This window comes from Dorea sp. AGR2135 (genome assembly GCF_000420885.1).
GTDB lineage: Bacteria > Bacillota > Clostridia > Lachnospirales > Lachnospiraceae > Dorea > Dorea formicigenerans.
The window spans coordinates 115,344-173,014 of sequence record NZ_ATVU01000001.1 but is presented as its reverse complement, the minus strand read 5'-3'; the positions used below and the strand labels follow the sequence as shown (position 1 = coordinate 173,014).

At 41.5% G+C, this 57,671-nt stretch carries 58 protein-coding genes (2 of these 58 cut by a window edge); 4 read left to right on the top strand and 54 right to left on the bottom strand.

Translation table 11 applies throughout. The features are described 5' to 3' along the window. From gpmI to G593_RS0100805, 10 genes are all read right to left on the bottom strand, one after another. A protein-coding gene (gpmI, locus tag G593_RS0100850; protein WP_029730432.1) for a 2,3-bisphosphoglycerate-independent phosphoglycerate mutase crosses the window boundary here: on the bottom strand, window positions 1-201 show its 5' end (the start). The gene continues 1,338 nt to the left of window position 1, outside the view; 201 of the gene's 1,539 nt are visible here — the first part of the coding sequence; its start codon is at window positions 199-201; its stop codon lies off the left edge, out of view. Then, window positions 201-1,040, bottom strand: coding sequence for an alpha/beta hydrolase (locus tag G593_RS0100845; protein WP_029730431.1), 840 nt, complete (start codon window positions 1,038-1,040; stop codon window positions 201-203). The genes gpmI and G593_RS0100845 overlap by 1 nt, the downstream gene beginning before the upstream one ends. Window positions 1,041-1,153: 113 nt before the next feature. Next, window positions 1,154-1,903, bottom strand: a complete 750-nt coding sequence (tpiA, locus tag G593_RS0100840) for a triose-phosphate isomerase (protein WP_029730430.1) — start codon at window positions 1,901-1,903, stop codon at window positions 1,154-1,156. A 96-nt stretch (window positions 1,904-1,999) separates the two neighbouring features. Beyond that, window positions 2,000-3,193 carry a phosphoglycerate kinase gene (locus tag G593_RS0100835; RefSeq protein WP_029730429.1) on the bottom strand — a complete coding sequence of 398 codons (1,194 nt, stop codon included), beginning with the start codon at window positions 3,191-3,193 and terminating at the stop codon, window positions 2,000-2,002. Window positions 3,194-3,341: 148 nt separating this feature from the next. Beyond that, on the bottom strand, window positions 3,342-4,355 hold the full coding sequence (gene gap, locus G593_RS0100830) for a type I glyceraldehyde-3-phosphate dehydrogenase (RefSeq protein WP_005332543.1): 1,014 nt from the start codon (window positions 4,353-4,355) through the stop codon (window positions 3,342-3,344). A gap of 136 nt (window positions 4,356-4,491) precedes the next feature. Then, window positions 4,492-5,298 carry a histidinol-phosphatase HisJ family protein gene (locus G593_RS0100825; protein ID WP_029730428.1) on the bottom strand — a complete coding sequence of 269 codons (807 nt, stop codon included), beginning with the start codon at window positions 5,296-5,298 and terminating at the stop codon, window positions 4,492-4,494. Then, the gene (gene mnmA / locus G593_RS0100820) at window positions 5,295-6,374 is read right to left on the bottom strand and encodes a tRNA 2-thiouridine(34) synthase MnmA (protein ID WP_029730427.1); all 1,080 of its coding nucleotides are present in this window, start codon (window positions 6,372-6,374) and stop codon (window positions 5,295-5,297) included. The genes G593_RS0100825 and mnmA overlap by 4 nt, the downstream gene beginning before the upstream one ends. Before the next feature lie 18 nt (window positions 6,375-6,392). After that, window positions 6,393-6,836: a Fe-S cluster assembly scaffold protein NifU gene (nifU, locus tag G593_RS0100815; RefSeq protein WP_005332537.1), complete on the bottom strand. Its 444-nt coding sequence runs from the start codon at window positions 6,834-6,836 to the stop codon at window positions 6,393-6,395. A 33-nt stretch (window positions 6,837-6,869) separates the two neighbouring features. Continuing rightward, the gene (nifS, locus tag G593_RS0100810) at window positions 6,870-8,051 is read right to left on the bottom strand and encodes a cysteine desulfurase NifS (protein ID WP_005336567.1); all 1,182 of its coding nucleotides are present in this window, start codon (window positions 8,049-8,051) and stop codon (window positions 6,870-6,872) included. Between the two features lie 20 nt (window positions 8,052-8,071). Then, a complete protein-coding gene (locus G593_RS0100805; protein WP_005336568.1) occupies window positions 8,072-8,530 on the bottom strand; it encodes an RrF2 family transcriptional regulator in 459 nt (152 codons plus the stop codon). A 135-nt stretch (window positions 8,531-8,665) separates the two neighbouring features. Between G593_RS0100805 and G593_RS0100800 the strand changes: the two genes are divergently transcribed. Next, window positions 8,666-10,018, top strand: a complete 1,353-nt coding sequence (locus tag G593_RS0100800) for a polysaccharide biosynthesis protein (protein ID WP_029730426.1) — start codon at window positions 8,666-8,668, stop codon at window positions 10,016-10,018. A gap of 14 nt (window positions 10,019-10,032) precedes the next feature. Here the strand turns inward: G593_RS0100800 and G593_RS0100795 are convergent, their stop codons facing one another. From G593_RS0100795 to G593_RS0100745, 11 genes are all read right to left on the bottom strand, one after another. After that, window positions 10,033-10,572 carry a hypothetical protein gene (locus G593_RS0100795; protein ID WP_005336570.1) on the bottom strand — a complete coding sequence of 180 codons (540 nt, stop codon included), beginning with the start codon at window positions 10,570-10,572 and terminating at the stop codon, window positions 10,033-10,035. Window positions 10,573-10,723: 151 nt separating this feature from the next. Continuing rightward, window positions 10,724-11,263, bottom strand: coding sequence for an NUDIX hydrolase (locus tag G593_RS0100790; protein ID WP_029730425.1), 540 nt, complete (start codon window positions 11,261-11,263; stop codon window positions 10,724-10,726). A 16-nt stretch (window positions 11,264-11,279) separates the two neighbouring features. Continuing rightward, window positions 11,280-11,579, bottom strand: a complete 300-nt coding sequence (locus G593_RS0100785; RefSeq protein WP_005336572.1) for a hypothetical protein — start codon at window positions 11,577-11,579, stop codon at window positions 11,280-11,282. Window positions 11,580-11,719: 140 nt separating this feature from the next. Further along, the gene (gene rny, locus G593_RS0100780) at window positions 11,720-13,273 is read right to left on the bottom strand and encodes a ribonuclease Y (protein WP_029730423.1); all 1,554 of its coding nucleotides are present in this window, start codon (window positions 13,271-13,273) and stop codon (window positions 11,720-11,722) included. A 122-nt stretch (window positions 13,274-13,395) separates the two neighbouring features. Continuing rightward, window positions 13,396-14,016: a regulatory protein RecX gene (locus tag G593_RS0100775; RefSeq protein WP_029730422.1), complete on the bottom strand. Its 621-nt coding sequence runs from the start codon at window positions 14,014-14,016 to the stop codon at window positions 13,396-13,398. Between the two features lie 3 nt (window positions 14,017-14,019). After that, on the bottom strand, window positions 14,020-15,111 hold the full coding sequence (recA, locus tag G593_RS0100770) for a recombinase RecA (protein WP_029730421.1): 1,092 nt from the start codon (window positions 15,109-15,111) through the stop codon (window positions 14,020-14,022). Between the two features lie 154 nt (window positions 15,112-15,265). Next, entirely contained in the window at window positions 15,266-16,558 is a 1,293-nt protein-coding gene (locus G593_RS0100765; RefSeq protein ID WP_029730420.1) for a D-alanyl-D-alanine carboxypeptidase family protein, read from the bottom strand. Between the two features lie 100 nt (window positions 16,559-16,658). Next, a complete protein-coding gene (gene scpB / locus G593_RS0100760; protein ID WP_005332498.1) occupies window positions 16,659-17,240 on the bottom strand; it encodes an SMC-Scp complex subunit ScpB in 582 nt (193 codons plus the stop codon). 286 nt (window positions 17,241-17,526) lie between these two features. Next, window positions 17,527-18,270 carry a segregation and condensation protein A gene (locus tag G593_RS0100755; protein WP_029730419.1) on the bottom strand — a complete coding sequence of 248 codons (744 nt, stop codon included), beginning with the start codon at window positions 18,268-18,270 and terminating at the stop codon, window positions 17,527-17,529. A gap of 73 nt (window positions 18,271-18,343) precedes the next feature. Then, on the bottom strand, window positions 18,344-19,207 hold the full coding sequence (locus G593_RS0100750) for a metallophosphoesterase (protein WP_005336577.1): 864 nt from the start codon (window positions 19,205-19,207) through the stop codon (window positions 18,344-18,346). Window positions 19,208-19,263: 56 nt separating this feature from the next. Next, complete coding sequence (locus G593_RS0100745) at window positions 19,264-20,130, bottom strand: HAD-IIA family hydrolase (RefSeq protein ID WP_029730418.1); 867 nt, start codon at window positions 20,128-20,130, stop codon at window positions 19,264-19,266. A 145-nt stretch (window positions 20,131-20,275) separates the two neighbouring features. On the opposite strand from G593_RS0100745, the gene G593_RS0100740 reads away from it, so the two are divergent. Then, window positions 20,276-22,081 (top strand): aminopeptidase P family protein, encoded by a 1,806-nt coding sequence (locus G593_RS0100740; protein ID WP_029730417.1) that lies wholly within the window; start codon window positions 20,276-20,278, stop codon window positions 22,079-22,081. 134 nt (window positions 22,082-22,215) lie between these two features. Here G593_RS0100740 and G593_RS0100735 read toward each other — a convergent pair whose 3' ends face one another. The 18 genes from G593_RS0100735 to G593_RS0100645 all read right to left on the bottom strand — a co-directional run bounded on the left by G593_RS0100735 (window position 22,216) and on the right by G593_RS0100645 (window position 39,661). Further along, window positions 22,216-22,650: a DUF3592 domain-containing protein gene (locus G593_RS0100735; RefSeq protein WP_242827010.1), complete on the bottom strand. Its 435-nt coding sequence runs from the start codon at window positions 22,648-22,650 to the stop codon at window positions 22,216-22,218. Further along, complete coding sequence (locus tag G593_RS0100730) at window positions 22,638-23,918, bottom strand: D-alanyl-D-alanine carboxypeptidase family protein (protein ID WP_029730416.1); 1,281 nt, start codon at window positions 23,916-23,918, stop codon at window positions 22,638-22,640. Before G593_RS0100730 ends, G593_RS0100735 begins: the two co-directional genes overlap by 13 nt. Window positions 23,919-23,985: 67 nt before the next feature. Beyond that, window positions 23,986-24,543, bottom strand: coding sequence for a Uma2 family endonuclease (locus G593_RS0100725; protein ID WP_005336584.1), 558 nt, complete (start codon window positions 24,541-24,543; stop codon window positions 23,986-23,988). Between the two features lie 233 nt (window positions 24,544-24,776). Continuing rightward, the gene (locus tag G593_RS0100720) at window positions 24,777-26,360 is read right to left on the bottom strand and encodes a mannitol dehydrogenase family protein (protein ID WP_029730415.1); all 1,584 of its coding nucleotides are present in this window, start codon (window positions 26,358-26,360) and stop codon (window positions 24,777-24,779) included. A 2-nt stretch (window positions 26,361-26,362) separates the two neighbouring features. Then, window positions 26,363-27,451: a mannonate dehydratase gene (gene uxuA, locus G593_RS0100715; protein ID WP_334290737.1), complete on the bottom strand. Its 1,089-nt coding sequence runs from the start codon at window positions 27,449-27,451 to the stop codon at window positions 26,363-26,365. Window positions 27,452-27,481: 30 nt separating this feature from the next. After that, window positions 27,482-28,507 carry a zinc-binding alcohol dehydrogenase family protein gene (locus G593_RS0100710; protein WP_022278365.1) on the bottom strand — a complete coding sequence of 342 codons (1,026 nt, stop codon included), beginning with the start codon at window positions 28,505-28,507 and terminating at the stop codon, window positions 27,482-27,484. Between the two features lie 15 nt (window positions 28,508-28,522). Further along, window positions 28,523-28,981, bottom strand: coding sequence for a YhcH/YjgK/YiaL family protein (locus G593_RS0100705; RefSeq protein ID WP_029730413.1), 459 nt, complete (start codon window positions 28,979-28,981; stop codon window positions 28,523-28,525). Window positions 28,982-28,999: 18 nt separating this feature from the next. After that, on the bottom strand, window positions 29,000-30,010 hold the full coding sequence (gene yiaK, locus G593_RS0100700; RefSeq protein ID WP_029730412.1) for a 3-dehydro-L-gulonate 2-dehydrogenase: 1,011 nt from the start codon (window positions 30,008-30,010) through the stop codon (window positions 29,000-29,002). 48 nt (window positions 30,011-30,058) lie between these two features. Further along, window positions 30,059-31,342, bottom strand: coding sequence for a TRAP transporter large permease (locus tag G593_RS0100695; RefSeq protein ID WP_029730411.1), 1,284 nt, complete (start codon window positions 31,340-31,342; stop codon window positions 30,059-30,061). Further along, window positions 31,339-31,848, bottom strand: coding sequence for a TRAP transporter small permease (locus G593_RS0100690; RefSeq protein ID WP_022278369.1), 510 nt, complete (start codon window positions 31,846-31,848; stop codon window positions 31,339-31,341). The genes G593_RS0100695 and G593_RS0100690 overlap by 4 nt, the downstream gene beginning before the upstream one ends. A gap of 19 nt (window positions 31,849-31,867) precedes the next feature. Then, entirely contained in the window at window positions 31,868-32,854 is a 987-nt protein-coding gene (locus tag G593_RS0100685) for a C4-dicarboxylate TRAP transporter substrate-binding protein (protein WP_022278370.1), read from the bottom strand. Between the two features lie 255 nt (window positions 32,855-33,109). After that, complete coding sequence (locus G593_RS0100680) at window positions 33,110-33,814, bottom strand: GntR family transcriptional regulator (RefSeq protein ID WP_049946436.1); 705 nt, start codon at window positions 33,812-33,814, stop codon at window positions 33,110-33,112. A gap of 178 nt (window positions 33,815-33,992) precedes the next feature. Next, window positions 33,993-36,539: a heavy metal translocating P-type ATPase gene (locus G593_RS0100670; RefSeq protein WP_029730408.1), complete on the bottom strand. Its 2,547-nt coding sequence runs from the start codon at window positions 36,537-36,539 to the stop codon at window positions 33,993-33,995. A 22-nt stretch (window positions 36,540-36,561) separates the two neighbouring features. Then, window positions 36,562-36,867 carry a metal-sensing transcriptional repressor gene (locus G593_RS0100665; protein WP_005336590.1) on the bottom strand — a complete coding sequence of 102 codons (306 nt, stop codon included), beginning with the start codon at window positions 36,865-36,867 and terminating at the stop codon, window positions 36,562-36,564. Between the two features lie 182 nt (window positions 36,868-37,049). Then, window positions 37,050-37,199 carry a hypothetical protein gene (locus G593_RS21385; protein WP_334290736.1) on the bottom strand — a complete coding sequence of 50 codons (150 nt, stop codon included), beginning with the start codon at window positions 37,197-37,199 and terminating at the stop codon, window positions 37,050-37,052. After that, a complete protein-coding gene (locus G593_RS0100655) occupies window positions 37,156-37,434 on the bottom strand; it encodes a hypothetical protein (protein ID WP_005336592.1) in 279 nt (92 codons plus the stop codon). The genes G593_RS21385 and G593_RS0100655 overlap by 44 nt, the downstream gene beginning before the upstream one ends. Then, window positions 37,401-39,104: an ABC-ATPase domain-containing protein gene (locus G593_RS0100650; RefSeq protein WP_029730407.1), complete on the bottom strand. Its 1,704-nt coding sequence runs from the start codon at window positions 39,102-39,104 to the stop codon at window positions 37,401-37,403. Before G593_RS0100650 ends, G593_RS0100655 begins: the two co-directional genes overlap by 34 nt. A 20-nt stretch (window positions 39,105-39,124) precedes the next feature. Further along, window positions 39,125-39,661: a prolyl-tRNA synthetase associated domain-containing protein gene (locus G593_RS0100645; protein ID WP_022278375.1), complete on the bottom strand. Its 537-nt coding sequence runs from the start codon at window positions 39,659-39,661 to the stop codon at window positions 39,125-39,127. A 179-nt stretch (window positions 39,662-39,840) separates the two neighbouring features. On the opposite strand from G593_RS0100645, the gene G593_RS0100640 reads away from it, so the two are divergent. After that, complete coding sequence (locus tag G593_RS0100640) at window positions 39,841-40,413, top strand: Maf family protein (RefSeq protein WP_196801951.1); 573 nt, start codon at window positions 39,841-39,843, stop codon at window positions 40,411-40,413. Window positions 40,414-40,536: 123 nt separating this feature from the next. Here G593_RS0100640 and rpsU read toward each other — a convergent pair whose 3' ends face one another. The 10 genes from rpsU to spoIVB all read right to left on the bottom strand — a co-directional run bounded on the left by rpsU (window position 40,537) and on the right by spoIVB (window position 53,412). Then, entirely contained in the window at window positions 40,537-40,713 is a 177-nt protein-coding gene (gene rpsU / locus G593_RS0100635) for a 30S ribosomal protein S21 (protein ID WP_004054229.1), read from the bottom strand. Between the two features lie 97 nt (window positions 40,714-40,810). Continuing rightward, window positions 40,811-42,160: an APC family permease gene (locus tag G593_RS0100630; RefSeq protein ID WP_029730405.1), complete on the bottom strand. Its 1,350-nt coding sequence runs from the start codon at window positions 42,158-42,160 to the stop codon at window positions 40,811-40,813. Between the two features lie 30 nt (window positions 42,161-42,190). Continuing rightward, window positions 42,191-44,827 (bottom strand): alanine--tRNA ligase, encoded by a 2,637-nt coding sequence (gene alaS, locus G593_RS0100625; protein WP_029730404.1) that lies wholly within the window; start codon window positions 44,825-44,827, stop codon window positions 42,191-42,193. Between the two features lie 159 nt (window positions 44,828-44,986). After that, entirely contained in the window at window positions 44,987-45,994 is a 1,008-nt protein-coding gene (gene asnA / locus G593_RS0100620) for an aspartate--ammonia ligase (protein WP_029730403.1), read from the bottom strand. A gap of 2 nt (window positions 45,995-45,996) precedes the next feature. Continuing rightward, entirely contained in the window at window positions 45,997-48,402 is a 2,406-nt protein-coding gene (locus tag G593_RS0100615) for a homocysteine S-methyltransferase family protein (RefSeq protein WP_005336605.1), read from the bottom strand. Between the two features lie 3 nt (window positions 48,403-48,405). After that, window positions 48,406-49,050, bottom strand: coding sequence for a vitamin B12 dependent-methionine synthase activation domain-containing protein (locus G593_RS0100610; protein WP_005330265.1), 645 nt, complete (start codon window positions 49,048-49,050; stop codon window positions 48,406-48,408). A gap of 15 nt (window positions 49,051-49,065) precedes the next feature. Continuing rightward, window positions 49,066-49,947: a methylenetetrahydrofolate reductase [NAD(P)H] gene (gene metF / locus G593_RS0100605; RefSeq protein ID WP_022279359.1), complete on the bottom strand. Its 882-nt coding sequence runs from the start codon at window positions 49,945-49,947 to the stop codon at window positions 49,066-49,068. Continuing rightward, window positions 49,937-51,373: a glycogen synthase GlgA gene (gene glgA / locus G593_RS0100600; RefSeq protein ID WP_005336614.1), complete on the bottom strand. Its 1,437-nt coding sequence runs from the start codon at window positions 51,371-51,373 to the stop codon at window positions 49,937-49,939. The genes metF and glgA overlap by 11 nt, the downstream gene beginning before the upstream one ends. 68 nt (window positions 51,374-51,441) lie before the next feature. Continuing rightward, window positions 51,442-52,233 carry a sporulation transcription factor Spo0A gene (gene spo0A, locus G593_RS0100595; RefSeq protein ID WP_005330257.1) on the bottom strand — a complete coding sequence of 264 codons (792 nt, stop codon included), beginning with the start codon at window positions 52,231-52,233 and terminating at the stop codon, window positions 51,442-51,444. A 114-nt stretch (window positions 52,234-52,347) separates the two neighbouring features. Continuing rightward, entirely contained in the window at window positions 52,348-53,412 is a 1,065-nt protein-coding gene (spoIVB, locus tag G593_RS0100590; protein WP_005336615.1) for a SpoIVB peptidase, read from the bottom strand. Between the two features lie 67 nt (window positions 53,413-53,479). Here spoIVB and G593_RS0100585 point away from each other — a divergent pair, with 67 nt between their 5' ends. After that, entirely contained in the window at window positions 53,480-53,662 is a 183-nt protein-coding gene (locus G593_RS0100585; RefSeq protein WP_029730402.1) for a hypothetical protein, read from the top strand. A 94-nt stretch (window positions 53,663-53,756) separates the two neighbouring features. Here the strand turns inward: G593_RS0100585 and recN are convergent, their stop codons facing one another. The 5 genes in view from recN to dxs are tightly spaced (at most 4 nt apart) and all read right to left on the bottom strand, a layout consistent with a single transcriptional unit that may run on beyond the window. Next, entirely contained in the window at window positions 53,757-55,433 is a 1,677-nt protein-coding gene (gene recN, locus G593_RS0100580; protein WP_029730401.1) for a DNA repair protein RecN, read from the bottom strand. Beyond that, window positions 55,434-55,892 carry an arginine repressor gene (gene argR / locus G593_RS0100575; RefSeq protein ID WP_005336619.1) on the bottom strand — a complete coding sequence of 153 codons (459 nt, stop codon included), beginning with the start codon at window positions 55,890-55,892 and terminating at the stop codon, window positions 55,434-55,436. Window positions 55,893-55,896: 4 nt separating this feature from the next. After that, window positions 55,897-56,733, bottom strand: a complete 837-nt coding sequence (locus G593_RS0100570) for an NAD(+)/NADH kinase (protein WP_005336621.1) — start codon at window positions 56,731-56,733, stop codon at window positions 55,897-55,899. Between the two features lie 4 nt (window positions 56,734-56,737). Continuing rightward, window positions 56,738-57,550, bottom strand: a complete 813-nt coding sequence (locus G593_RS0100565; protein ID WP_005336623.1) for a TlyA family RNA methyltransferase — start codon at window positions 57,548-57,550, stop codon at window positions 56,738-56,740. A gap of 3 nt (window positions 57,551-57,553) precedes the next feature. Further along, window positions 57,554-57,671: the final stretch of a 1-deoxy-D-xylulose-5-phosphate synthase gene (dxs, locus tag G593_RS0100560; RefSeq protein WP_029730400.1), read on the bottom strand. It continues 1,745 nt past the right edge of the window; 118 of the gene's 1,863 nt are visible here — the last part of the coding sequence; its start codon lies beyond the right edge, outside the window — the gene reads right to left on this strand; the stop codon is at window positions 57,554-57,556.

The following is a 57,671-nucleotide window of genomic DNA, read 5'->3' as shown; positions in this document are numbered from 1 at the left end:
CAGATGTCCGACTTCAGAGTTTCCCATCTGTCCATCAGGAAGTCCGACAGCTAGTCCGCTTGCATATCCTTTTACAAATGGATACTCTGCCATTAACTTATCCACAACCGGAGTCTTTGCTTCAGCTACAGCATTTCCTTTCTGATTATTATTTAAACCGTAACCATCTAAAATCATAAGAACTGTTGGTCTCTTGCTCATTATTCTTCTCCTTCTTTCTTCATAAGTCTGTCAAGCCATGTATCAACAAGTGAAATCCAGCTTGTACATTCCTCCTGTACACCCCTGCCATCCAGACATTCTACCAGTTCATTGGCAAGGCTGAGTCCATGAATCCCTTCCGGATACACATGCAGCTCCACCGAAATGCCTGCTTTCCATAATGCCATGGCAAGCAGCAGAGAATTCGGCAGCGGTACTGTCTGATCTGTTGCTGTATGCCAGATAAAACAAGGCGGCATGGAATCTGTAATCTGATGATCCAAAGATAAGTTCCAAGCCTCTTCCTCTACTGTATCTCCAAGAAGATTCTGGAAGCTTGGCGTATGCGCATATTTCGGATCCGATGTGATAACCGGATAACAGAGGATCAGGCCTCTTGGCTTTAACATCTCTCTTTGCATACCACTTTTCTCCACCAAAAACTCGCGTTTCCAAAATGCACAGTAATTAGCCGCCAGATGTCCTCCTGCTGAAGCTCCCGCCAGTACAATTTTCTTTGTGTCAATATACCATTCTTTTGCATGTTCATGAATCTGTCTGACACTCTCTGTCACTTCCAAAAGCTGTGTCGGATAAAATGCCTCCTGTGACACAGAATACTGTAACACACATGCATGATAGCCCAGACTCAAAAAATGCATGGCAAGAGGTTCTCCTTCCCGGTAACTGACTTTGTGGTATCCGCCACCCGGACAAATCAGAATGATCGGCCGTTTCTGGATCTTCATCTCGTCCGGAAGTGTATCCAGTATATAAAACTGTGCTCGACTCGTCTTATCAGAACCTTCCACTTGAATTGGTATTTCTTTATATATCATAATACTATCCTCTAGCGCTGTTTATTTTCGTAAACGGATCATACCTTAAGACTCTTTGACGAGTCAGGGTAAAAATCGCAGGAAGTGTCTGCCGCCCCCTGCGATTCAAAATCTTACTTGTAATTTACAATTTTCCCGAAATCTGCTTTCAGAGATGCTCCACCTACAAGTCCTCCATCGATATCAGCCTGTGCGAACAATTCTGCTGCATTTCCAGCATTTACAGATCCTCCATACTGAATACGGATAGCTTCTGCTGTTGCCTCATCATAGATTTCAGCGATACATGCACGAATACCTGCGCATACTTCTTCAGCCTGCTCGGTTGTTGCTGTCTTACCTGTTCCAATTGCCCAGATTGGCTCGTAAGCGATAACTGCTGTTTTTGCCTGATCTGCTGTCACATTCTGGAATCCGACTTTCACCTGCTGGCGGATGAAATCCATTGTCACACCCTGCTCTCTCTGCTCCAGTGTCTCACCACAGCACATAATTGGTGTAATACCATGCTCAAATGCTTTCAGGATTTTCTTATTGACATCAGCATTTGTTTCACCAAAATACTCTCTTCTCTCAGAATGTCCAAGAACAACATATTTGACACCTGCATCTACTAACATAGCTGGTGAAATCTCGCCTGTGTAAGCCCCGCTCTCTTCAAAATACATATTCTCAGCGCCAACCTGAATGTTGGTCCCTTTTACTGCCTCAGCAACTGGAATAATATCAATTGCCGGTACACAGAACACTACATCTACTTCGTCATTTGCAACTAAAGGTTTTAACTCATTTACAAGAGCAACTGCCTCGCTTGGAGCTTTATTCATCTTCCAGTTACCTGCAACAATTTTTCTTCTTGCCATGATTTTATCTCCTAATTTGAAATTTATTGTTCAGTATTTTTCTGAAATTAATCAAAGAAAAACATTGGATACGAGTGTATACTTGGTTTTCGTCACTTATTTATCGTTAGCAGCTGCAACACCCGGTAATTCTTTTCCTTCCAGGAATTCCAGAGAAGCTCCGCCACCTGTGGAAATGTGTGTCATCTTGTCGCCATATCCAAGCTGGTTCACTGCTGCTGCGGAATCTCCACCACCGATGATTGTAACTGCATCTGTATCAGCAAGTGCTTTTGCAACTGCCTCTGTTCCATGTGCGAAGTTCGGCATCTCGAAGCAGCCCATTGGTCCGTTCCATACAACTGTCTTAGCATCTTTTACTGCGTCACAGAAAATTTTCTCTGTCTCAGGTCCAATATCAAGTCCCTGCCATCCGTCCGGAATCTCACCGCTTTTTACAACTTTTTTATTTGCTCCATTGGAGAAATCATCTGCAATGACTGTATCTACAGGAAGAAGAAGTTTTACACCTTTCTCCTGTGCTTTCTTTAACATGTCAAGTGCATACTGGCAGTAGTCAGCCTCAAGAAGTGAATTTCCAACTGTACCGCCCTGAGCTTTACTGAATGTGTAAGACATACCACCACCAATGATCAGTGTGTCAACTTTATCGATCAAGTTCTCAATTACAGAAATCTTGCTGGATACCTTTGCTCCACCGAGAATTGCTACAAACGGTCTCTTTGGATTGTTTACTGCATTTCCGAGAAAATCAATCTCTTTCTGCATTAAATATCCTACAACTGCTGTGTCCACATATTTTGTAATACCTACGTTAGAGCAGTGCGCACGGTGTGCTGTGCCAAATGCATCATTTACAAATACTTCGCAAAGAGAAGCAAGGTCTTTGCTGAAAGCATCTTCATTCTTTGTCTCTTCTGCTCTGTAACGTGTATTCTCAAGTAAGATGACATCTCCGTCTTTCATATTGGCTACTGCTGCTTTTGCGTTAGCTCCTACAACCTCAGGATCTGCTGCAAATTTTACTTCCTGTCCAAGAAGCTCTGAGAGTCGTACTGCAACTGGTGCAAGAGATAACTCCGGTACTGGCTGTCCCTTAGGTTTTCCAAGGTGTGAGCAAAGGATGATCTTTCCTCCGTCAGCAATCAGCTTTTTAATTGTAGGAAGTGCTGCAACAAGACGGTTCTCGTCTGTGATTTTTCCATCAATAAGTGGTACGTTAAAATCGCATCTTACAAGAACCTTTTTCCCTTTTACATTGATATCATCTACTGATTTTTTATTTAACATAACATTCTCTCCATTCTCAAAATGAATATACTCTGGCTTGTTCTGCCAAATGCTTTTTAAGCAATAAAATTATATTTCTATTACTTAAAAAGGATCCGGTCCATATTAGACCGGACCCTTTGTGAGTCTTTATGAAATACTCGAAATCTTATGCAAGCTCTGAGAAGTATTTGATTGTTCTTACCATCTGGCTTGTGTAAGAATTCTCGTTGTCATACCAGGAAACAACCTGAACCTGTGTTGTTCCGTTGTCAAGCGGCATAACCATTGTCTGTGTTGCATCGAACAGTGAACCATATCTCATTCCAACGATATCACTGGATACGATCTCATCTGTGTTGTATCCGAATGACTCATTAGAAGCTGCTTTCATAGCCTCATTGATCTGCTCTACTGTTACGTTACCCTCTACAACTGCTGTCAGGATTGTTGTTGATCCTGTAGGTGTTGGTACACGCTGTGCAGAACCGATGAGTTTTCCATTCAGCTCTGGAATAACAAGACCGATTGCTTTTGCAGCACCTGTGCTGTTTGGTACGATATTAACTGCTGCTGCACGAGATCTTCTTAAATCACCTTTTCTCTGTGGTCCATCAAGAGTCATCTGATCTCCTGTGTAAGCATGGATTGTGCTCATGATACCAGATTTGATCGGTGCAAGATCATTCAGTGCCTTAGCCATAGGTGCAAGACAGTTTGTTGTACAAGAAGCTGCAGAAATAACTGTATCCTCTGGTTTTAACTCATTGTGGTTTACATTATATACGATTGTTGGCAGGTCTTTTCCAGCTGGTGCGGAAATAACAACTTTTCTAGCTCCTGCTTTGATATGTGCCATGGATTTTTCTTTAGATGTATAGAATCCTGTACACTCCAGAACAACGTCTACACCGATTTCTCCCCATGGAAGTTCCTCAGCATTAGCTTTTGCGTAGATTTTGATCTCTTTTCCGTCAACAATGATAGAATCCTCTGTAGCCTCTACCTTATCAGCTAAAGCATATCTTCCCTGAGAAGAATCATACTTTAACAGGTGTGCAAGCATCTTAGGAGATGTCAGGTCGTTGATTGCAACTACCTCATATCCCTCTGCTCCAAACATCTGTCTGAAAGCTAAACGTCCAATACGTCCAAAACCATTAATCGCTACTTTTACTGCCATGATTAATTCCTCCTAAAGTTTTAAATTTAGTTCTTTGCATTTTATGCTGATCTCTTCAACAAAAGTTTGTTAAAGATTCATCAACCTCTTTCATTGTACTAAATAAAGTACAAAAATTCAAGTCTCTTTTCGAATTCTATCGAAGTGTCAAAAAAATCGGCTTTCTTTCCTTAAATTCTGTATAATATTTAAAATTACACCCTTTTAAAATATCACACGCCTTGTCAAATTCCCATGCAATATGCTCTGGCCGATGCCCATCTGCACCAACTGTAACAATTTCGCCTCCAAGCTCTCTGTAACGCTTCAGAATATCCGGATGCGGATGTGCGAAGGGCAGTCCATATTTGAGTCCTGCCATATTAAGCTCAAGTCCTTTGCCATGTTCGATCAGTTCTCTTAAAAGAGCATCTATCTCATCTGCAAACATCTTATACGAATATTCTTTTTCTTTGTTCTTACCATATCTTACCACATAATCCAGATGTCCCATAACATCAAAATCATGAAAATGTCTGATATCCTCCAGACTCTCCTCAAAGGTCATCCTGTATACTTGCGCATCAGTCTTTCCTTCAAACAGCTTTTCGGACGCCGGGTCTACGCCTTGAACCGAGTGGACCGATCCAATCACCATATCAAATGGATACTTTGGAACGAACCTGCTGTAATATTCTGCAAGATGCGGTCCGAGACCAAGTTCAACCCCTATCCGGACCTCTATCTGATCCCGATATTGTTCCCTTAGCCTTGTCATAGTTGTAAAATATTCATCTACATCAAAAATCTGCTCTCCCTCGCCCCACTGATCGTCATCTTTGTCATAATGATCTGTAAAGCAGATGGCTTTTAAACCCTTCTGGATGGAAGCTTCTATCATTTTCTTTGGACAGACCTCTGCATCATAAGAAAAGCTGCTGTGCATATGTGCATCTGTTTTCATAGAATCGTTCCTCCTCCAAGAACATATTCTCCATCATAAAGCACCAGTGCCTGTCCCGGTGTGATTGCACGTACCGGTTCATCGAATGTACATAAAATTTCGTCTTCTCCTGTACGTTCGACTGTACACCATGCACCTTTATGATTATAGCGGATCTTTCCCCACGCACGCTTCTTCCCATCAATGTCAGCAACCGACATGAAATTCACATGATTAGCACGTACATATCTGGACATGGATTCTTCATTGGTTCCCACAACTACTTCATTTGTCTCTGGACGGATCTCCAGTACAAATGCCGGATGTCCCAGAGATAATCCAAGGCCCTTTCTCTGCCCCACTGTATAATGTATGATTCCTTTATGCTGTCCTACAATCGTTCCATCGGAAGTCACGAAGTTCCCCGGTCGGATTGAACCTGCCGCAGTGTTTTCTTCTATATATGTGGCATAGTCTCCATCCGGAACAAAACATATATCCTGACTGTCTGGTTTATGAGCAACCAGAAGTCCGATATTCTCAGCCATCTTACGTACTTCGTCTTTGCTGTACTTTCCGACTGGCATCAGTGTTTTACTAAGCTGATCCTGTGTCAGATTATATAGCGCATAAGTCTGATCCTTCATGCTCGTCACGGAAGTCTTAATAGAATACCTTCCACTAGGAAGCCGTTCTACCTGTGCATAATGACCGGTCGCAATATAGTCTGCGCCAATCTCCATCGCTCTTGTAAGCAGAGACTCCCATTTTACATAACGGTTACAGGCAATACATGGATTCGGTGTCCTTCCATGCAAATAGTCATCGATAAAATAATCGATGACATATTTTTTAAATTCATTTTTAAAATTCATAACATAATAAGGAATGCCCAGACGGGCAGCTACCCGTCTTGCATCTTCCACAGCAGAAAGTCCACAGCATCCGCCTTCTTCCTGCTGCTTGAATTCATCTTCATCCTGCCAGATCTGCATGGTCACACCGATCACATCATATCCCTGCTCCTTTAAAAGCCAGGCAGCCACCGATGAATCCACACCACCGGACATTCCTACTACTACTTTTTTCTTCTCCATCACATCTACCTTTGCGATTTAATACTCTTCTGCCTCATCCTCTTCACCTTCGTGAATATCTGATTTCGGTTTCTGGAGTCCTTCAATTGTAATACCGTTCTTCTGTGCATAGTCCCACAGTGCTGCATGGATTGCTTCCTCTGCAAGAAGGGAACAGTGTACCTTTACCGGCGGAAGTCCGTCAAGTGCTTCCATAACCGCTTTATTCGTAACCTCCATCGCTTCCTGAACCGTCTTTCCTTTTACCATCTCAGTTGCCATACTGCTTGTTGCAACTGCAGCTCCGCATCCAAATGTCTTGAATTTTACATCTTTAATGATCTGGTTCTCGTCGATGTCCAGATAAATTCTCATAATATCTCCACATTTTGCATTTCCAACAGTTCCTACTCCGCTGGCATCCTCAATCTCTCCTACATTTCTTGGATGTTCAAAGTGATCCATTACTTTTGCTGAATACATTTATATTTCCTCCTGACGTTTGTGATTTATTATCTATTTTTGTTTTTTTAAGAAGTCCTCATAAAGTGGTGACATCTGACGGATATAAGCCACGATTTCTTTCAGACTGTCTACAACGTAGTCGATATCTTCTTTTGTGATTTCCTCATTCAAAGTCAGTCTGAGTGATCCGTGTGCGATCTCGTGAGGCAGTCCGATTGCCAGAAGTACATGGGACGGATCTAAAGATCCTGATGTACATGCAGATCCGCTGGAACCACAGATTCCTTTCATATCCAATCTGATCAGAAGTGACTCTCCTTCGATGAACTGGAAGCTGAAGTTTGCGTTGTTCGGAAGTCTCTTTGTCGGATGTCCGTTCAGTCTTGTATACGGTATCTCATCCAAAACACGTTTAATCAGATAATCACGTACTTCTGTTTCTTTCTTTGTACGTTCTTGCATCGTGCGGATCGCACGCTCAGTTGCTGTTCCGATTCCCACGATTCCCGGTACATTTTCTGTTCCGGCACGACGTTTTCTCTCCTGAGCTCCGCCATGAACGAATGAGCGGAGCTTAACCCCTTTACGGATGTAAAGAAATCCAATTCCCTTAGGTCCGTTTAATTTGTGACCACTGGCACTCAACATATCAATATGACATTCGTCAACATTGATTGGAACCTGTCCAAATGCCTGTACTGCATCTGTGTGGAATAGTATACCATGCTCATGAGCAATCTCACCAATCTCTTTGATTGGCTGGATCGTACCAATCTCGTTATTTGCAAACATCACAGAAATCAGGATTGTGTCCGGACGTATTGCTGCTTTCAGGTCATCTAATTTCACTACACCATATTCATCTACATCCAGATAAGTTACTTCGTATCCTCTCTTTTCAAGATACTCGGCACTATGAAGAATTGCATGGTGTTCAATCTTTGTTGTGATGATGTGTTTTCCTTTATTTCCATAAGCCTCTGCAGTTGCTTTCAATGCCCAGTTATCAGACTCTGAACCACCTGCTGTAAAGTAAATTTCTTCTGTTTTGGCACCGAGCGCATTTGCAATGATTTCTCTCTGCTGTGTGATCACTTCTTTATTCTGTGCTGCAAAGCTATATACGCTGGAAGGATTTCCATAGTATTCTGTAAAATAAGGAAGCATAGCCTCTACAACCTCTGGAGCTGTCTTTGTTGTTGCCGCATTATCAAGATAAATTAATTTAGACATCTTACATTACCCTTCTTTCTCTATTGTTGACTGCATTCTCCGTGGATAACACCCTCCGGATTCAGTTCTTTGCTTTCTTTTACAAGCTCATCCAGCTTGATTTCATTTACGGTTTTATTAATACTGTCGTTGATTTTCTGCCATACATACTTTGTGACACATTCATCTGAAGCCATACACCCTTCTTCTGAATAAAATGCTGCGCATCTTACTGGTTCCAGATTGCCTTCCAGGGCACGCAGTACATCACCTGCCGATATTTCTGACGCATCACGGGCAAGCACATATCCTCCGGACGCTCCCCGGATACTTTTTACAAGCCCTGCTTTTTTCAGTAATGCAAAAAGTTGTTCCAGATATCGCTCAGACAATTTTTGTCTCGTGGCTATGCAGCCGATGGATACCGGTTCTTTCTCGCTAAATCTCGCCAAATCGATAATGGCTCGCAGACCATACTTTCCTTTTGTCGACAGTTTCAATATTTTCACCTTCTTTTCCAATCCCTAGCAAAATACTGGGGATTTACTTTAAGTAGAATATCACTCATTTTCCGTTCTGTCAAGCTTTTCCTACGTATATAATAAAGAAATAAAGGCATCTTTTGAGGTACTTTCATGGAGTTACACAATCCACTTATCAAAGGGACATTTATTTTAACCGTTACAGGGCTGCTCACCAGATTTATGGGGTTTTTTTATCGCATTTTCCTAAGCCATACATTTGGAGCGGTTCAGGTCGGACTTTACCAGCTTATTTTCCCCATTTATGCTCTTGGCTATTCCGCAACTTGTGCCGGAATCCAGACGATTCTCTCCCGCAGTGTTGCCAGTCGTCTTGTTCAGGGCAGAAAAAAAGAAGCCCGCCAGCTTCTCTATACCGGACTTCTCATCACGTTGTCCGTCTCCTGCTGTTTTACAATTTTTCTGCAAAAATTCGCGCCATTTTTAGCTGGCTCTGTACTTGGTGACCGAAGATGTGAACATCTTCTGATTCTGCTTTCTTACGTTTTTCCTTTCAGTGCTATACATAGCTGTATTACCGGATACTGCCTCGGCCTAAAAGACACCAAAATTCCTTCATCCTCTCAATTATTAGAACAAACTGTACGTATTTTCAGTGTTCTCGTTATTTGTCAGTTTTTAAACCACACAGAAGGATTTTCCGGCATCTGGATTGCTGTTCTGGGGTTGATATTCGGTGAAATAGCTTCTGCCCTTTATAGTCTAAAATGCGTTCGTAATAAACCTGGGCTTTATTTTCTTATTCCGTCTTCCCTTTCCTTACAGCAAATATTTTCCGATGCAAAAGAGCTTATAAAACTTTCTCTTCCCCTTACCGGTAATCGTATACTTTTAAATATACTGCAAAGTATCGAAGCAGTCTCTATCCCTGCTTCTTTACTAATTTATGGGCTTTCCACCTCAGATGCCCTGAGTACTTATGGTGTCCTGACAGGCATGGCTCTTCCTTGTATCCTGTTTCCATCCGCTCTTACTAATTCTGCTTCCACAATGCTCTTACCTGCTATCACAGAAGCCCAGACTCAAAAAAACGTACAACGTATAAAGAAAATGATCCGAAGTTCCCTCTGTGGTTGCATTTTTCTTGGAACTGGATGCCTGGCCGGATTCTTTCTACTTGGTCCCGCATTAGGAAGACTGCTCTTCCATAGCTCTCTTGCCGGAGAGTTCATACGTACCCTTTCCTGGATGTGTCCATTTTTATACGCCAACAGTGCACTCATCAGCATTATCCATGGTCTCGGAAAAACCGGCATTTCTTTCTTGCTAAATACGCTAAGTCTTTTCATTCGGATCATTGGTGTCTTATATTTTACAGCATATTGGGGAATCCCGGGATACCTGCATTGCCTTCTGGCAAGCCAGATATTCCTTTTCGTAACCGGGATTTTGTATATAAGCTATCATTTACGCCAGATGCTTTTGAGTTCTCATTACAACACATAAAAGAATGCTAGTTTTTATAATGTTCTCAAAAACATTTTCAACAATACCGGATTGACCAGACACTCTAATGCAATTCCCATAGTGAGAAATAATACAAAACTTAACGTCTTCGTAGAATTCCATTCGCTCACCGGATATCGGAATAAATATAGTAAAAGCATTGCATAAGCCGGTATATAGCACAAAAAATGCGGAAGCATACTTATAACGCATAATATCAATCCTTTGACTCCCAGCATAAGAAGTGCCGATGTCAGAATCATGCCACTTGCCAGTCCAGCCCATAAAAGGAACAGATAAGCTGCTATTTTCCGGAACTTTGTCCCACCAAGTATTGCAAGTCCGCCTGCCGGAAGCAGGCGTATCTGCGCTACATACCACATATAATCAAAAGATTTCAAATCATAGCCAAGATACTGGCTTCTGAACCACTCGCTCCAGATTCCCACATCCACAACATACCTGGTCGAAGCAACATTCAAATATATGATTCCAAGAAAAAAGCCCAGCATATAAATCAGAATAGGATACCTTTGCCTTCTTTGTATCTTCACACACGTAACCTCCTGTTCAGATACTTTTGCATGTAGTCTCCCTCTATTTATATGCCTGGACTTTCTAGATATTCTTATTTACTTGTTGTGATTCTTCTTTGTTCAAAAATCTGCTTTTCCATCTCATGTAAACACTGATGTCTGCAGATTGCTATTTTCCATATTTGTCCGCATATGCGAGAAGTGCTGCCACCGTCTTGGAGTCTTCAATCTCACCGGAATAAATCTTTTTTCTTAATTCAGCAATGGTGTAAGCTCCCACATTGATAAATTCATCCTCGTCCAGATGCTGGTGTGACGGAATCAGATTTTTCGCAACGTAAATATCAATCTTCTCATCGCAAAATGCCACTGTTGTCCGAAGTGTGATCAACCATTCAAGATCCTCTGAACGATATCCCGTCTCCTCCTCCAGTTCTCTGGAAGCGCATTCAATTCCAGGCTCTCCCGGCGCATCCAGTTTCCCTGCCGGGATTTCAAGCGTATCTCGCTCCAACGCATTACGATACTGGGTAACCATGAGAATTTTTCCATCATCCATGACCGGAACAACTGCGGCTGCCCCGTCATGATGGATAAAATCCCATTCTGCCGTGTTACCATTTGCAAATTTCATATGATCTTTATAAACTTTTATGACTGTTCCTTCATATGCCAGATCTCTTCCGATACGTTTCACTTCTTCGCTCATAATTCAGCCACCTTTCTTATATAGATGATACAAATGCTTCCATCATATTCATTTTCTTCTTGAGATTTTTTTCTGTCATACCTTCATAAGTGAACCACAGCAGCTGATCTTTTTCTGCGTCCGGTGTCACAGCCGTCATATATTCCTCTGTCAGAATCTTCGCAGCATTTGCCGTATTTCCAATCAGAACTCCATTGTACATCTTCTCATCCACTTTTGTAAAATCGATGCAGACTGCCCCATCTTTTTCCTCCGTTGCCAGCGTCACAAGCGGCATCTCTTCGATTCTCTGTACGATATATTCTTTGAAATCCATCACATACATCTCCTTTTATTTACTATCAACCATAATTGTAGCATTTTAGGACTATTATAGCAATTTCTTATTATACAAAAAAGGAACCATCACCATAAGCTTTTATGCTTTATATGTGATGATTCCTTATCATTTATCTTCTACTTGGCATAATCTGTAACTCTTGATTCACGAATTACATTTACCTTAATCTGACCTGGATATTCAAGTTCAAATTCAACCTGTTTCGCAATATCTCTGGCCAGCAATACCATGTCTGCATCAGATACTTGTTCTGGAACTACCATGATACGAATCTCTCTACCTGCTTGAATTGCAAAAGATTTCTCAACGCCTTTAAACTGATTGGCGATATCTTCTAATTGTTTTAACCTGTTTGTGTATGTTTCTAATGTTTCTCTTCTTGCACCCGGTCTTGCTGCAGAAATCGTATCAGCAGCCTGTACAACACATGCAATCAGGGATTCCGGCTCTACATCGCCGTGATGGGCTTCAACCGCATTGATAACGGTTGCGGACTCTTTGTATTTTCTGCAAAGGTCAACACCGATCTGGATATGTGATCCTTCCACATCATGATCGATTGATTTACCGATATCATGTAAAAGTCCGGCTCTCTTAGCCACTCTGACATCGAGACCGATTTCTCCAGCAAGAAGTCCGGACAACTGTGCCACTTCAATAGAATGCTTCAACGCATTCTGTCCATAGCTTGTTCTGAACTTCATTCTACCAAGAAGCTTGATAAGCTCTGGATGAATTCCATGAACACCAACTTCAAGTGCAGCTGACTCTCCTTCCTCGCGAATCATAGAATCGACTTCTTTCTGCGCTTTTTCTACCATCTCTTCGATTCTTGCCGGATGTATACGTCCGTCAACGATCAGCTTCTCAAGCGCAATTCTCGCAACTTCACGTCTGATTGGATCAAAGCCTGATAATACAACAGCTTCCGGGGTATCATCGATAATCAGTTCCACACCTGTCAGTGTCTCCAAAGTACGGATATTACGTCCTTCTCTACCAATAATTCTTCCCTTCATCTCATCATTCGGAAGCTGAACTACAGAAATCGTAGTCTCAGCTACATGATCTGCTGCACATCTCTGGATAGCAGTGACAACACATTCCTTTGCCTTCTTATCTGCTTCTTCCTTTGCCTGCGCTTCCATCTCTTTGATCATCTTCGCAGTATCATGTTTCACATCTTCTTCAACAGTTTTTAACAAATATTCTTTTGCCTGTTCGGAGGTAAGTCCTGAGATTCTTTCTAGTTCCTGTACACGTTGTTGACTCAGCTCGTCAACTTTCTTCTCACGCTGCTTCAACTGTTCTTCTTTTGCTGTAAAGCTTGCTTCGCGCTTCTCAATTGCCTCAGACCGTTTATCCAAAGCTTCTTCCTTGGAAAGTACACGCTTCTCATATCTCTGTAATTCAGATCTGCGTTCCTTTGACTCTCTCTCAAGTTCATTCTTATTCTTGATTGATTCCTCTTTAATTTCCAAGAGAGACTCCTTCTTCTTAGCCTCGGCTGTCTTCACTGCATCATCGATAATCTCACGCGCTTTGTTCTCCGCATTACCAATCTTAGATTCCGCATTCTTCTTCAGATTAGAAACGGTTACAAAGTGACTGATGACTGCTGACACAACGACAAGCACTACTGCAACAGCAATTACTATTCCTATCGGCACAGGAGCACCTCCTTATTTAGTTTTCATTGTACAAATACAACAGTTAAATTCTATACTGTTTTGTGAAAGATGTCAAGCTTAACCATTGAAAACTTCTATAATTTAAATATGTTTTCTTTATATCAACTGTACATCTCACACTCATATATCTGCATGGTTCTTCTGATATCATCATAGCCAAAACCTTTTCTGACAAGGTAAGCCATTATTTTTTTCTTTTCCTCCGGCGTCGTATTCTCCCGATCATAATGCTTTTTCTCTAGCAGTCTGCGAATTGCCTCCGTAGAATCTTCACGCTCATAGTTCTCTTCAAATGCTTCATCAATTAGTTCTCTGGACACTCCTTTTCCCACAAGCTGCATATAAATCTCCCGCCTGCTTTTTCGTTCTTTCCTTGATTCAATAAAACTTCTTGCATATTCATAATCATTGATATAACCAAAAGATTTTACATAACTGATTGCAGCCTCCACGATATCTGCCGGATATTCATTACGCGTAAGTTTCTCCCTAAGCTGCGCCTCTGTACGCCACATATCATTCAAAAGATGCATTGCCCGAAGCTTTGCTCTTTTTAATATAACCTCTGTTCGAATCTTCTCATAGCTTTCCTGCGACAATTCCTGATCTTCAGCTATATGAAAACGGGACAGTTCACCCTTATACAATATAAAAGCAAACTGTCCATCTACATATACCTTATACTTTGTCTTTGTCACAGCTTCAACTCTTGTGACAACCATCTGTTAGTCCTCTTTTTCTGCCTCTGCTGCTACTTTGACCGCACTGTCAGCTTTACTGCTTTTTCCTTCCTTTGTATCCGCTTTCTCTGATGCTGATCCGTCAAAATTATAGTGTGCACGAATCTGCTTATCCAAAGACTCCATAAGTTCCGGATGCTCTGTGAGATAAATCTTAGCATTCTCACGTCCCTGGCCGATCTTATCTCCATTGCAGGAGAACCATGCACCACTCTTGTTGACAAGTCCAAGATTTACTGCAAGATCCAGAATATCTCCTTCTTTTGAAATACCTTTTCCGAACATAATATCAAATTCTGCCTCTTTGAACGGAGGTGCGATCTTATTCTTCACAATCTTCACACGGGTTCTGTTACCAATCATCTCTCCGCCCTGCTTGAGCGTCTCGATTCTTCTGACGTCCATGCGGACAGATGCATAGAACTTCAATGCACGTCCACCGGTCGTAGTCTCCGGATTACCGAACATAATACCAACCTTCTCACGAAGCTGGTTGATAAAGATTACCACACAGTTAGACTTGCTGATAACAGGGGTCAGCTTACGTAGTGCCTGGGACATCAGTCTTGCCTGAAGTCCTACATGGGAATCTCCCATATCTCCTTCAATCTCCTGCTTCGGTACAAGCGCTGCAACAGAGTCAATGACAATAATATCCATCGCGCCGGAACGCGCCATTGTCTCAGCAATCTCAAGCGCCTGATCTCCACTGTCAGGCTGTGAAATGTAAAGTTCATCAATATCTACTCCAATGTTACGCGCATAAACCGGATCAAGAGCATGTTCAGCATCAATAAACCCTGCAATCCCGCCTCTTTTCTGAACTTCCGAAATCATATGCAGTGCAACTGTTGTCTTACCACTGGACTCTGGTCCGTAAATCTCGACCACACGTCCTCTTGGAACACCTCCGAGTCCCAGTGCAATATCCAGACTTAAAGATCCTGTCGGAATTGTCTCCACTGATACCTGGGCTGCCGGGTCTCCAAGCTTCATGACCGTACCTTTACCAAAATCCTTCTCTAACTTTGCAATAGCCGCATCTAAGGCTTTCTTCTTATCTTCATTATTCGCCATAATTAAATCTCCTTGATGTTCTCCGAACGAATGTTCGGTATCTGATTAATATAGTATTATAACCGCCGCAAATTGTCAATAGAAAAAACAAGAAAAAGTGTGTAAGAATTGTTTCCCCTGACAATGTTAACTGTATCATGGTTTTCGATCTCCGTCAACGCAAATCCACGAAGAATGTATTCCATCTTGTATAGCAGAAAAAGCGCTCCATACATCTTTTCAGGCACCAGGAAAATGTCCGTTTTTTAAGCCCGCTTCTTGTCAAAACATCGTATTTTCCAATAATATTTTTATCTAATATGTACCGCACTTCTCCCACTTTCTGCCCTTTTTCTACCGGTGCAGACAAAGCTTTTTCCATTTGCACGGAAATCTCTACATTTTCATCAGTTCTTAATAATACTTTTAATACTTCCGGCTTCTGTTGAATTTCAACCTCAGCCACGTTGTTTTTCTGATAAATGTTCTGGTCGTTACCACTATCTTTTACAACAATCTCCTGCTTTGGAAGCTCCTGCCATACGTTCCGGTACTCATAATTCGAAAGTCCATATTCCATAAGTTTCTTCGTGTCACTCCATTTATATCCTTTATGATTCGGCCAGCCACAGGCAAGTAATGCCACGATAAATGTCCGTTCATCACGTCTGAGTGCACCGACATAGCAATATCCTGCATCTGCCGTAAAACCGGTCTTGCCAGAAATCGCCCCGTCCATCATAGTCAGAAAAGCATTGTGATTCGCGCATGTATAAGAAGAAGTTCCTTTAAGATCCCGGAAATGGTATTCTTTCGTTCCGGTAATATCCAGAAACATTTCCTTTTCCGGAGAATCCATAATACAATATTTCATAATTTCCGCCAGTTCTATGGCTGTTGTGGCGTGCACGCCACCTTCATCCTCTCCATCCAGTCCGTTTGGCGTTACAAAATGTGTCTTAGTAAGCCCCAGTTCTTCTGCTTTTTCATTCATCATTTTTACAAATGCTTCCACGCTTCCGGCGATCTCTTCTGCAACCATAACTGCGCTGTCATTATGCGATTCCAGCATAAGCGAGAATAAAATATCTCTCAGATAGAACTGCTGCCCTTCCCGGACACCCAGATGAACTTTCGGCTGACTGGCAGCATATGCAGACGCTGTGACTATCTCATTATCTGTCATATGCTCCAGTGCTATGATGCAGGTCATAATCTTTGTGGTGCTTGCCATAGGCCTTATGGCTTCCTCTTCTTTTCCAAATAAAACACGCCCACTGTCAGCATCCATAAGGACTGCCGATTGGGCGTATAGATTTTGTGGCTCGTCTGTATTTTGTTTCATTTTGTCAGCCATCTGACCCGATAGATTCTGACCCGATTCCTGAATTTCATATCTTGCCAGCCAGGCGGCAGATATACATAGCAAAAGTAAGACTGCGATAATTTTTATTTTGATCTGATTCATATCCAGTACCCTGAAGCACCGTTATCTTTACAGATTATGATACTCTGCACACAAATATGTATCTCTTCTTTACTTTATCTGTTTCATTTACTATATCTGTTTATACATTTAATTTAAGCTGTACTTCTTCCTCTGCCTCTTCTTTAAATGTTTCTACCTGTTCCGGCTGCATGCTCGGAAGATCTTCGATAGACTGAATACTGAATCTTCGCAAGAATTCTTCTGTTGTACCAAATAAAATCGGCCGTCCCGGTGCATCCAGTCTTCCCACTTCACAGGCAAGATTATATTCTACCAGTTTATTTACCGCGTGATCTGATTTGACTCCACGAATCTTTTCGATTTCAAGCTTTGTCACCGGCTGACGATATGCAATGATTGATAATGTCTCCAGCAGAACATCTGTCAGAACACATTTCTTCGGCTGTTTTGCAATACGAATGAGATAGTCATACATCTCCCGCTTCGTGCACAACTGAAAGGAGTCTTCCAGCTCAATAATACGAAGACCTCTGTCCTCTGCTTCATATTTGTCCTGCAACCGATGAATGATCTTTCTTGTAGTCGCTTCATCGTGCTCAATCGCCGCCGCAATCTTCTTAAGTTCCACTGATTCGCCCATTGTAAATAAAATGGCCTCTATCACAGCCTCCATCTTACCTATCTCCGTTTTTTTACCCATATAATTTCTTAGTCACTCCATCTTTCAAGAATGCCTCGGCATTATTGCTGCGAGGTGCGCGTCCTGCAATTGCATAACATACTTCTACTGCGCACCTGTGCAATCCTGCCGGAGGCTATATCAGCTGGGGGATTGACTCCCACCACTGATACCAGCTTGTTTCTCACCACCTATAGAGGTGGAAGTCATCTCCCAGCTGATATAAATCTGACGACTTTTCTTAAGGGAACCACTTTTACTTCTGTCAAAACCATCCAGACGGTTCTCCAACTAATACTACACTTCGTTAAAGATTTGCAGTAATCATAATATCATCAAATGCATGTTCCTGCTGTACGATCAGGATTCCTTCCTTGATCAACTGCAACACTGCCAGAAATGTTACGACAGTCTGCATCTTGGACTTCTGGCTGCCCAAAAGTGTACGGAAACTGAAATGCTTGTGTTCCCTCGCATAATCTGTCACAGTCTCCAGCTTTTCCTCAACCGTAACTTCTTCTTTCTCTAATTTACCAAATTTGCTTCTTACCGGATCGATCTTGTCTTCCTGACGCCTGATCACGTCCTGAAAAACACGGTTCAGTGTTGCCAATGTCAGATTCCCTAAAAGTTCGTCCAAATCTACCGGCTCCACATAATCCATGACTTCCTCCGGGATAGTCGGATCTTTGTACATCGTCCTGCCGCCATCCAGCTCTCGGTCACGAAGCTCATAGGACATATACTTGTACATCTTATATTGAAGAAGTTGTTCTACCAGTTCCTGTCTTGGGTCTTCCTCTTCCCCATCTTCTGTTACTTCCTTTGGAAGCAGCATCTTACACTTGATATCCAAAAGCGTCGCTGCCATGACAAGAAATTCACTCATCACATTGAGATCTTCCCGTTCCATGGCTTTGATATAATCCATATACTGGTTCGTAATCTCCACAATAGGAATATCGTAAATATCTATTTTATTTTTATCGATCAAATGTAACAGCAGGTCAAGAGGTCCTTCGAACACCTGCAATTTTACCGGAATTCCCATGTCTCATTACTCTCCATAAATTTCCATGACTTTTAGGTCTGACAATCTATTATACTTGATTCTCTCACATTTCTCAACAATTATTTAAACTCAGAACAACAACCTCTGCCGGATTAAAGAGCCTGATATGAATGGTGTGGGTTCCAAGCCCTTTACTTACAATGACAGTCTGGTCTCCCACGCGCCGCATTTCTCCTGAATACTTTGGAAATAATACAAAATCCGGTCCGATCACACCTCCGATTCCCGGAATTCTCACCATACCTCCATGCAGATGCCCACTTAGGATCAGATCTGCTCCCCAGGCAAGGTATTCTTTCATATAGGAAGGATTATGTGCGAGAAGAACCTGAAATGCTTCCGGATCCCGATTTCCGATCCGCTCTTTTATTGCTCCCTCTGGCATCTCTCTTCGTTTCAAATGCGTGTAACACTCCAGTGGAATCTCAAGCCCTGTCAGGCGGACTTTTGATTCATCACTTAAAACTATCGATTCATTTTCCAAAAGATGTACTCCCAGATTCAGCAGCTTTTCCCGATATAAAGCATAAGACTGGTCATACTTCTGTGGTTTTAATTTCATACGCTCTTCATGATTTCCATTTGCATAGTAGACTGGTGCAATTTTCACAAGCTCTTTCACACAGGCAAGGGCCGGTTCATAGGAATGTCCGTTCTTTCCAACTAACATATCCCCACCAATTAGAATCAGATCCGGTGACTCTTTTTTCACTGCATCAATTAATCTGCAATTATTCACTCCATAGACCTGATTGTGCAGGTCACTTAAAAAGACCCATGTTTTCTCCCCTGCAAGCTTCGGTGACGCCACCTGGTAACGAGTCACCCGAAATGTATGAAGTTCCCGATACATTTCTGCAAATACAAGAAGTACTGCTGCCACCAGTATTCCGATTATGATTCCTGTTGTCGACATAGATATTCTCCTGATTTATTCTTCCACTTATTTACGTTTGTTTATCACACGTTTATTTATATCTGTTTTGAACACATCTGTATGTCTGGATTTTTCCCTTCCGTCACCGCTTCCCGGCTTTTCCGAAATGCCTCATACAGCTTTCGGATATTTTCAAATGCATAATCCGGCATAAATTCTGTCGCCACCAGATCCTCTGGCTTTGCCTCTCCTGTATACACAAGAGCCGTTTCCACTCCCGCGTTAATTCCACATGCAATGTCCGTGTAAAGGCGATCGCCAACTACAAGCACTTCCTCTGGTTTCGCACCTACCTGCTCCATACACATTTTTACAATCTGTGCATTCGGCTTACCTGCATAGTAAGGTGTCCGATCTGTTGTCACTTTCAACATCTCGCAGATCCCTCCGCAGTCAGGAACGAAGCCAAATGCAGTTGGACACCGGTAATCTGGGTTTGTTCCGACAAAATCCACTTCCGGACGAAATAATGCCTTACATGCTTCTTCGACTTTTTCGTAGACAAGTGTTCTGTCAAATCCCACAACTACGCATGCTACATCTTCCTCTGCCTCGTGGGTCAGCTTTAGTCCAAAGCTTTTTAACTCCTCTTCAAAAGACGGCGTTCCTACTACAAGCAGTTTCTTATCTTCATAGTGCTCCTTCAGATACTTACATGTTGCATAAGATGCAGTCACAAACTGATTTTCTACTGCAGAAATATTCCATTTCTTAAATTTCTCAATATAATCTTTTCGGCTTTTGACCGAATTGTTCGTAATATAAAAAGCTCGTCCGCCAATGCTTTCAATATAATCAAGCAACTCCCGGCTGCCGTCATAAATCGTGTCATCAATGGCAAGTGTCCCGTCTATATCAAACAAAAAATATTTTTTACTCTCTAAATCATTTCCTTTTAACATTAAAAAAAGCTCCTTGCTGGAATTTTGTCCATTTATACTATATAATGATGATGGTGTCGGGATTAAAAGGCCCAACTATGATGCATCTTTACACCCTTGCATTATTATATACTGATTTAGAAATCATGTCGAGGAGGTTTTTATCATGACAGTTTCAGAACATATTGACGCGCTGAGAAAACTTATGAAGGAGCGCGGATACGATATCTATATTGTTCCGACTGATGATTTTCATCAAAGTGAAAATGTCGGGGCATATTTTCAGGCCAGAACATTTATTACAGGCTTTGATGGTTCCGCCGGAACCGCGATTATTACTTTAGATCACGCCGGACTTTGGACAGACGGACGTTATTTCTTACAGGCCGAGCAACAGCTTTCAGGCACTCCGGTTACTCTCTATCGCATGCTGGAACCAGGTGTCCCGAGTATCAACGAGTTCTTGGAAAAACATTTACCGGAACATGGTACAATCGGTTTTGACGGACGTGTCATCTCTATGAAAAACGGAAAGGCATATCAGGAAATTGCCGAGAAAAAGCATGGTCATATTGTTACTTCCGAAGATTTGATCGACCTGATCTGGAAAGACCGACCGGCACTGTCAACAAAACCGGCATTTGCCTTGGAATTAAAATACACCGGTGCTTCTACAACGGAAAAACTTGCCCGCGTCCGTGAAGCTATCAAGCAACACGGGGCTACTACTCATGTCGTTGCTGCCCTGGATGACATTTGCTGGATTACCAATCTGCGTGGACGGGACATTGACTATTTTCCCCTTCTTCTCTCCTACGCCATCATCACCATGGATGAGATGAAATTATACGTTGATAAGCAGAAGCTGACCGAAGAAATGTATAATAACCTGACTGCTGCCGGAATTACATTTCACCCATACAATGATATTTACGAAGATTTAAAGCATCTGGATTCAGAAGAGACTGTCCTTTTAGACCCGTCCCGTATTAACTATGCGCTTCGTAACTGCATTCCAGAAGGAGTCTCTGTTGTCGAAAGCGAAAATCCTTCCGTATTGATGAAATCTGTAAAAAATGAAACAGAACTTCACAATATCGAACAGGCTCACATCAAAGATGGGGTTGCTGTGACTCGTTTTATGCATTGGCTAAAGACACACGTTGGTATCTCTTCTGAATCTCCTGTCACGGAACTTAGTGCAGCCGACAAGCTGGAAGAATTTCGGAAAGAACAGGACGAATATCTCTGGCAGAGCTTCGAGCCAATCTGTGCCTCTGCCGAACACGCAGCAATTGTTCACTACAGCGCAACCAAAGATAGCAATGTACCAGTCACGGAAAATGGTCTCTTCCTTACAGACACCGGCGGTGGGTATCTGGAAGGCTCCACAGACATTACAAGAACCTTTGCATTTGGAAATGTTCCACAGAATATGAAAGAAGACTTTACTTCCGTTCTTTTATGTAACTTGCATCTGGCAAATGTAGTGTTTCCGTACGGTACTACTGGCGGAAGCTTAGATGTTATCGGACGTCTTCCACTTTGGAAACGTGGATTAGACTTCAATCACGGAACCGGACACGGCGTTGGCTATCTTATGAACATTCACGAAGAACCGGCAAGATTCCGCCGTTATCTCGGAAATAAGGCTCCAATTCAGGACATTGCCCTGGAGCCGGGAATGATCATCACTGACGAACCAGGTGTCTACATTGCCGGTTCTCACGGAATTCGTACAGAGAACGAACTTATGATCTGCGAAGGCGAGACAACCGCATATGGAAGATTCTTATACTTTAAACCAATTACACTTGTACCGATAGATCTGGACGCAGTCGTACCTGAAATGATGACCATCGAAGACAAAGAACTTCTAAACGCTTACCACAAGCGCGTATACGAAACACTTGCACCACATATGAAAGAAGATGAACGCAAGTGGCTGGCTGAATATACAAGAGCGATTTAGACCGATTTACACGTTTATAAACCTGATATTTTAACACCAAATTTGATTTTCAAAATTTATTTTCAAGTATAGGAAAGCCTCTCTCATTCATTTTCCGAGAGAGGCTTCTTCGTTTCCTTTTATTTTCAAATCTGTTATATGCCTGTAAAAAACAAAATTCCAGTACAGACAAGAATCGGTATGCACCCAATAATTCCAAATACAATCGCAAGAATCTTATAGACCTTATTATCATATCCCGGAATGTAAGACTGCTTTGGCTTTGCCGGATTGTACATGACCGGAACTTTTGTACCGACTTGTGGAACACAGTGCTTGATGGACGCACCTTCATTCGTATATTTCATTCCATTTGCATAATATTCATATACCGGATAAAAGCTCAAACTTCCATCACCTGATGATTTGCTGTTGATTCTTATGACCAGTCCGACCGTATTCATCGTACAGTTTTTCTTTTTTCCATGTGAAATCAAGCCTATAATAATCGCCGGAAGCCAGAACGCTGCTCCCAGACCACATAGTGTTAATACAAGACCCAGTTCCAAATGACTAATTATAATGTCCACCCACGCACGGCTTCTTTCATGGCACTTCCGTAACTGATTTCTTCTACATCTTCTGTTGCAAGAATGTCTACTTTGCCAATCTCTTTTCCATTCAGCGAATAAATTACTTCGCCTATTTTATCCCCCTGTCTGACCGGTGCTGTCGCATTCTCTTTTAATTTTACTATTTTCTTTATCGTAGATAAATCTGCACCTGTCACATCTACATAAGAAAATAATTCCATCTGCGCGGCGCCAACTTTCTTTTCAACTCCATGTTTTACCGGCACATTCGGTATTTTGTTTACTTTATCTTCCTGATATTTCTGACATTTTCCAAAACCATAATTCAACAGTACAATAGCGTCCCGCATTCTCGCTTTGCTGTCATCTGCCGCCATAATGACAGCAATCATATCCGTGTTATCTTTCCTTGCTGTTGCAGAAATACAGAACTTTGCCTGACTGGTCGACCCCGTCTTAAGCCCAGTCGCATATTCGTATTGCCGGATCATTTTGTTCGTATTTGTAAGTCCAAACTGTGTAGAACCCTTTTTTGTCGTGTGCGTAATATCCTCCATCCAGATATTACAGTAATCAAAAATCTGTGGATATGTATGGATCAGCTCTCTGGACATTAGCGCGATGTCCCTCGCTGTCGTCACATGTCCATCCGCGTCCAGTCCGTTACAATTGACAAAATGTGTATTCTCCATGCCAAGGCCTTTCGCCCGCTCATTCATCTGATTTACAAATTCCTGTTCATTTCCACAAATGTACTCTGCCATGCAGACACAGGCATCGTTGGCACTGGCTACGGAAATACATTTTATCAGTGTCTCTACTGTCTGCACTTCACCTGGTTCTAAGAATACCTGGGAGCCACCCATAGAAGCCGCATATTCCGACGTTGTCACCTCGTCCTCTAAATGTATCTTTCCTTCTTGCAGCGCATCAAAAATCAGCAGCAATGTCATGACCTTTGTGACACTTGCCGGCGGTCTCTTGGAATCTGCATCTTTTTCATAAATTACCTGTCCCGTAGATGCTTCCATTAAAAGAGCAGACGGTGCGGAGATGTCCACATTTCCCGTCTGCTGCGTATTTACATTATCTGTATTTTCTGTTGTATCCGATGAATTCTGCTCTCCTGCTCCAGCGTTCTGGCCAGTGTCTGCGTCTGTATTTTGTCCCGTATTCGTATTCAGAATAATCAGTTTTTCAGACTGCGCAAAAACCGGTTGTGTCAGTAGAATCAAGCAGATTAACCACACCAGAAATTTTTTCATAATCCGTGCTCCAACACATACTTTTGTAGTAAATATATGATGGAGGGATTGTTTTATAACTTCATTTTTAATCTACCTTATCAAAAATCTCTTCCAGTGTCATGGCTATATGTGGAAACTCCCGCAAGGTAATAATCGTATCGGCATTATAATCTTTTTCGTCCTTATCCTCCTGAAGAATATAACTGTACACTAGTTTATATTTTCCTTCTTCAAGATAATATATCTCTACTGCATGCTCCCTTGGTGAGACAATCCAATACTCGCTTACTCCTGCCTGCTCATAAATCTCTTTCTTCTCCGTCTTGTCTCTGAGTGCTGTCGCCGGACTCAATGTCTCTACAATAAACTTTGGTGTTCCATGATATGCACTGTGTTTCAGACCTTTTCGATCACAGACAAGCATAATATCAGGTACAACATAGTCATCGTTTACCTCCGGGTGATATTTATAATCCAGGTTTTCCATAAATACCAGACATAAACTATCCTTCAGCCCTTCTCTCACTTTTCCATAAATGTTTCCATTTACAATTCCATGTCTGAAATTGGCTGCCGGAGACATATTATAAATTACACCGTTAATCTTTTCTGTCTTCTGGTAATCATCTTTCAATATTGGCATGATAAACATTCACCGTCCTTTTTATTATTTATGTCCGCATATAACTTCTAAAGTATTTTCATTTATTATGTATATTATAACATACTTTTCTATTTCTTCAAGCATAATTATATTTAAATCAAGCATAAAAGATTAGTCTTAGAACCAACAATATCGGAAAATCAAAACAGACAGTACTAAAAACACATGTACTGTCTGTTTTGATTTTCCGATATTGTTGTATCTTACATATCTTATCTATTCACTACATATTTGTGAAGTGTACTTCTTACTGCACCTGTTCCGGCAAATAATTCTGCTGCCATAGACTCAATTCTTTCTCCAAGTCCGATTTCATATAGATTTACGCCAAAAATGTCTTCACGACTATAAAGCTGTTTCAAGCATGTAAAATCCTGTTTTTCTTGTTTTATTTTAAGACCTGAAACTATCTTTTGAAGTTCATCAAGTAATGGATCCGGTGATGGTTCAAATTTATTTCCCACATCATCAATTCCTCTTAAATATCTTGCATATCCAGCTAAGACAAGAGGAATTAATACCAACTCATCCAAATTCAATCCTCGCTCAATATATCCCTTAATTGTCTCTCCAAATCGTATAGACAATTTTTGTGATGTATCCGTTGCAATTCTCTGAGGTGCATCTGGCATAAATGGATTAGGGAGTCGTCTTTCTAAAACTGCTCCTATAAATTCTTCTGGTTTTAAAACTCCTGGATCTACAACAACTGGCATAGCTTCTGTATATCCAATTTTTGTAATTAAACCGCGCAAATCCTCATCTTTCATTTCTTCTGAAATCAACTCATATCCTAACAAGCAGCCAAAAATTGACATTGCAGTGTGCAATGGATTCAGACATGTGCAAACTTTCATCTTTTCTACTTTGTCAACTGTTTGCTGGTCTGTATAAATAACACCTCCCAATTCAAGTGGTGGATGCCCATTTGCATAATGATCTTCAATTACCAGGTATTCAGTCTCTTCGGCATTAACAAATGGAGCTGTATAAGTATGGCGTTCTGTAATAATGGTCTCTGTATCTTCAAATCCATCCTTTTTCAACATATTTTGTACTTTTTCATCTGGTCTCGGAGTGATTTTATCAATCATACTCCATGGATATGTAACTTTTTCTCCATTTTGAACATACGCCAAAAACTCTGCCGGCACCAATCCCTGTGCCACCCATTCTTTTGCATATGAAACAACTGCCTGTTTCACTTTGTCTCCATTGTGACTACAGTTATCCATACTCTGAACTGTAAGAGGGTATGCCCCAGTCTGAAATCTTTCTAATAATAACGCAGTTACTTTTCCCATGATTAGTGTTGGATTTAACCCATTTTTCAAATCTTTTTCTGATACAGAATATCCTTTTTCTGTAATTGTAAAGCTAATCATCTGCAAAGATGGATTTTTCATAATTTCCACTAATCGCGCCCAGTCATTTTCAAACTCTGGATCTGCTTTCAAACTTTCTGTCACTGAAGCAATCACTTTTTTACGGATGCTTCCATCAGACTGAAGCAGAACAAGAAGGCTCAAATTATCATAAGGTGTATATGCTTTATCAATAATTTCATAATCAAAACCTTCTGCAACAATAACTCCTCGGTCATATTTTCCAGAATCTAGTGTATCCTGTAGGATTGCTGCTGGAAATGCACGAAAAATATTTCCTGCTCCGAAATGTACCCATGTAGGCTCACGATATGTTTTTCCTCTTACAGTATCAATATCAAACTTTGGGAGTTCATATCCTGCTGCTTGCCACTCTTGTGAAGCACCATTTTTAATATCTGTTAATCTCATAATTACACAGTTCTCCCTTCTGCTTTTTCTTTTTCAAGCATATCCCAAATTCCAAGAATATACATAATTCCAAGTGCTCGATCATATAATCCATATCCAGGTCGTACATTCCCAGGACCTTCTGTCCAAAGTTGACGTCCATGATCCGGACGAATATATCCCTCGAATCCTCCTTCATGATATGCTTTGACAATATCCAGGATTCCAGTCTCTCCATCACAATCTCTGTGACTTGCCTCAATAAAATCTCCGTTTGGCAGATGATGTACATTTCTTATATGTGCAAATGCAATCCGGTCACAATGTTTCTTCACAATGTCTGCAACATTGTTATTTGGATTTGAACTCAAACTGCCTGAACATAATGTAAGACAATTATGTGGATCATCCACCATTGCCAAAAAGCGATCAATAGATGCTGAATCTACTAATAATCTTGGCAATCCAAAAATATCCCACGGTGGATCATCCTGATGAATTGCCATCTTAATACCTGTCTCATTGCAAACTGGCATAAGTGCTTCAATAAAATATTTTAAATTATCCCAAAGTTTTTCTTTGGTCACCGGACGATAAGCTTCAAATAATTCATCCAGCTTTGCCATTCTCTCTGGCTCCCATCCAGGAAAGGTAAGTCCATTCAAATTATTTAAAATATAATCTGCCATTTCTTTCGGGTCATCTTGAATCTTACTTACTTCATAGTACATAGCTGTCGATCCATCTCCAACAGGATGAAATAAATCAGTTCTTGTCCAATCAAATACTGGCATAAAATTATAACAAATGACTTTAACACCAAATTCAGCAAGATTACGAATCGTTTGAATATAATTTTCAATATATTTATCTCTGCTTGGAAGTCCGATTTTTATATCATCGTGTACATTTACAGATTCGACAACATCCATATTAAATCCGTATGGTTCTAATTGCTTCTGTACTTCTGCAATTTCTTCTTTCTCCCAGATTTCTCCTGGCTGTTTATCATGAAGCGCCCAAACAATACTTGTTACACCCGGAATCTGTTTTATGTCAGACAATTTTATGTGATCATTTCCTTCGCCATACCAGCGAAATCCCATCTGCATAGGCATATATCTTCTCCTCCGTACTAATGTTTATTTGTCAAATGTCAATACTATTTTTCGAATTGACGGATCATGGGTATCATTAAAATCAAATGCTTTTTGTGCATCTTCAAAATAAAAACGATGACTAATACTATTGTTCAAATTTACTTTTCCTTTATTCACCATATCAATCACTGTTTGAAATTTTCTGTTCTGAAGTCGGCTTCCTCTTACATCTAATTCTTTTGAAGTTATCGCAAATTGATTAATTTCATCAGGATCTACTCCAAATCCCATTGTTATCACACGCCCTGCATTACCGGCACATTTACATGCAGTTAAAAAACTGCCATGAAAACAAGCAGCATCAATAACTACTGTCGGTCCATATCCATCCGTTAACTCGTGTGCTTTTTCTACTACATCTTCCACCTTACTATTAATGATATCAGTTGCGCCATTTTCAAGACTTTCTTTTAATTTATCTTCTTCAATATCTACCATTATTATTTTATGTGGATTGTAGAGCCTCGCTATTCTAAGAATGCTGCTTCCAAGAGCTCCTGCACCGATAATCATAAGATTATCTTCAAATACCAGCTCTGCACGACTACATGCCTGCACCGCAATTGTTGTAGGCTCAATCATAACTGCATCTTCATAAGATAATGTTTCCGGCAAAAGATAACAGTCACTTTCCGGAACTGCCATATACTCCCTGTATCCACCGTCAATATGCACACCTCTTACTTGCAAATTCTCGCATACATTTGGTCTGCCTTTTCTACACGCATAACAATGTCCACAAGCAGTTACCTGATCAATGATAACTCGGTCTCCTACTTTGCGCTTTGTAACATTTTCACCCGTCTCAACAATTTCACCGACCATCTCATGCCCAATGACTCTTGGATATGTTGCAGCCGCATTTTTACCATGATAAATTCCGACATCTGATCCACAGATACCAGCAACATGAATTTTTACCAAAACATTATTTTTTTCATCAATAGCTGGTTTCTCCATATCGATTATCTGCAACTCATTCGGTTTCATAATCTTAACAGCCTTCATACTACTACCTTCTTTCTAATCAACCTTCACCTTACAAATTATTTTCCGTACTGTTTCTTTTTGTTCTCCTGCATTACAAAGCGGACAATGTGGTTCCATTGGCCATACGGCATAGAATTCACCTTTTCCAATTCGAACATTATAAGTATCTTCACATTTCCAAAATCCATTATCTGTTTCATCACTGTAATCAATCTCAGATTCTTTTGGAAGCGGAGCGATTCCACATCGCTCTGCTTCACAAATCATATAATGAATATCCATAAATTTCTTATGAATTTCCATTTCTGCCTCTTCCCGATAATGTGACTCTTTACTTAACACATAGACAATAACTTCATCCGGAACAAGTTCATATCTCCCATCTTCAAGTTCTGGATCTTCTTCATGTTCTGCAATAAAATGAAGTGCTGTACTAATATTGGGATGGATATTCTCATAACGTTCTATATTTTTTATAGAATCAACAATCATACCAATTCTCCTCACTTACTATAATCCCTGAATCTCTGCCCATACACTGTCGTCAACAAAAATTCCATTTTCATCATGGTCTTTATTGAACTGAACATAATCTTCACCTGGTGCCATAATTCCATTACTATGCTCTGCAAGCTCTGCGCTCTTAAGATATTCAATTGCACGACGAACAGTCTCACTCATCTTATCTCCATCAGTAATCTTCTTAGGATCAATTACAATCATAACCTGAGAGCATCCTCCACAAGATCCTTTTGTCTCTGCATTCAAATCAACAGCTCCTACACCATCTGATAAAATGGAACCAAGCACATCTAACATAAAACTAAAGCTAGATCCCTTCCAGTAACCAATCGGCATAATTCTCATAGATTCTTCAATTGCTCCCGGATCGTCTGTAATATTACCATCTTTATCAAAGCCTCCAGGGAATGGAAGTTTCTTACCTGCAAGTCTTGTTACCTGTAATTTTCCATAAGCATACTGACTGATTGCCATATCAAGCTGTAATGCCGGTCCTCCATTTACTCCAGGACAAGCCATAACAAATGGGTTATTTCCAAGACGGCACTCTTTTGCTCCCCAAGGTGGCATACATGCTTCTGTATTGGTCCACATAATACCTACATAACCTTTTCTGGCAACATAAAGACCATATGTGCCTCCACGCATCCAGTGTGTTGTATTCTTCAGACCTACCATACCAATTCCGTATTTGTCTGCCATCTCCATTGCCTGATTTGCTCCATATAATGCATTTAAGATACCAGGTCCCATATTTCCGTTAATGACTTTAATCGCACCACAATCTTTTTCAATAGTCGGATCTGCATTTACATCTACCCATCCTTTCTGGATATAATCAACAAATCTTGCCACTCTATTTGTTCCATGAGAATAAATTCCATCATATGTGGATTCTGTATGAATACGTGCACAGGTATCTGCTTTCTCTTCAGATAACCCATATTTCATAAAAACTCGTTTAATTTCACTCTGAATTTCCTCAAAAGATAATCTCATAATTGTTCTCCTTTACTTAAATGAATATAAATCGTTTTTTAGTTATATTTACGCCGCACCATATACCAGATTTGGAAGGAACAGACACAAATCTGGAAATACTGCAAGTAAGATCAACAGGATTATGATTCCTGCGATAAACGGTATCGATTCTTTTGTATACGTCTCCACCGGACAATCCAAAACTGAACATGTCGTATACATGGTGACTCCGATTGGCGGTGTCATGCCTCCCATTGTAATCAAAATCATATAAATAATACCGAAATGAACCGGATCAAATCCATATGAAACAATAATCGGAAGGAAAATTGGTGTCAACAGAAGTACATTTGCTGTAGCTTCCATAAACATTCCTACTACAAAGACAAACAACATAACGATTGTCAGGATTACATATTTATTTTCAGATAACTTCACAATAAATGATGCAAGACTCTGTGGTAACTGACCTGTTACAATCGCATAACCAAAAGCATTAGAACAAATAATAATAAACATAATAACTGAAAGATCAACAGCTGTTGTCGCAAGACATTCAATCAGTTTTTTTACAGTCAGTTCTCTGTATACAAACATTCCTACAAATAATGCATACACAACTGCAAATGCTCCTGCCTCGGAAGGTGTAAATACTCCAAAACGAATTCCTACAATCAGGATGACCGGGAACATTAACGCCCAGATGTTATCAATCAATCCTTTTAAAAGTTCTGGTAGTGTAGCAATCTTCTCACGTTCTGGTGCATAATCTCGTTTCTTTGAAATGCGACTTACTGCAAACATCAGAACAATTGTCATTAAGATTCCCGGTACAATTCCTGCAAGAAACAATCGACCGATGGAAACCTCTCCTGTTACACCATAAAGGATCAATCCAAGTGATGGTGGAATGGTAGCGGTAATCAGTCCACCCATTGCAAGAATTGCTGCCGTAAATCCTTTTGAATAACCTTTCTTTTCCATATCTGGTCCTAAAATACGACTTTCCATAGCTGCATCCGCAGTAGCAGATCCTGAAATACCACCCATCAGACATGAAAGTAAAACGGATACCTGTGCAAGTCCTCCTCTCATGTGACCTGTTGCAAGATTGCAAAACTTTATCAGACGTGAGGTAATTCCTGTTTCATTCATCAAGTTTCCGGCAAGCACAAAGAACGGAACCGCCAGCAGAGAAAATGACTGTGTACTGGATACCATCTTCTGAACTACAATTTCCATTGGAATTCCTTTTGTTACAAAAAATGAAGCTGCTGAAATTCCTACTGTAAATGCGACTGGCACCCCAAGAAGCAATAATACAACAAACAAAATTCCTAAAATAATCATGCCTCTACCTCCTTCTTCTCAAAGTAACTATAATCATTACTCATAAATCTGCGAACACACTCTACAATACGTTTTACAGCCGTCAGACTCATCAGCGCGCAACCTATCGGACAGCTTGCTGTCGCGAAAGAGTAACTGATATAAAGTGTATTGTATTTTCTGTCAGGATTAATGACACAAAGAGAAATTCCATAATATACTCCTGCCAGAAGAAAAGCCAAAATCAGGCAGTAGATTGCCAGTCGCAATGCATTCTGTATTTTCGCCGGCAACTTATTCGTCAACATATCAACACCCATATGTCTATCTTTTCGCATAGCAAGATCTGCACCTATAAAACTTACCCACGCAAAGGCCAACTGTGCAAGGTCTGTTGACCAGGACATATCAATTCCGAAAAATCTGAGAACTGCAGCCGCGAATACGGTTACAATCAATAACATCAGTCCGATACACACAAATCCAGTTTCAACTTTTACCAGACCATCTTCAAATTTCTTATACATTCTTTTGTCAACTCCTCTTCTATCGTCCAAGTTCAGCATCTAATTTTGCTTTTACATCTGCATAACCAAGTTCATCATATACAACCTGGCATGCTTCTCTGAATGCATCTACATCACAATCTACAACTTCAATTCCACCATCGATCAGGGTTTGTAAATATTCATCGTTCTTTTCTATTACAGTTTCTGATCCTGCGATACCAGCCTCATAACTTGCTTCTGTTATAATATTCTGATATTCTTCTGGAAGGTTCTCGAACCATTTCTGAGACACTACCAATGCTGTTAATAATTGCTGATGACCTGTAAATGAGAGATAATTCGTTACTTCCTGCATAGAAGATCCAACCGCCGCTGACAGATGAACTTCTACACCATCAATTACTTTCTGCTGTAATGCCTGATAAGATTCTGACCACGCAAGTACATTTGTATTCGCTCCCATTGCCTCTAATGTAGAGGTTACAACCTGTGCTCCTGAAGACCGGATACGCTGTCCTGACAAATCTGACGGTTCTGCAACAGGTTTCCTTGTAAATAATTCACGTTCACCCTGATAATAATTGAATGAAAGAATATGAAAACCTTTGTCTTCCAGTTGATTACAAAGTTCATGGTATGTATTCGTCTCAAATAATTTCTGTGCTTCTTCATAGTCTGAAGCAACATATGGTGCTAAGAGAACTCCGAAATCATACACATAATTGGAAAGACGTCCTGCCTCTGTAATAACACCTACTCCAGATCCAACCAGCGCCTGTTCCAGAACATCTTCATCTGTACCAAGCTGTCCACCGGAATATATCTGTACATCAATCGCACCGTTCGTCTTTTCTTCCACCTGTTTTTCAAAGACTTCTGTCAATGCAACATATAATGGGTCTGCCTCATTTAAAACAGTACCAATCTGTAGAATATATTCATCTTGCTTTTTGTCCGTCTTCGCACATCCGGCAAGTGATGCCATCAATGCTCCTATAAGACAAATCGAAACGAGTTTCTTCATTTTGTTTCCTCCTCTTCTCTACATTTTAGAGACAATTGCTGCAGAAATCAAAATTCCTGTGTCGACTCAGAAATCATTCTGTATTTTACATTTACATACTAGCATACTAACATGTTATAGTCAATATGGGGATTTAGCATAAATTATTCTAGTTTTTTTGTATATTTTATACAAGTATTTATTTACAAAAAAAGAATACCACTTTTTTCGATGATGTGATATTCCCAAATGAATGTATATATTTTATATGTTATTTTACAGGCTTCCACCCAAAATGCTGTTCTTCTCATCTTCACCAGATACAAAAAATCCTGGATAATCCTGAATCAGCTCCTCTTTTTCGACCAAAATCTTTCTGACGTGATCTTTCAGTTCACTGTATACTTCCTCAATTTTCCCCTGCTCTGCCAGACTTACAATCTGTTCATGCTGCTGGATTGTGCCAGTCAGAGTCTCTTCATTACGAATCGTTAGAATACGAAGCCGGTCATAATGTCCATTATAATTCGAAATCAACTCCCAGCTCAGCTGCTGTTCTGCTACTTCAAACAGTGATTTGTGGAACTGATTGTCAAGCTGTACAAAACCAGCAAAATCTCTTTTATTCCAATACTCTTTCTGCTTTTCAATATTAGCACGAAGAAACTGATAATCCTGTGTATTTACATTAGCTAGAAATGGTTCGATGACTGACAGTTCCAAGGACTCTCGTAAAAACCTCTCCTGACCTACTCGTTTTATATTAATCGGTGACACTTTTGTACCTTTTTGCGGAATTGCCTCAACAAGACCTTCCTTCTGAAGCTGGATAAATGCTTCTCTGACCGGCGTTCTGCTTACCTGTAATTTGGTTGCTATCTCCTGCGTACTCATCTCTGTCCCTGGTACAAGATGAAGTGTCATGATCCCTTTTTTTAATTCTTGATAAACCGCATTCTGTACGGTATTTTTGTTACTCATAACTTTCTCCATTCACTTTCTATACATCTATAATATGCTATCATGTTACCATTTTTTTTGTTAAAATACAAGTAAAAGAGCAGATACGAAAGCTTCTCCTAATTCTTTCACATCTGCTCTTTTACAATCTTTCTCATCTAACTGAATCATTTTTAATGATATGATTCATTCTGAATCTCTACTCAATTCCTTTTACCGGATAGTCCTGTGCCTCTACTGCATTTTTAAGCACTTCATCAGCAACCTCTTTTTCCAGTGTCACTACGGCTGTTCCTGCTTCGTGGCTTACAACTGCCTCTTTGACACCGTCAATTGATTCCAGAGTTTTCTTTACTCTTGCCTCACAGTGTCCGCACATCATTCCTTCGATTTTCATTGTCTTTGTCATGGTTGATTCCTCCTGTTTCTTTTTACTTTCTTTTTTATGTTTTATTTTTTTATCTTTGCTTGCGTCATACATTTTGAAGAGATTCAGTCTCAGTGCATTTGTAACAACACAGAAGCTGGATAAGCTCATGGCTGCCGCACCGAACATCGGATTCAGTTTCAGTCCGAATAATGGATACCAGATACCTGCTGCCAGTGGGATTCCAATGACATTGTAGAAGAATGCCCAGAACAGATTTTCATGAATGTTCCGAAGTGTTGCACGGCTCATGCGGATGGCTGCCGGTACATCGCTTAAACGGCTCTTCATCAGTACAACGTCTGCCGCGTCAATGGCAATATCTGTTCCGGCTCCGATTGCGATTCCCATATCTGCTCTTGTAAGTGCCGGTGCATCGTTGATACCGTCACCGGCCATAGCAACTTTTCCTTTTGTCTTAAGTCTTCGGATCACGCTTTCTTTTCCTTCCGGAAGTACGCCTGCGATCACCTCGTCAACACCTGCCTGCACGCCGATTGCTTTTGCAGTACGCTCATTGTCACCTGTGAGCATAACAACGTGTATTCCCATGTTCTGAAGTTCTTTTACTGCTCTCGGACTGTCTTCTTTGATAACATCAGCCACTGCAATAATTCCCATAAATGTTCCGTTCTGGCTGAAGAATAGTGGTGTTTTTCCCTGTTCGGACAAATGTTCTGCCTGACGCTTCATTTCTTCAGATACTTCGGAATACTGTCCGATATATTTCAAGTTTCCACCAAGAACTTCTGCGCCACCTATTTTACCGGAAAGTCCATTTCCCGGAACTGCCTGAAAGTCAGATACTTCTGTCAATTTTTCGCACTCAGACTGCTCTACTTCTGATTCTACACGTCCTGTGATCGCTTTTGCAAGTGGGTGTTCACTCTTCTTCTCCAAAATGTATGCAAGAACCAGTAATTCAGATTCACTTACTCCATTTGCAGGGAGAATATCTGTGACCTGAGGTTCGCCACTTGTTATAGTTCCGGTTTTATCAAGAGCAACAATTTCCATTTTTCCTGTCTCTTCCAGAGAAACGGCTGTCTTGAACATAATTCCATTTTTCGCGCCCATACCATTTCCAACCATAATTGCGACCGGAGTGGCAAGTCCAAGGGCACATGGGCAACTGATAACAAGTACGGAAATTCCTCTAGCAAGAGCAAATCCGACGCTCTGACCAGCTAAAAGCCACACAACAATCGTAATCACTGCGATTGTAATAACCGTTGGTACAAATACACCTGATACCCGGTCTGCAATCTTTGCAATCGGTGCTTTTGTTGCCGCCGCATCGCTGACCATCTGAATGATCTGAGACAGTGTTGTGTCCTCTCCGACTCTTGAAGCCTCACATTTTAAGAAACCGGACTGATTGACTGTCGCAGCAGATACTGTATCATTTGGCGCCTTATCTACCGGAATGCTCTCACCGGTCAGAGCTGCCTCATTGACCGCACTGTTTCCTTCCAGAACAATACCATCTACTGGTATATTTTCACCAGGTCTTACTATGAAAATGTCTCCTTTTTTCACCTGCTCAATGGAAACTGTTTCTTCTTTTCCATCGCGGAGCAGTACTGCCGTCTTCGGAGCCAGTTTCATCAGACTCTTAAGAGCATCTGTCGTCTTACCTTTGGAATGTGCCTCCAGCATCTTTCCAACCGTAATAAGAGTCAGGATCATAGCTGAAGACTCAAAATAGAATTCATGCATATATGACATCACGGCATCCATATCCATGCGCATCTGCGCATCTGTCATAGCAAACAGCGCATAAACACTGTATCCATAAGAAGCTGTAGAACCAAGGGCAACCAGTGTGTCCATATTCGGCGCTTTATGAATCAGTCCTTTAAATCCGCTGATAAAGAACTTCTGGTTGATGACCATAACAATCGTAGTCAAAAGCAACTGAGCCAGTCCCATTGCCACATGATTGTCCGCCATAAATCCTGGCAATGGCCAGTTCCACATCATATGTCCCATGGACAGATACATAAGTGGTATAAGGAAACATAAAGAAGCAATCAGCCTCCGCTTCAATACTGGTGTATCTCTGTCTTTCAAAAAATCATCATTGTTTTCGGCAGCACTGCCTGTCTTTTCATTTGCTGCACCTTTCAGCGATGCACCATATCCGGCATTTTCCACTGCTTCTATAATTTGAGCTGACGTTGCTGTTCCTTCGACTCCCATGGAGTTCGTCAGAAGACTGACCGAGCAGGATGTAACACCCGGCACCTTTGACACAGCCTTCTCTACTCTGGAACTGCAGGCCGCACAGCTCATTCCTGTCACTGTATATTGTTCCATCATTAATACACCTGCCTAACTATTACTTCATAAGTTTTTGGAGCGTGGCAACCAGTTCATCGATTGTCTCTTCTTTCCCTGCACGGATATCTTCCGCTACGCAAGTGCGGATATGATTAGCAAGAAGCACCTTGTTAAAGCTATTCAGCGCCGCATTGACCGCTGAAACCTGAATCAGAATATCCGTACAGTATGCGTCCTCTTCCACCATACGCTTAATTCCTCGTACCTGGCCTTCAATCCGGCTTAAGCGGTTCAGAAGATCCTTGTATTCCTTTTCTGTCCGCTCCTTTTTCTTATGACAACAACATTCTTTCTTTTCTTCCATAGTATGCACACCTTTCTTGATTACAGTGACAGTATATACCCCTTAAGGGTATATTGCAAGTTCTTTTTTCATAAATTTTTCTCAGTAAAGAAATCAAGATATACTTCTTTCATAAAATGCACTTAAAAGACCATCTACACTTTTTCGTAAATGATCTTTTTAATGTGAATATTTATCTTATTTCATTCCTTTTCCTTTTTCGTCACACTTACCACGTAAAGTGTGCTTCCCTCTACACGAAATTTCACCTCAAACCCAGCAAATTCCATGCCATATACTCTCTCCGGGTCATTCTGATAAGAAGGTCTTGGATCCTGACTCAGTATCTGCATCACGACTTTTCTCAATTCCTCTCAGAGCGTCCGGCTGGCGAAACTCCGGCTCAAATACAACAAGTCCAGTCGCATCGGAAAGCCCACTCTGTCTTGGAATCCCGAATTTAGTCGGAAAATCTGTGTGAATTCTTGCGATTACTTTTACCTTTTCTAAACCCGCAGTTTCTTTTTCCAGATTATTGCAGTCTCTCTTTTTCTTTACAACTTCATGCCCCGATATCGGTTCACGCATGCATATACCTCCTGTTTTCTCGGCATTGCCAGATTGCCCGGAACATTTCCACTCTCACAGACCGCTGCAAATCCTTCCGCTTCCAGCTTCTTCACCAGTCGTTTGATAATCTGTCCGGCTTCTTTTCTGCCGTCAAATTCCTGTTCTTCCATATAACGGAGAAGATACCCCAGGCAGGTAAGTTGTTCGGGATCTGCAAGCTGTTCCACATATCGAAGATCAATGTTTTCATGGTTCAGGACTACACCGTCTCTTCCCATGTTCTTAATCTTGATACGTCCTTTATGAACTAACCCTGCATTTTTCTTCGGGCATCGTCCGGACTCTGGTAGTTTCACATTTCCTTCTGGCAATTCCAGTGCCGGATACTGGCTGGCAGCCTCTTTTGCAAGGGCTGTAATTTCTTTCGGGACATACCGATCCATCTGAATCACCACATCTGCTACCTGAAAATATGCCCCGGAGCTTCCCGCAACTAGAATTGTGGAAATGCCCTGATTTTCATATAAATCACGCATTCTTTCAATAAATGGTGTAATCGGCTCCATATCCCGGTGAATCACTCTTTGCATCAGTTCATCTCGCACCATAAAGTTGGTCGCCGACGTATCCTCATCGATGAGAAGCGCTGCAGCGCCAGCCTCCATGGCCTCCACTACATTTGCCGCCTGGGATGTACTTCCACTGGCATCCTCCGTGGAAAATGTTTTCGTGTCTTTCCCATTTGGCAGGTCATTGATGAACATAGAAATGTCTGTGTCCTTGATACTTCTGCCGTCCTCAGCGCGGATTTTCACTGCATCTGACTCTGTAATGACATATTCCCTGCCATCACCTGCAATGTGCGGATATACGCCTATTTCCAGCGCTTTTAGAAGGGTAGATTTTCCGTGATAGCCACCACCAACAATCAAGGTGATTCCTTTTTTGATGCCCATACCTGTGATTTTGCCTGCGTATGGTAAATCCATGGTCACTTTCATCGATTCCGGCGAAGCAAATGGCACAGCTCCTTTCATCGGCTTTGCTGAGACACCCGACTCACGCGGAAGAACGGCTTTATCTGCCACAAACGCTACAAGTCCCTGTTCTTTTAACTGCTCACGGATATATTGCTGGTCTACGGATAGCTCCATGACACGCTCCACTTTTTTCTTATCTTGTCTTGCATAGAAAAGAGAACTCTCCACGCACTCCGGGAGATAATCGAATAAAATTTTTGAAAGCTCTCTTGCATTGATGGTTCTTCCATTTGCCGGAAATCCAGCCTCAAATCGCATGCTAATGTTTCCATTTGCCGGATTGATCTCACAGGCGCTCCGCTTTAGAATTTCCTGACCACATCTAGTCACAGAAATAATTCCACTCTTTCCGGATCCTTTCGCCTGAAATGAATATTTTCCGATTGCTGTGCCAAACTGACGGATCAGATAATCCTCAAGTGCGATCTGTTTCCATTTTTCGTCATAAAGATATTCTGGAAATGCAGCCACTTTTCCCGAAACTTCAATATGAAGGCTGGACGGTGCCGCAAACGGATCTCCCTGTACATGATCGATTCCCAATGCATATTTGCCAAATCGATATACTCCTTTCGTACCCTTATAAGCCGGATAACTTTTTCTATCAATATTTTGTAATAACTGTCTCAAATCGTCTGCTGATTTCATGTTACTTCTTCTTTCTTCTGTTATAAATCTACAATCCTTGCTCTGTGGTGAATCTTTGGCAAAAACTTCTGTAATAAATCCTGTGTCTTAAATTTCAAATGACTTGTATTAATTCCCGGATTGCAACCGAACCATTCACTCTCTGCCACTTCTTTATCTACAATTACCTGCACATAGTCGTCTTCGTCCACGAGAAGTCCTGCCACACTGGCTGATCCCGGTGTCGTTCCAAGATGCTTAAGCATTTTCTCCGGCGGTGCAAATGACATATGGGATACACCCAGTTTCTTACTGAAAGCTGCTGTGTCAAAGGATTTATTTGCCGGCATGACAAGCAGGAAAAATGTTGTCTTTTTCTGGTTACATAAGAACACATTTTTCCGGATTTCAGTTCCAAGAACTTTGTCCACCTCTGCACACTCCTCCATGCTCGCTGCCGGGTCATTGTCCACACGCTCATATGGGATCCTCAATTTATCTAAAGTCTCGTACATACGGCGTTCCAGCGGGCATCTTACGTCTGTCGGCGCACCGGTCTTAATCTCACTGATATACATAATCTTCCTCCATAAGTTTTCTCTTGCATCTTTCCTCTTTTCAGTTTACCATAAATATCAAAGTGAGTACTATAAAATATTTATTTAACGCAAATCTTAATTGCAGATATTTGTGGTATTTATCAGGTATACTGCAAATAGTATCCTGATATTTGAAATCAGAAAGAAATGAGGTATTTATTATGCGATATATTCTTGCATCACAGTCACCGAGAAGGCGGGAACTGCTTGCACGCACGGGTCTTGAATTTGATGTGATTCCGTCTGACGTGAACGAAAAGATTACAAAAGAAGTGCCGTCCGATGTTGTTATGGAACTGGCTCACCAAAAAGCGGAAAATGTCTACGCTAAAATTACAGATTCTGACGATTATACTGTCATTGGATCCGATACGATTGTTGTTTATCGTGATGAGATTCTTGGAAAACCTGCTGATAAACAGGAAGCCTACGATATGCTGTCCATGCTTGCAGGCCGCACACATCAGGTCTACACAGGTGTTTCACTGATTCAGAAAAAGCAAGGGGAAAAGACTATTAAGACATTTTACTGCCAGACCGATGTCACGCTCTATCCGATTGATAAAGAAGACCTTCACCGCTATGTAGAATCCGGTGATCCGTTAGATAAAGCCGGAGCTTACGGTATACAGGGTGATTTTTCTATTCATGTAAAAGGAATAAAAGGTGATTACAATAATGTGGTAGGGCTTCCGATTGGACGGGTATATCAGGAACTGAAATCTTTATAATTACACCCACGAACTGATCCGTGCTTTGCACTCTGCAATCCTGCCGGAGGCTATATCAGCTGGGAGATAACTCCCAGCTGATATAAAACGGAGTGTCAAAAGACACTCCGTTTTTTGCACATATTAGTTATACTTACGTTTTCTAGCAGCTTCAGATTTCTTTTTACGTCTTACGCTTGGTTTCTCGTAATGCTCTCTTTTACGAATCTCCTGCTGAATTCCAGCCTTTGCACAGTTTCTTTTGAATCTGCGTAAAGCGCTGTCTAACGTCTCGTTTTCTTTTACGATTACATTTGACATAGTCTCACACCTAACCTCCCCTCCAGTCCTATATTGTGCATTATACGACTGTTCGGGTATATTTTTTGCACACATACGATTATATCATAAATTTACGTTACGTCAATATGTTTTTACAATCTTTTTTTATTATCATATATGCCGGCAATCCAAGCAGCATAACAATTGTGCTGGCAATGGAAATTATGGTCGATCTGTGCCCTGCCAGAAAAATCTGATTGATAATAACAAAGATTCCGCTGGCAATCGCAATGAGCGGAACAATAGGATATAACGGCACTTTATAGGTTCTCACTGCATTTGGACGGTCTTTTCTGAGTTTGATCACACCGAGAAATGTCAGTGTGTAGAATGTCCAGCTTGAAAATACCGCCAGGTCTGTCAGCAGATTAAACTGACCACTTAATGCATAAAATGCACCGATGCCTCCGACAAGCATAATTGCATTTGCCGGAACCTGTGCTCCATTCAATTTTGCAAATGTCTTGTGGAATGGAAATTTTCCTTCTGCCGCAAGAGAATATGCCACACGGGAACCGGAAAGTATAAATCCGTTACAGCTTCCGAATACGGAAACAATGATTCCGATTGATACAATCTGTCCTCCAAGTTTTCCTAAAATCTTCACTGCTACAGCTGATGCCGGTGCAGTCAGTGTTGCAAGTTCGGATGCCGGAAGTACCCACAGATATGCAAGATTAATGATAAAATAAACTGCCATGATCAGTGATACTCCGCCAACGATGGCAACAGGAAGATCCTTTCCCGGATTCTTCATCTCTCCCGCAATTGCTCCTACATTGGTCCAGCCTTCGAATGCAAATAAAATCGCGATCATAAGCTGACCGAGAACGACCATCGGACTTAGTCCTTCGCCTACCATCGGAGTAAAGACTGGATTCGTTCCTGCCCCGCGCACAAACCCGAAAATCATCAAAAGGATTAACGGAATCATCTTGCAGACTGTAAAAATGACTTGTACACTGCCACCTATCTTGGATCCCATAGAATTCAGAAAGATGATAATGATAATCATGGCAACTGCTACCGGAGCAACATAACCGTCCCCGATAAAAAACGCCATCTGCTGACCTCCTGCCACTGCAAGGGCAGATATCATGGCCGGATAAAATAATAAAATCTGTACCCAGCCTGCCAAAAATCCAATCATCGGATTATAAATTTCTTCCAGATAGGCTACGATTCCACCTGTTTTCGGAATCATGATTGCAACTTCTGAAAATGTCAATGCTGCCGCGATACTTACAATTCCGGTAATCAGCCAGGCATGCATTCCAAGTCCAGGAGCGCCGCCTGTCGCTGTATAAATAGCCTGGGGTTTAAAGAAAACCCCAGACCCGATAACGCTTCCGACAACGGTTGCCATCGCTGTCACTGCGCCCAAATTCTTTTTTAACTCTTGTTTCTGTTCTTGTTTTTGCTCCATAAACTACCCCTGAAAAGTCTGATCAAATGTCTATAACTGGCTCTCCAGGACTTCACTTACTTTTGCAATTGCAGCGTCAATTCCGTCTGGATTCTTTCCTCCGGCCTGTGCCATATTCGGACGTCCACCGCCGCCACCTCCAACAAGGCCGGCAATGCCTTTGATCAGATTTCCGGCATGGGCACCTTTCTTCACAGCCTCATCTGTTGCCATTGCAACAAGGCTTACTTTTCCACCTGCCGCGGATGTAAGAACGATCACACCTTCACCAAGTTTTTCTTTCAACTGATCTCCAAGATCACGAAGTCCATTCATATCTACATCCTCTACTTTTGCAGCAATAAGTTTTACACCTTTTACTTCTGTAACCTGATCAGATACATCTCCCATTGCCTCTTTTGCCATCTTACTCTTCACGCTCTCAAGCTCGCTGTGAAGATCTTTATTCTCAGCCTGAAGATGACGGATCTTATCTGATAACTGGTTCGGAGTTGCTTTCACAAGAGCTGCTGCCTCTTGAAGTTTCTTTTCCATATCATCATAATATTTCAGAAGTCCCTTTGAAGTCAGAGCCTCAATACGTCTGACTCCTGCTGCAACACCTGTCTCAGAAATAATCTTAAGTGCACTGATAACTCCTGTATTCGATACGTGAGTACCTCCACAGAACTCTACTGAAAAATCTCCCATGCTTACGACACGGACAACATCACCATATTTCTCACCGAAAAGGGCTGCTGCTCCAGTCTTTCTTGCTTCCTCGATTGGCATATTCTTAGCTACGACCGGTAAGCATTCTGCAATCTTTTCATTTACAATATTTTCTACTTGCTTTAACTCTTCTTTTGACAATGCTGAGAAATGTGTAAAGTCAAAACGAAGTCTCTCAGCATCTACATAAGAACCTGCCTGCTCAACATGTGTTCCAAGTACCTGGCGGAGAGCTGCCTGAAGAAGATGTGTTGCACTGTGGTTTCTTGCTGACAGATTACGGTTCTCTTTATCTACTTCCATAGATACTGGATCACCGCCTTTGATCATTCCATGGCTTACATATCCCACATGTCCAATCTTTGTTCCGGCAAGGTGAATTGTATTCTCTACTACGAACTCTCCACCAGCAGTCTTAATGGTACCGATGTCACCTTCCTGACCACCCATTGTTCCATAAAATGTAGTCTTATCAACAATAATTGTACCTTTCTCGCCATCGGATAATGCGTCTACAATCTCCTCTTCGCTTGTAAGTGCTGTCACTTTTGCATCACATACAAGATTCTCGTATCCTACGAATTCTGTTGCAAGCTCTGCATCCAGTTCATCATAAACTGTAGCGTCTTTTCCAGTGTAGCTGTGAGTACCAAATGTTCCCTCTGATTTCGCACGCTGCTCTTTCTGAGCTTTTTCAAACCCTTCCTTATCATAAGTCAGGCCCTTCTCATCCAGAATCTCGCTTGTCAGATCAATTGGGAATCCATAAGTATCATAAAGTTTAAATGCATTTTCTCCGGAAAGAACTGTCTCACCATTTTTCTTCATCTCTTCTTCCATGTCTGCAAGAATAGAAAGTCCCTGATCAATTGTCTTATTGAACTGAGCCTCTTCTTTTGCAATCACGTTGAAGATAAAGTCTTTCTTCTCTTCAAGCTCCGGATATCCATCTTTTGAACCATCAATAACAGTCTGTGCAAGCTCTACAAGGAAAGCTCTCTCGATACCGAGAAGTCTTCCGTGACGGCAAGCACGGCGGAGCAGACGGCGGAGTACATAACCACGGCCACTGTTAGATGGCATAATTCCGTCTGAAATCATAAATGTAACAGAACGGATATGATCTGTTACGACACGAAGAGAAACATCTGTCTCGTGGTCGATGCCATAATGCTTTCCTGACATAGCGCATACATGGTCACGCAATGCTTTCATTGTATCAATATCAAACATGGAGTCTACATCCTGTACGACACATGCAAGACGCTCCAGTCCCATACCTGTATCAATGTTCTTCTGAGCCAGGTCAGAATAGTTCCCATGTCCGTCATTGTTGAACTGTGAAAATACATCATTCCAGATTTCCATATAACGGTCACATTCGCAGCCTACTGTACAGCCTGGTTTTCCACAACCATATTTTTCACCACGGTCATAATAAACTTCTGAGCATGGACCACAAGGACCTGAACCATGCTCCCAGAAGTTATCTTCTTTTCCGAAACGGAAGATACGCTCTGCAGGGACACCGATTTCTTTATTCCAGATTTCCCATGCTTCATCGTCATTCTCATATACAGAAGGATATAATCTCTCCGGATCAAGTCCTACAACCTCTGTAAGGAACTCCCATGTCCAGTGGATTGCCTCTGTCTTAAAATAATCTCCAAAAGAAAAGTTACCAAGCATCTCGAAAAATGTACCATGACGAGCTGTCTTACCTACATTCTCGATATCTCCTGTACGGATACACTTCTGACAGGTTGTCACTCTTCTTCTCGGCGGGATCTCCTGTCCTGTAAAGTATGGCTTCATTGGTGCCATACCGGAATTGATCAACAATAAACTTTTATCGTTATGTGGCACCAGTGAAAAACTTTTAAGTACCAGGTGATCCTTGCTTTCAAAGAATTCAAGGAACATTCTTCTTAATTCGTTAACTCCGTATTTCTGCATAATTTCCTCCTCAAAAATTCACTAACTTATAATTATAAGTAGTCATCTTTCGTTTGTCAACGTCCGTTGAATTTATTTCAATTCAATTTCTTCCAGTTCTTTTGGTGGAATCTCCTTTTCTCCTGGCAAACGAAATTTATCCGTTTACATTTTTATAATCTATAAAAGGATAATGTCATGCTCTCTGCATGTCTGTCTCATCTCTTCCGGCCAGAGACTTGCCTGCACCTCGCCTACATGCGCCCGGTCGAGAAGGAGCATACACAGTCTGGACTGTCCAATACCTCCTCCGATTGTGTATGGAAGTTCTCCGTGAAGAAGCATTTTGTGGTATGGAAGCTCTCGTCTGTCCTCGCAGCTTGCTTTCTTAAGCTGGGAAGCAAGAGATTTCTCATCTACTCGGATACCCATGCTGGAGATTTCAAGTGCACAATCTAATGTATCATGCCAGAACAGAATATCTCCGTTCAACTGCCAGTCGTCATAATCCGGTGCACGTCCGTCATGTGGTTCACCGCTTGCAAGCTTATCTCCAATCTTCATCAGAAATACACAGCCATATTCTTTTGTAATCAGGTTCTCTCTCTCCTTTGGAGTTTTGTCCGGATATCTGTCTTCCAGTTCCTGAGTCGTGATAAATGTTACATCATCCGGTAAATGTTTCACTGCCTGCGGGTATTTGTACCACACCTCATGTTCCATATGTTTGATAATTTTAAAGATATGACGTACGGTTGTCTTTAATGTCTCTTCTGTTCTGTCCACCTTACGGATAACTTTTTCCCAGTCCCACTGGTCAACATAGCAGGAATGAAGGTTATCAAGTTCCTCATCGCGCCGGATAGCGTTCATGTTTGTGTAGAGTCCTTCGCCTGGCTCAAAGTCATATTTTTTGAGAGCCATACGTTTCCATTTTGCAAGAGAATGTACAACTTCTACGGTCTCTCCCGGAATTCCGGCAACATCAAACTGTACCGGTCTTTCAACTCCATTCAGGTTATCATTAAGACCACTGCTCTTCTCAACAAAAAGCGGTGCTGAGATACGCTCCAGATTCATTTCTTTTCCGAATTCTCTCTGGAATGTATCACGGATATACTTAATTGCCTTCTGTGTCTCGCGCACGGTCATGTGTGGATCATAATTTTCTGGTAATATTAAACTCATGTCTATTTCTCTCCTCCAAATAATTGTTGTGCATAATAAACGGACTGCATCGCATCTTTTCCGTAGAAATCTGCTCCGATCATATCCGAATAATCCTGATTCAGTACCGCTCCGCCGACCATTACCTTGCATTCTGGTTTTTTCTTGCGAAGCTGTCTGATCGTCTCTTCCATGCTGACTACAGTTGTAGTCATCAGAGCGCTTAATCCCACCAATCTGACATCTTCCTTTATTGCTGTCTCGACAATCTCCTCCGGCGGAACATCTTTTCCAAGATCGATCACATCAAAGCTGTAATTTTCAAGAAGAACTTTTACAATATTCTTGCCAATATCATGAATATCTCCTTTTACGGTAGCAAGAATGACTTTATCTTTAGCCTGCTCGCTCTCACCGCTCCTGGCAAGTTCATCTTTCAAAACTGCAAATGCTATCTTTGCTGCATCAGCACTCATCAGAAGCTGTGGTAAAAATACGGTTCCTTTTTCAAATCCTTTTCCGACCTGGTCAAGTGCCGGAATCAATTCCTCGTTAATGATATCCAGTGGAGCTTTATCTTTCACAAGCTCTGCTGTTATGTGATGTGCTTCTTCCTTCAGGCCTTTCTCAATGGCAGTCTTAAGCGTCATCTCCGCCTTTGTGGCAGGTGTCACAGCCTGCACTTTCTGACTTCCATACTGTTCAATATATTTCTCACAATTTTCATCATAATTCATCAGCGCACAGAAAGAATAATAAGAACGCATCATATCCTCTGAAAGCGGATTAATGATTCCCGCGCTTAAGCCTGACTGCATTGCCATAGTATAGAAATTGGAGTTCACTGCCGGTCTGTATGGAAGCCCAAAGGAAATGTTTGATACACCAAGTACCGCACAAACTCCATATTTTTCTCGTACCTGTCTCAGAGCTTCCAGCGTAGTGATTGCTCCTGTCGGCTCAGAGCTGATCGTCATACAAAGAACATCAATTACAATATCTTTCTTATCGATACCATATTTCTTTGCCTCTTCGATAATTTTGCCTGCAACCTTTACACGCCCTTCGGCTGTTGCCGGAATTCCATCTTCATCGAGAGTAAGACCGACAACCACCCCGCCATATTTCTGAATCAGTGGAAATACTGCATCCATGGAACTTTTTTTCCCATTGACAGAGTTGACCATTGGCTTTCCGTTGTAAATTCGCATAGCTGCTTCCAGAGCACTTATATCTACCGTATCAATTTGAAGCGGAAGACTCGTTACACTTTGAAGCTCCTGCACCACCTCACGCATCAAAGCCGGCTCATCTATATCTGGAAGCCCTACATTGACGTCCAGGATATGTGCTCCTGCATCCTGCTGTGAAATAGCTTCTCTTAATATATAATCAATATCATGGTCTTTGAGTGCCTGTTTGAATTTCTTCTTACCTGTTGGATTGATTCTCTCTCCGATGATCATCGGTTTCCCGCCAAGTTCCACAGCTCGCCCATAGGAGGATACGATTGTCCGGTTCATAAATTCTTTTCCAGGCCGGTCTGTAATGTCCCTCTGATCTTTCGTTGCTTCCACCATGGCACGGATGTGCGCCGGAGTTGTTCCGCAACAGCCGCCGATCAGACTGGCACCACGTTTCAGGATTTCAGCCATGAATCTCCCGAATTCTTCAGGTTCTACGTCGTAATACACCTCTCCGTCTTTTTGTTTTGGGAGCCCGGCATTCGGCTTAACAATGACGGGAACAGAAGCATATTGTAAAATTTCATCCAGAATCGGCATCATCTGCTCCGGTCCCATGCCGCAGTTGATTCCAAGTGCGTCTACGCGGAGCCCTTCCAGCATTGCTACAACCGATGGCACATCTCCTCCGGTCAGTAGTTTTCCTTTGTCATCAAAGATCATAGTTGCAAATACCGGAAGTGAAGTATTCTCCTTTGCAGCAAGTACTGCTGTCTTCACTTCATAAGTATCACTCATCGTCTCTATATGGATCAGATCAGCACCTGCTTCTTCGCCAAGTCTTGCCACCTCTGCAAACGCCTGATATGCATCTTCAAAATCCAGATCTCCCATTGGCTTTAAGAGTTTTCCTGTCGGCCCGATATCAAGTCCTACATAAGTCTCTCTGCCATCTTTGACACCTAGTTTAGCTCCTTTTCTCACATTTTCAATTGCTGCTTTTACGATTTCATCTAATTTATGTCTGGAATCATGAAATTTCAGTGCATTTGCGCCAAATGTGTTACTTAGCACAATATCACTTCCAGCCTCATAATACTGTCTTGCAATATCAATCATATCGTCTGCACGTTCCAGGCTCCATGTTTCTGGCAATTCTCCCGGTTTTAATCCCCGCTCCTGCAGAAGAGTTCCGGTCCCCCCGTCAAAATATATGAGTTCTTTCCCTAATCTGTCTAATATCATTCGTTAATTCCTCCGGTAAATACAATCTTTTTTACTGCAGGATTCGCATCCTTCTTCATGACAGTGAACCTCTTCCCTGCCAAGTCCTATAACTGCTGTTACTGATTTCGTCGGTGTCAGCATACTGCTTTCAGTCATAGTAAGTCCGATCTTCTTTGCACAATCCAGCATTCCGAGAATATCCTTTTGGTGTAAAATGCTGAAATCACCGTATCCCGGGCTAAATCTCGGACGCAGGAAATATCCCTGTGAGGTCATCTCTTCTTTCAGACTTTTCTGCCAGTTATTTAAATATTCCTCCAGCATTGCTGCTGCACAGGCCTGTAAAACAACTGTTCTGGACATTTCTGTCAGAGAATAACGCTTCATCAGCATATCAACTTCTACTCCAAGCGTTGCACCAAGCATCACGACCTGGGTACAACCTTTCATATTCTTTGCCAGATTCCTGCTTGTAATTTCAAGTCCTTCAATATTCAAGTGTTCTTCGTCCGATACCTTTAACTCAAAGATGCGATAGACGATTCTCCTCTTAGCGACCCGTTCCAGGTCTTCAAATGAATCCCGGATCAAGGCTAACGTCTGATCGTCTACCGCATGTTTTCCATATCCAAGATAACGGACCGCTTCTAATGTCCTTTTATCCATGTTCCAACATCCAATCTAATCTTCTACTTTTAATATTGCTGACAGGTTATTCATGATTGCTGCTGCTACATCCGGTTTATTCATAGAATACACATGAATGTGATTGATACCATTGGCAATCAGGTCAATAATCTGATCTGTTGCATACGCAATTCCCGCCTGCTTCATTGCCTCAGGATCATCTCCAAACCGATCGATAATTGCCAGGAATCTCTGCGGAACTGCTGTCCCGGATAATTCCATAGAACGTCTTAACTGCTTTTTATTCGTAATCGGCATGATTCCCGGAAGTACCGGAACTAAAATTCCTTTTTCACGTATACGATACAGGAAATTATAAAAAATATTATTATCAAAAAACATCTGTGTTGTCAGGAAATCAACTCCACAGTCTACTTTCGTCTTCAGATTGCTGATATCGTCTTTCTTATGCTCCGTCTCCACATGGCCTTCCGGATAACATGCCGCCCCGATGCAGAAATCTCCCTGCTGTTTGATATCTTCAATCAGTTCACATGCATAACGATATTGGTTCGGAAGTGGAAATGCATTATCTTTCGGAATATCTCCGCGAAGCGCTAATATATTATCAATGTTCTTTTCTTTTAACTTATCAATGACCCGATGTACTTCTTCTCTTGTAGACGATACGCACGTCAGGTGCGCAAGACTTGTTACTCCAAAATCATCTTTGATATGAGATGCAATACTTACAGTGTTCTTACTTGTTCCACCGCCTGCTCCATAAGTTACACTAATAAACGACGGCTTTAATGCCGCAATCTTCTCAGCAGCGGAAAGCACACTGTCATATCCTGCATCTGTCTTCGGTGGAAAGATTTCAAATGAAACCTGTGGTGTCTGATCTTTTAAAATGTCTCTTATCTTACATGTCATCGTATAATTCCTCATACTGTTTTGCAGAACTCTTCCATGAAAAATCCTTACTCATTCCCCGTTCTACAATCTTATTCCAGTCTCTCTTCTTGTCGTAATATATTTTTTCTGCATAACGCACAGTTGCCATCATCTCATGTGCATTATAATTTGCAAAGCTGAATCCTGTTCCAGTCTTCTCATATTCATTATATGGCTCTACCGTATCCTTAAGTCCTCCAGTCTCTCTGACAATCGGAACCGTTCCATATCTAAGGCTCATAAGCTGACTCAGACCACAAGGCTCAAACAGTGACGGCATCAGAAATGCATCACATGCCGCATAGACCTTGTGAGACATTGCCTCTGAATAATAAATATTCGCAGATACTTTGTCCGGATATTTCCATGCATAGTGGCGGAACATATTCTCATACTGCTCCTCACCTGTTCCAAGCGCAACAATCTGAATTGCATCCTGACACAGTTCATCCATCACACAAGCGATCAGATCAAATCCCTTCTGATCTGTCAGTCTGGATACGATACCGATCATCAGCTCCTTATGGTCCTGTGCAAGTCCAAGCTCTTTTTGAAGTTCAATTTTATTCTTAATCTTCTCTTTCCGGAAATTCTCTACACTGTAGTTCCTGTAAATATCCTTGTCTGTCTGCGGATTATATATATCATAGTCGATCCCATTCACAATACCGGAAAGGCTTGCCGACCTGGCCTGCATCAGCCCTTCCAGCTTTTCTCCGTAAAACGGAGTCTTAATTTCCTCTGCATAGGAGCTGCTGACAGTTGTCACTTTATCTGCATAGACGATACCGCCCTTTAACATGTTGGCATCATCATAAGATGTCAGCTTGTCCGGTACAAAATAATACTCCGGAAGTCCGGTAATGTCACGCACTTTTTTTGCATCCCACATCCCCTGGAACTTCAGATTATGTATCGTCATCACAGTCTTGATTCCGCGGTAATATTCACTGGAATACCGAAAATTATCCAGAAATATCGGGATCAGTCCCGTCTGCCAGTCATGGCAGTGAATGATGTCCGGTCTGAAATCAATGACCGGAAGAGCACTCAATACTGCCTTTGAGAAAAATGAAAACTTCTCAACATCTGTATACATCTCTCCATATGGTGCAAAACCATTAAAATAAAATTCATTATCGATAAAATAAAAGGTGACTCCTTCATACTCTGTCTCCAGAACCCCGACATACTGTGTCCGCCAGCCAAGATCCATATAAAAATGCGTCTTATACTGAAGCTTTTCCTTCCAGGATTCTTTCATACACATATACTTTGGAAGCATGACTCTTACATCATATTTTTCTTTATCAAAGAATTTCGGTAAAGAACCTGCCACATCTGCCAGACCTCCGGTCTTAATAAATGGCACTGCTTCTGAAGTGGCAAAGAGTATTTTTTTCATAGTGATTTCCTCCCGATTCCACGATATATGAATCATTATACAGTATTTTTTTTCAGAAGAAAAGCCTTTTATCTATGTTTATATTCTAAACGTATCGTATCTGCGATAAGTGCGATGAATTCAGAATTGGTCGGTTTCCCCTTTCCTCCATTCACAGTATATCCAAACAGCTCGTCCAAAGTATCTAATTTTCCTCTGCTCCACGCCACTTCAATTGCGTGACGGATTGCACGTTCCACACGGCTTGCCGTCGTCTGATGCATCTTTGCAACAGTCGGATATAATACTTTTGTCACTGCATTTAATACATCCATATCTTCAATTGCCATAAGAATCGCATCTCTCAGATAATGATATCCTTTGATATGCGCTGGAATCCCTATCTCATGTATCATATCCGTTACACGATTTTCCAGATTTATCTTCGGCTCCGAAGCTTCTGCATTTCCAACCGGTGCAAATGATTTTGCTTCCGGCACATGATATTTTCCAGCTTCACGAATCTTGTCCAGCACCATCTGATTACTGAACGGTTTCAGAATATAGTAAGAAGCACCTTTACGAAATGCATCTTCTGTAATCCGCTCCTGTCCCACTGCAGTGATAATAATAAAACTTGGATGTTTTCTGATATCATGATCCCGATTGACAGTATCCATAACACTTAATCCGTCCATTTTCGGCATAATCAGATCTAATAGTACAACATCTGGCTGTTTTTCCTTAATCAGTGTATATACATCTTCTCCATTATTGGCTTTCCCAACCAGCTTCATCTCTTTGTTATTTTCAATCATTTCGCCAAGCAGATCCAGAATTCTCTCATTATCGTCTGCGATTGCAACAGCTATTTCTCCCATATTCCAAAATCCTCCTCGATTTTATTTCTCGTTGGATTTTATTATAATTTTCTCCTTTTTTCGAATCAAGAAATTGCTGTCGGAAAGTTCTATCACTTCTCGACACGGTATTTTTTATTCCGACTCATTTATCATAGATTCTGCAAAAATGCCATAACCCTTTGTCGGATTGTTGACAAAAACGTGAGTTACTGCGCCGATTAGTTTTCCGTTCTGGAGGATCGGACTGCCGCTCATTCCCTGGATGATCCCGCCCGTCTCATCCAAAAGCGACGGATCTGTCACTTCGATTGTCATGCTTTTATTTACTTCGCCCGACCACAGATTGACTTGTGTGATTAAAATATCATATTCTTTTATTTCTCCATCCACAGCACAGCGAATGATAGCAGGCCCTTCTTCTACCTCTTCTTTTTTTGCCAGTTGTACTGGAGTCTGATTTGCGAACAGGACATCAACCCGGTCAATAGTTCCAAAAATTCCTGCCTCTGTATTCTTCTTTATTTTTCCAAGCACGTTATAATTATTATAAACAATGATTCCTTCCATACCACCAGGTGTCCCGTTCACACCTTTTTGGATTTCCTTAACACTTGTCAGATATAGTGTTCCATCGGAAATATTAAGAAGCTCCCCTGTATCGATATCATGGATTCCATGTCCCAGCGCGCCAAAATGACTGTCCGAGTCCAGATAAGTAATGGTCCCAAGTCCTTGTGCATTATCCCGCACCCAGATTCCGAGTTTTTTCGTCCCATCTTCACACTGGATCATATCCATTTTTACATGAATCGTCTCCCCCTTCCTGCAAATATCTAATTTTGCTTTTTGTTCCGAGAAGGAACTTACTGCTTCGACCAGTTCATTTTTAGTATTGATATCTTTGCCGTTAAATCCAGTGATGTAATCTCCGGCTTTTACAATATGAAGCGCCGGTTCATATTCCGCACCGTCTTCCCCTTTGATTTTCTGTGTATCCAATACCATAACACCTTTTGTTTTCATATAAATCCCTACCGGCATGCCACCTGGAATTACCAGGTCTTCTTCAGAGGTCTGAGCACTCACCTCTCGCCTCATGGCATCTTTTTTCTGCTCGATCAAAAGATAGCTTCCACCTACCGATACAAAAAACACCAATGCCATAATTAAAATCCGCCGATACCAATACTTTTTCATACACTCTGATCCTCCCATGTTTTTTACAAAAAAATCTCAATCAGCATCCTGCCGGAGGCTATATCAGATGAGTATGGATTTTCTGCCACTGATACTGATTTTTTTGCTTTACATCTACAACGGCGGAAAGCACCTCACATCTGATAGAACAAAGAATGTGCCTTGGCACATTCTAGCGCCTGCGGCGGTCGCTTGCGACATCATCATTGAACGCCGCAGTGCGCATCCTGCCGGAGGCTTTTTTATATAATAGGAAATGCAATTTCCTATTATATAAATAAAGACAAGTGTTCCTCAATCAGAACACCTGTCTTAGTATGTGTATTATTTGAATTTCAATTCTTTTATTTTTTGATCTGCGCTGCCAGTTCCTGCATTTCTTTTGCATTCTGTCTGACCGTGTCCGTAATCTTAGCACCGCCAAGAATTCTCGCCAGTTCATCGGTAGATTCTTCCGCCTTAAGTTCCCTGATAGATGTCTTTGTCTGACCATCTGACACATTTTTTTCGATCATAAAATGATGATCTGCCATAGCCGCAATCTGTGCCAGATGTGTGATACAGATGACCTGATGCTTTCTGCCGATCAACGCCATCTTCTCAGACACTTTCTGTGCTGTTCTTCCACTTATCCCCACATCGATCTCATCAAAAATCAGCGTCGGAATCTCATCCCTGTCAGCCATAACACTTTTGATCACAAGCATAATTCTGGACAGCTCTCCACCGGAGGCTACTTCTACAAGCGGACGCACCGGCTGTCCGGGATTCAAAGAAATCATAAACTCTACGTCATCAGAACCATTTGCAGAATAAGAACCAGACTTTTCAAATGCAATAGAAAATTTCACATCTTCAAAATTCAGATCTGCAAGACCTTCTGTAATCGCCTGTTCCATAATCTGCGCCTGCTCTTTTCGGATCTTCGTCAGCTTCTTTGTCACTTTCTCAAGCTTCTGCTCTTTTTGTTCCAGATCTCGCTTTAAATCCGCAATATAATTCTCATAATCTTCCAGTTTTTGTATCTTTTTCTGTTGTTTTATTCCATAATCCAGAATCCCTGCAATATCCGTGCCATATTTCGTCTTCAAACGGTTGATTTCATTAAGACGCTCAGTAATTGTCATATAATCTTCTTCTGAGAACTCCAGACTATCCTGATAATCGGAAAGATCATGATTAAAATCATTTAACAGACTGTCTATCTCCATCAGCTGGCTGTACAGATTTCCTGCTCTCTCATCAAGATTACTGACTGGTGCCAACTCTCGGATCGCGCGGCTCAGGCATTCGCTTGCACTTCCGGCTTCCCCACCCGTATAAGCATACGAAGCCGCAGTACTCTCAGCAATCTTTCGTCCATTTTCCATGCGTTTGAAGGTTGTCTCCAGTTCTTCATCTTCTCCTTCTTTTAACATGGCATCTTCAATCTCAGATACTTCAAATTTTAAGAAATCCAATTCTTTTGCACGGCTTGATTCGTCCATATCAGCCTCATCCAGAGTCTTTTTACATGTACGATATTCCTGATAAGCCGAAGCTGCCTGTTTTTTTATATCTGCAAGATAATCCCACGCAAATGCATCGACAAACCCGAGATGGTTCTTTTTATATAACAGAGACTGATGTTCATGCTGCCCGTGAATATCGATCAGAATAGCAGCTACTTCCTTTAAAACAGTAATTGTTACCGTCTCACCGTTGATCCGGCTTACACTTCTGCCATCCATTAATTTCCGGCTCAAGATCAAAAGGCCATCCTCCGGATAAATACAAAGTTTCTCCAAAGCTTTCAGACGGCTTTTTTCCGTCACAGTAAAGACCAGCTCCACCAGTGCATAATTCTCCCCCTGACGGATCAGATCTTTTGTGTATCTTCCACCCAGTGCCAGATTTACAGAACCCAAAATAATAGATTTTCCTGCTCCCGTCTCACCGGTCAGAATATTTAACCCTTCTGCAAATTCTACTTCTATCTCATCAATCAATGCCAGATTCTTTACGTGTAAACTCTGTAACATCTATTCCTCCTGCCGAACAATTTTACGAATCTTATCCATCACCTTCGGAGTATCCTCTGTCGTGCGGATTGCACACATAATTGTGTCGTCTCCGGCAATACTTCCCACGACCTCGCTCCAGTTCATAGCATCAATAGCCAGGCATACAGCCATCGCCATTCCAGCCACCGTCTTGATGACCAGAATATTCTGTGCCATATCCATCGACACATATCCATCTCTTAAAACACGGATATATTTTTCACTCATGCCATTGCCACTTTCCTGATGCAGCGCATATTTCTGTTTGCCGTTCTCAGCTGGAATCTTGGTAAGTTTCAGATCCCGGATATCTCGGGACACCGTTGCCTGAGTCACTTTAAATCCTTCCCGGTTCAGATAATCTGCCAATTCCTCCTGGGTCTCAATATGATATTTGCCAATCAGTTCAATGATCTTAGCATGTCTGTTTACTTTCATATCTCTAATTTCCTTTCATCTTCCTTCGAAGCGTTTCCAGAAAACTATCCTGGTTCAATTTTATAATTCTTGTCTGGGCTTCTGCCTTGCGGATCTCTACCATATCACCGGAAGTCAGCTCCACTTCATCCACACCGTCAAATGCCACGTATGCCTCATCTGGGATTCCATGTTTTCCTTCTCCGATCTGTATCACGATCTCATCTTCTGCTGACAATACAATACTGCTTGTATTTAACGCATGCGGACAGATTGGTGTGATCACGATCATGGATGCCGTCGGCTCTACGATCGGACCTCCCGCTGCAAGGTTATACGCCGTAGATCCTGTCGGGGTAGATATGATCACTCCATCTGCTTCATAGGAGTTCAACAATTCTCCATTTACAAAAAGTCGGAAATGAATGACTCGAACAGCCCCTTTTCTTGCAACTACAATATCATTCAAAGCCAGATCCATTCGCTCTCCGTCAAAGCTGCCTTCTAACATCATTCGTTTTTCTACCGTATATCTGCCTTTCACAACACGTTCCAGAGCTCCCTCAATATTCGTTAACTCTACTTCTGTCAGATATCCTAATGTTCCCATATTGACTCCCAGAATCGGGACATCTCTGCCACGCAGAGCACGCGCCACCTCAATAAAACTTCCGTCACCCCCAATAACGATCGCATAATCAAGATCCGGTGGTATCTGCTCGGAAACAATGGCATTATTCTCATCTTTTGGACACTGCAGACATATCTTTCCTGCCTGTGTCATATACTCTTTGACCTGATTCGTTATTGCATAGTCTGCATCTTTGCCATCATTTGTTACAATCAACACTCTCTCTGCCATATCTTTATTCCTTTTTTGCGAGGTTTCCAAATGCCTCATCTACAATTTTTTCAATCTGAATTTTTTCATTTATATCGCCCGGCTCTTCACATTTTTCTAACTGGACAAGATATTCAATATTTCCTTCCGGTCCTTTGATTGGTGAAAATGTAAGATCCATCACATGAAATCCATGGGTAGACGCATAGTCCAAGATCATGGTCACAACCTCAATATGTGTACTCTTTTCGCGCACAACTCCTTTTTTACCGACTTTCTCTCTTCCCGCTTCAAACTGTGGTTTGATCAGTGCTACAATCTGTCCTTTGTCTGTCAGATAATCACGAATCGGCATCAGCACTTTTGTCAGGGAAATAAAGGATACATCAATTGATGAAAAATCAACCGGCTCACCGATATCTTCCGGTGTCACATAACGGATATTCGTCTTCTCCATACAAACTACACGCTCGTCCTGGCGAAGTTTCCAGTCTAATTGTCCATGACCTACATCAATGGCAAACACCTTGACCGCGCCATTTTGCAACATACAATCTGTAAATCCACCTGTAGAAGAACCTACATCTGTGCAGACTTTTCCTTCTACAGATACCTGAAATTCTTTCATTGCTTTTTCTAACTTAAGTCCGCCGCGGCTGACATAAGGCAGTGTATGGCCACGCACTTCAATCTTAGATTCTTCTGGGAATGTTGTTCCTGGTTTATCTTCTTTCTGGTTGTCCACATAAACATTTCCAGACATGATAATGGCTTTTGCTTTTTCTCTGGACGCGGCAAGATTTCTCTTCACCAGCAACACATCCAAACGTTCTTTCATCTTCTATAACTCCTTATACGTCTCTATAATTTTTTCAGACATACTCTCACTGTCAATTCCTGTCATCTTACGGAGCACATCAACACTTCCATGTTCAATGTAATCATCCGGGAGTGCCAGT

What these genes read in the sequence shown, in the direction of transcription:
- G593_RS0100845 (WP_029730431.1), bottom strand. Translation starts at nt 1,040, where the DNA reads ATGATATATAAAGAAATACCAATTCAAGTGGAAGGTTCTGATAAGACG.
- tpiA (WP_029730430.1), bottom strand. Translation starts at nt 1,903, where the DNA reads ATGGCAAGAAGAAAAATTGTTGCAGGTAACTGGAAGATGAATAAAGCT.
- G593_RS0100835 (WP_029730429.1), bottom strand. Translation starts at nt 3,193, where the DNA reads ATGTTAAATAAAAAATCAGTAGATGATATCAATGTAAAAGGGAAAAAG.
- gap (WP_005332543.1), bottom strand. Translation starts at nt 4,355, where the DNA reads ATGGCAGTAAAAGTAGCGATTAATGGTTTTGGACGTATTGGACGTTTA.
- G593_RS0100825 (WP_029730428.1), bottom strand. Translation starts at nt 5,298, where the DNA reads ATGAAAACAGATGCACATATGCACAGCAGCTTTTCTTATGATGCAGAG.
- mnmA (WP_029730427.1), bottom strand. Translation starts at nt 6,374, where the DNA reads ATGGAGAAGAAAAAAGTAGTAGTAGGAATGTCCGGTGGTGTGGATTCA.
- nifU (WP_005332537.1), bottom strand. Translation starts at nt 6,836, where the DNA reads ATGTATTCAGCAAAAGTAATGGATCACTTTGAACATCCAAGAAATGTA.
- nifS (WP_005336567.1), bottom strand. Translation starts at nt 8,051, where the DNA reads ATGTCTAAATTAATTTATCTTGATAATGCGGCAACAACAAAGACAGCT.
- G593_RS0100800 (WP_029730426.1), top strand. Translation starts at nt 8,666, where the DNA reads ATGGAGTTACACAATCCACTTATCAAAGGGACATTTATTTTAACCGTT.
- G593_RS0100790 (WP_029730425.1), bottom strand. Translation starts at nt 11,263, where the DNA reads ATGAGCGAAGAAGTGAAACGTATCGGAAGAGATCTGGCATATGAAGGA.
- G593_RS0100785 (WP_005336572.1), bottom strand. Translation starts at nt 11,579, where the DNA reads ATGGATTTCAAAGAATATATCGTACAGAGAATCGAAGAGATGCCGCTT.
- G593_RS0100775 (WP_029730422.1), bottom strand. Translation starts at nt 14,016, where the DNA reads ATGGTTGTCACAAGAGTTGAAGCTGTGACAAAGACAAAGTATAAGGTA.
- recA (WP_029730421.1), bottom strand. Translation starts at nt 15,111, where the DNA reads ATGGCGAATAATGAAGATAAGAAGAAAGCCTTAGATGCGGCTATTGCA.
- G593_RS0100765 (WP_029730420.1), bottom strand. Translation starts at nt 16,558, where the DNA reads ATGAATCAGATCAAAATAAAAATTATCGCAGTCTTACTTTTGCTATGT.
- scpB (WP_005332498.1), bottom strand. Translation starts at nt 17,240, where the DNA reads ATGGGTAAAAAAACGGAGATAGGTAAGATGGAGGCTGTGATAGAGGCC.
- G593_RS0100755 (WP_029730419.1), bottom strand. Translation starts at nt 18,270, where the DNA reads ATGGGAATTCCGGTAAAATTGCAGGTGTTCGAAGGACCTCTTGACCTG.
- G593_RS0100750 (WP_005336577.1), bottom strand. Translation starts at nt 19,207, where the DNA reads ATGTCGACAACAGGAATCATAATCGGAATACTGGTGGCAGCAGTACTT.
- G593_RS0100745 (WP_029730418.1), bottom strand. Translation starts at nt 20,130, where the DNA reads ATGTTAAAAGGAAATGATTTAGAGAGTAAAAAATATTTTTTGTTTGAT.
- G593_RS0100740 (WP_029730417.1), top strand. Translation starts at nt 20,276, where the DNA reads ATGACAGTTTCAGAACATATTGACGCGCTGAGAAAACTTATGAAGGAG.
- G593_RS0100730 (WP_029730416.1), bottom strand. Translation starts at nt 23,918, where the DNA reads ATGAAAAAATTTCTGGTGTGGTTAATCTGCTTGATTCTACTGACACAA.
- G593_RS0100725 (WP_005336584.1), bottom strand. Translation starts at nt 24,543, where the DNA reads ATGCCAATATTGAAAGATGATTACCAGAAGACAGAAAAGATTAACGGT.
- G593_RS0100720 (WP_029730415.1), bottom strand. Translation starts at nt 26,360, where the DNA reads ATGAGATTAACAGATATTAAAAATGGTGCTTCACAAGAGTGGCAAGCA.
- uxuA (WP_334290737.1), bottom strand. Translation starts at nt 27,451, where the DNA reads ATGCAGATGGGATTTCGCTGGTATGGCGAAGGAAATGATCACATAAAA.
- G593_RS0100710 (WP_022278365.1), bottom strand. Translation starts at nt 28,507, where the DNA reads ATGAAGGCTGTTAAGATTATGAAACCGAATGAGTTGCAGATAATCGAT.
- G593_RS0100705 (WP_029730413.1), bottom strand. Translation starts at nt 28,981, where the DNA reads ATGATTGTTGATTCTATAAAAAATATAGAACGTTATGAGAATATCCAT.
- yiaK (WP_029730412.1), bottom strand. Translation starts at nt 30,010, where the DNA reads ATGAGATTATCTTTTGAGGAAATTCAGAGTGAAATTAAACGAGTTTTT.
- G593_RS0100695 (WP_029730411.1), bottom strand. Translation starts at nt 31,342, where the DNA reads ATGATTATTTTAGGAATTTTGTTTGTTGTATTATTGCTTCTTGGGGTG.
- G593_RS0100690 (WP_022278369.1), bottom strand. Translation starts at nt 31,848, where the DNA reads ATGTATAAGAAATTTGAAGATGGTCTGGTAAAAGTTGAAACTGGATTT.
- G593_RS0100685 (WP_022278370.1), bottom strand. Translation starts at nt 32,854, where the DNA reads ATGAAGAAACTCGTTTCGATTTGTCTTATAGGAGCATTGATGGCATCA.
- G593_RS0100680 (WP_049946436.1), bottom strand. Translation starts at nt 33,814, where the DNA reads ATGAGTAACAAAAATACCGTACAGAATGCGGTTTATCAAGAATTAAAA.
- G593_RS0100670 (WP_029730408.1), bottom strand. Translation starts at nt 36,539, where the DNA reads ATGGAACAATATACAGTGACAGGAATGAGCTGTGCGGCCTGCAGTTCC.
- G593_RS0100665 (WP_005336590.1), bottom strand. Translation starts at nt 36,867, where the DNA reads ATGGAAGAAAAGAAAGAATGTTGTTGTCATAAGAAAAAGGAGCGGACA.
- G593_RS21385 (WP_334290736.1), bottom strand. Translation starts at nt 37,199, where the DNA reads ATGCAGATACTGAGTCAGGATCCAAGACCTTCTTATCAGAATGACCCG.
- G593_RS0100655 (WP_005336592.1), bottom strand. Translation starts at nt 37,434, where the DNA reads ATGCGTGAACCGATATCGGGGCATGAAGTTGTAAAGAAAAAGAGAGAC.
- G593_RS0100650 (WP_029730407.1), bottom strand. Translation starts at nt 39,104, where the DNA reads ATGAAATCAGCAGACGATTTGAGACAGTTATTACAAAATATTGATAGA.
- G593_RS0100645 (WP_022278375.1), bottom strand. Translation starts at nt 39,661, where the DNA reads ATGTATATCAGTGAGATTAAGACCGGTGCGCCGACAGACGTAAGATGC.
- rpsU (WP_004054229.1), bottom strand. Translation starts at nt 40,713, where the DNA reads ATGTCAAATGTAATCGTAAAAGAAAACGAGACGTTAGACAGCGCTTTA.
- G593_RS0100630 (WP_029730405.1), bottom strand. Translation starts at nt 42,160, where the DNA reads ATGGAGCAAAAACAAGAACAGAAACAAGAGTTAAAAAAGAATTTGGGC.
- alaS (WP_029730404.1), bottom strand. Translation starts at nt 44,827, where the DNA reads ATGCAGAAATACGGAGTTAACGAATTAAGAAGAATGTTCCTTGAATTC.
- asnA (WP_029730403.1), bottom strand. Translation starts at nt 45,994, where the DNA reads ATGAGTTTAATATTACCAGAAAATTATGATCCACACATGACCGTGCGC.
- G593_RS0100615 (WP_005336605.1), bottom strand. Translation starts at nt 48,402, where the DNA reads ATGATATTAGACAGATTAGGGAAAGAACTCATATATTTTGACGGGGGG.
- G593_RS0100610 (WP_005330265.1), bottom strand. Translation starts at nt 49,050, where the DNA reads ATGGATAAAAGGACATTAGAAGCGGTCCGTTATCTTGGATATGGAAAA.
- metF (WP_022279359.1), bottom strand. Translation starts at nt 49,947, where the DNA reads ATGACATGTAAGATAAGAGACATTTTAAAAGATCAGACACCACAGGTT.
- glgA (WP_005336614.1), bottom strand. Translation starts at nt 51,373, where the DNA reads ATGAAAAAAATACTCTTTGCCACTTCAGAAGCAGTGCCATTTATTAAG.
- spo0A (WP_005330257.1), bottom strand. Translation starts at nt 52,233, where the DNA reads ATGGGAGAAATAGCTGTTGCAATCGCAGACGATAATGAGAGAATTCTG.
- spoIVB (WP_005336615.1), bottom strand. Translation starts at nt 53,412, where the DNA reads ATGAAAAAGTATTGGTATCGGCGGATTTTAATTATGGCATTGGTGTTT.
- G593_RS0100585 (WP_029730402.1), top strand. Translation starts at nt 53,480, where the DNA reads ATGAGTATGGATTTTCTGCCACTGATACTGATTTTTTTGCTTTACATC.
- recN (WP_029730401.1), bottom strand. Translation starts at nt 55,433, where the DNA reads ATGTTACAGAGTTTACACGTAAAGAATCTGGCATTGATTGATGAGATA.
- argR (WP_005336619.1), bottom strand. Translation starts at nt 55,892, where the DNA reads ATGAAAGTAAACAGACATGCTAAGATCATTGAACTGATTGGCAAATAT.
- G593_RS0100570 (WP_005336621.1), bottom strand. Translation starts at nt 56,733, where the DNA reads ATGGCAGAGAGAGTGTTGATTGTAACAAATGATGGCAAAGATGCAGAC.
- G593_RS0100565 (WP_005336623.1), bottom strand. Translation starts at nt 57,550, where the DNA reads ATGAAAGAACGTTTGGATGTGTTGCTGGTGAAGAGAAATCTTGCCGCG.